Source organism: bacterium (genome assembly GCA_008933615.1).
Taxonomy (GTDB): Bacteria; CLD3; CLD3; order SB21; family SB21; genus SB21.
This window is the reverse complement of sequence record WBUR01000017.1, coordinates 1-57289: the sequence shown is the minus strand read 5'-3', so window position 1 is coordinate 57289 and position 57289 is coordinate 1. Positions and strand designations below refer to the sequence as shown.

Here is a 57289-nt window from a genome sequence, read left to right as displayed (position 1 = left end):
TGGGGTCTTCCAATTGGTCGCAAATAGCCACACGATAGCCTGCACGCACCAGTTTAGGCAAATAAGTATCCAACGAATGGTGCGGAAAGCCCGCCAAATGGGTTTCGTTGGCACTGCCGTTGTGGCGTTTAGTAAGCACTATGCCCAGTACTTTTGACGCAATAAGGGCATCATCGCCAAATGTTTCATAAAAATCCCCTACGCGGAAAAGTATTACCGCTCCGGGATATTTTGTTTTAATTTGCGAGTATTGCCGCATTAGCGGCGTTTCTGACGTATTTTTTTCCTTGGTTGACAAAGTGATATGGTGCGCAAATTAAAGAATATTGAGTTAAACCGCTTAAGTGTGGATGAATATAGGAAAACTGGTAAGTTTCCGGTGATAGTGGTGCTTGACGATGTGCGCAGTATGCACAACGTGGGTTCTATCTTCCGCACGGCGGATGCTTTTAAAGTGCAAGCGGTGTATTTATGCGGCATTACGGGTACTCCCCCTCACAAAGAAATCCACAAAACGGCCTTAGGTTCTGAACTGAGTGTGGAATGGAAACATTTTGCCACCGTTACCGATGCCATCACCGAACTAAAGGCAGAGGGCTACACCGTAGCGGGTTTGGAGCAAACCGAAAAAAGCACTTTTTTGAACGAGTGGGAAATTGAAAACCACCCAAAAATAGCCCTGATTGCTGGCAGCGAGGTGGATGGCATCAGTCAGCAAGCAGTAGATTTGTGTGACGTATTGGTAGAAATACCCCAATTTGGTACTAAGCATTCACTAAACGTATCGGTTGCTACTGCGGTAGCTCTTTGGGAAATAGTTAACAGTCAACTGTCCACAGACAACGGGTAAGAATTTTCTGTGTACAGTCTTCAGTTTACAGTTTTTAGTTGTTAAGACTATAGTTCCCTGAACCTACCGAAGGGTGCGGTGGCATTAGCCAAATTCTAAACTCTAATAACTAAATTCTAAAAAGCCCCCCTGTCCTTCTGAGCTTAGCAAAGAACCTTATAACAACTGTGTAAACAAAGCAGGATAAGATTCTTCCTTCGTCAGCAGGACAGTGGCAAGTGCGGTTGCCCATCCTGAGCCTGTCGAAGGAGTGCGGTTGGCTATAGCCATTCTTAAGTTCTTAGGTACAGATTCCCGCCTGCGCGGGAATGACGGGATGCTATCAGCACCCACCCTATCTTTCTGAACGCAGCGAAGAACCTTATAGCAACTGTGTTAACAAAACGGGATAAGATGCTTCCTTCGTCAGCAGGACAGTTATCAGAGGCCAGTTGTAACCCCCTAATCACTAACAACCAACCACTAAAAAGTTACTTCTTATGCGCATCCAACTTAAACACTTTGCGCAGTGTTTTTGAAATGGGTTTATCAATCTTACGGGTATAAAAAATACTAAACGCCACAAAAAACACCATCAGTACAAGCGGTAACACTGGGTTGGCAAACAACGAAATATCTTTAACATCGTTCAAAATCACCCCGCCTATGTTTTGATGGATGAGGTATAAAAAGTAAGAACTTAATCCAATCTCTACCATCCATTTGGTTTCAAAAAAGGCCAATGCTTTGGGGTAATAAATAAAGGTGAGGAACATAGCCAGCATCAAGGCGAAAATCAGCATTACGGCCACAACATTCATCATTTCAAAACTATGCAGGTAATGATAGTATGAATAGTAACAGAATACCGCAAAGCTTAATCCCATTGCTATTTTAAAGAAGTCATCAATTTTATAATCCCCGTGTCGGGCTTTAAACAGGTGGTAAAAGAAAAATCCTGCCTGAAAAAACACCAAATGCCTGTGCAACGGGAATAAATTGAACGGATAACCCAATAATTTAATTACCGACGATTGGGGATTGATAGCCATTCCTAAGAATTTACCATCGCTAAGATTATCGAAAAAAGTACCGCCGGCAATGATAAGAAACGATACTACCACAAAATTTCGGAAGAAGCTTTTGGTATTGGCAAAGTACAACACGCTGCAAAGGATGTAGAACAAAATCTCGTACCACAGCGACCAATACGCCCCGTCGATGTATTCAAACTCCAGTTTATTCCTGAAAATCGTTTCTAAATTCCACGGAGGAAGGAACGTAAGGCTCGATAGCATATTCTGTATCTTACCGTTAGCCGCAAAATAGCCCGAAAAATCAAAAAGATTAATTATCGTAAGCGTTATCAGCGAGGCAATTACCATGGTTGGGTACAACCGTATAAAACGACGTATCCAAAATTGCTTAAGGTTTTGGGTATTATCCAACGTGTACACAATTACAAACCCGCTGATAATAAAGAAAAACTGCACCCCCATTTTGCCAAACATAAAATAATCATAATCAGATCCGTACGGATACAGCGAGATATCATTAAAGGGTGTTGTCCAGCGGGTAAAAAAGTGAAAAAGCACCACAGGTAAGATGGCTAATGCTCTAAAGCCATCCAGGATTTTAATACGCTGGTTCATTATAGTTAGTAGCAGTTGTGGGTGTGAAAATACGGCTTCTTTTTATAAAAGCCCAACCAAGCAATATTCTACAATAGCCTTTTAACCAAAATACCCCTTAATCGTCGCAAAGTGCACCTATCCTTAAAGAAAATTTAAACTTTTTTTAACAATCACCGTCAGCATAAATCTAACTGAAAATCTGTGCACTACACCCTCAAAACACCCGCTACAAGGGGGCAGACAAGAAAAAATTTTAAAGATTTTTTCGCCCTGCTATTGTGTTGAATGTAAAGAGTACTATATTTGCACTCCCCAAACGGAACACCGATACGGGAAAACAAAATGCGGGAGTAGCTCAGTTGGTAGAGCGCAACCTTGCCAAGGTTGAGGTCGCGGGTTCGAGCCTCGTCTCCCGCTCAAAATGGTAACGGATTTGAGAGAAACGGAATTATCCGGAAGCCCCTCAAGTCCGTTTTTTGTTAAAAACAGTCCACCCGCCCGGGTGGCGGAATAGGTAGACGCGCAGGACTTAAAATCCTGTTGGCAGTAATGCCAGTACGGGTTCGATTCCCGTCCCGGGCACGAGTTTAAAGCCACTCCAGCGAGTGGCTTTTTTTGTTTACTACAACAATCCTACAACAGAAGGTGGGGTGAAAGGCAAGAGAAGCTAGTGTCCGGTCCGCTCCCACGGGTTCACAACGGGAACACCGCTAGGCTCAAAATCCTTCACATTCCGCGTCATGATATGCAATCCGTGTTGCAAGGCGGTTGCCGCAATAATGCCATCAATCGCGGGGAGCGTCCGGCCTTGCTGTTTGGCGCGGGCGGTCATTTCACCCCATGCAATCGCCGTGTCTTTATCGTAGGGCAGAATCCGCGAAGCGAAAGAAGTCTCCACCCCCAACAGCCAGTCAGATAAATGTTTGCGCTTGCGAGTGTGGGGTAACAGAAAAATGCCTTTGGCAATTTCGCCGACTGTCACCACGCTGATAAAAAGCTGTGCGCCGTCAATCTTGGCAATGGTATCGCGGACGGCGGTATTTCCCGTTGGTTTAATCAATTCGCTTAAAATACAGGTATCGAGCAGGTATTTCAAAGCGAAATATCCCTGTCGGTGCTTTTATCGCGGGCAACATCCAAACCCTCTACTTGGGGGATATGCAAAAGATAATCGGCAAAATTCGGGATGCTGCGCCCCGACACCGCAGGCGGCTCTATATAATCCTCTTTCCTGATCACAATCACCGCTGCATCATCACCACGAATTTCCTGTGGCCCGTCTTTCAGTGCCATCGCAAATACTTTTCTGAATTCTTTTTGTGCCTGCGTCAGTGCCCAATCCATAGCCTTATCCTTTTCTCGCGCCATTCTACCATTACTTAAAGGCATTTTCAAGCCTGCGCGGCGGTACCCTTCTTTCGCACCATAGTCCTCCTTTTTCCTTTCCTCCTGTTTCCCCATTTTCCGACACGCTAACACCCCCGCTCAACCACCATATCACACCACGTTAATCCACGTTGCGCCAATATTTTGCAGCCTGCAAAACGCCCTCTAACTTGCAGGAAAACAAGGGGTCATGCTGCGTATTACCATGAATACATCCGCCGCTTCCGCCAAAAAATATTACAGCGAAGCCTACTATCAGGAGGGCGGCGACACGCTCGATTATTATGCCGAAAAAAACGAAGGAGCTGGGCGTTGGGGCGGCATAGCTGCCAAGAAGTTAGGGCTAATCGGGGCTATCGACAAAAACGACTTTGCAGCCCTGTGTGATAACCTGCACCCAGCGCATCACACCACCCTCACAGGTAGGCAGAACCAGCACCGCACCGTCGGCTATGATTTCACCTTCAACGCCAGCAAGTCCGTCAGCCTTGCCTATGCGCTTGGCAGTGCAGCAGATAAACAGGTTATCCTCTCGGCATTCGACGCCGCCATCGCCGAAACCATGCACGAAGTAGAGATGGGAATGCAAACACGGGTGCGAAGTGGCAGCAAAAACGAAAACCGCATCACGGGTAACATAGCCTACGGAGCATTCACCCATTTCACCACAAGGCCGATTGACGGCGTTGCCGACCCGCATCTGCACAGCCATTGCTTTGTGTTTAATGCAACGTATGACGAAGTGGATAACAAATGGAAAGCAGGCCAGTTCCGGCAAGTGAATCAGGATGCTCCCTATTACGAAGCCGTCTTTCATTCACTGTTGGCCGATAAGTTGCAACGATTAGGCTTTGGCATCCAAAAAACCGAACACGGGTTCGAGCTTGCGGGGGTTGCACAACCGCTTATCGACCGTTTCTCCCGCCGCACGCAAGAAATTGAAGCGTATGCCGCCGAGCATGGCATCACCGATGGAAAAACTAAATCCGCCATCGGTGCCAAAACCCGCGAGGCAAAACGGATAGCGCTTACCCATGAACAACAGGAAATCGCATGGCGAAATCGCCTGAGTGCAGACGAACTCGCCTCCATACAAGGTTTGCGGAGCGCAGATGGCGGAGGAAACGCCTCAACCGCAACTACTACAGCCGCCCACGCCGTGAGCTATGCGCTTGCCCACCATCTGGAACGTAAATCGGTAACAAGCGATAAAGAGGTTTTAGCGACCGCCATCAAGGCGACGATTGGCAGTAGCACCCCAAACGCCGTGCGTCATGCCCTTGCCGAAGAAGAAGGAGTAATCGCGGTCGAAAAAGACCTGCGCCAACTCCTCACCACCAAAGAAGCCCTGCGCGAGGAAAAACAGCTCATCGCCGCCGCCATCAACAGCAAAAATAAGTTTCGTCCCCTTTACTCCAATTACCAACCGCAAAACCCGTTGCTCAACACCCAGCAACGCAAGGCCGTTCATCACGCACTTTCATCAACCGATGGCATCACCATCATCAGCGGTAAAGCAGGCACAGGCAAAACCACCCTCATGCAGGAAGTGAAACGCGGCATCGAAGCGGCAGGCAAACAGATTTATTCCTTCGCCCCATCAAGCGCGGCAAGCCGTGGCGTGCAGCGTAGCGAAGGCTTTGCCAATGCCGAAACGGTTGCCATGCTGATACAGGATTCTTCCCGCCACCCCGAATTCAACCATCAGGTAATATGGGTGGACGAAGCGGGGATGTTGAGTAACCGCGACATGAACGCCATTCTTGCGATCGCAGAAAGGCAGGGCGCACGCATCATCCTCTCCGGCGATACCAAACAGCATAGCAGCGTCACCCGTGGTGATGCCCTACGCATCTTGCAGGAGGAGGCAGGGGTTCGCCCCATCACGGTCGATAAAATCCAGCGGCAGACCAACGCTGCATACCGCGAGGCCGTGTCCCAGCTTGCTGCTGGCAAGGTCGAAAAAGGCTTTGCCACGCTCGACAAACTAGGTGCCATCAAACAAATCGAAGAAGGCGGGAAACGCACCCGCACCATCGCCGAGGAGTATTACCATTCCGCCCATGCAAGCGGGGGGCGTACCAAAAATGTGCTGGTCGTTTCCCCCACCCATGCCGAGGCGGATGCGGTAACGCAGGAAATACGACAGACCCTAAAAACATACGGTGTTTTACAAGGCGCAGACCATGAATACACAACACTTAAAAACCTGCAATTCACCGAAGCACAAAAGGGGCTGGCGGAACATTATAGCAAAGGCCAATGGGTGGCCTTTCATCAGCATAGCAAGGGCATTAAAGCTGGTTCGCGGCTTCAAGTCACCGAGGCGACAGAACACGCAGTAACCCTTGCCGATGCAGCAGGTAACCCCGTTTCCTTGCCATTGAATGAGACGGCACGTTTTTCTATCTATGAGGAAAAACCCATTGCCTTTGCCGTGGGCGATAAAATCCGCATCACCCAAAACAGCAAAAGCCTTGAAGGCACCCATCTGTTCAACGGTAATACCTATCAGGTGCAGGCATTCGACGGGAATGGTAATATTACGCTCACCAACGGCGCAACACTCAGCAAAGAGTTCGGCCATCTCGATTACGGCTATGTCTCCACCTCCCACAGCGCACAGGGCAAAACTGCCGATAAAGTAATTATCTCGCAAAGCAGCATGAGCCTGCGTGCTTCCTCGATGGAGCAGTTTTACGTTTCCGTTTCACGCGGGCGGGAGGCCGTCTCCATCTACACCGATAATAAAGACGAACTGGCACAAGCCGTCAACCAATCAAATGCTCGGCTTTCTGCAACGGAACTGTTGCGCGGGCAAGAACAGCAGAAAGAAATTTCACCACAGATATCACAGCCTCAACGCAGAACCGCCACGCTACCACCCATCACCCATCACTCATCACCCGCCACTCACTATGGACTTCCGCCAACGCCTCGAACAGAGCAGGATTACACGCGATAACGAGCCTACGCGTGTGCCAGAAGAATCGCCGACCAGCGATTATTTCGCAGTAAGCAGCGGCGCAAGCCATGCTTGCCTTGATTTGCGGCTGCCCGACGGCAAACGCATCGGCTTGCCTTATGCCTATATCAACGCCATCACCTTCGACCCCGAAACAGGCATCACCCTCACCAACACCCGCGAACAGGTCACCATCACAGGCCGCAACCTCGCGCGCCTGTTCGACCACCTGTTGCTTTACCGTGTTCGGTATATACAAGTAAACCTTGGTGGCGACAGCCAAGAAGAGGGGGTGTTTGTAGAAACTATCAGCATTGAGCAGCTTTAATATCGGTTATGTTGAAGAGGCATTATTTCCGCTGAATGATTTTACACAATAAATGTGTCACTGTAGTTATATTTTTTTTATTTTTGATTAAACTGATCTATCTATGGTTGCCGAGACTGAAAAAAAATCAAATTCCGTAATTCACCAGATTATAATAGCAGTAGTGAGCGGCGTTATCCTGTTTTTAATAACAAATCCTTTTCAAAAGAATTCATCCGAAACATCGCAATCTCATAAAGATACGATTACGATACAACAGCCAAGCAATGTGCAATCGCAACCTCAACCACAAACCATAGAAAACCACTATTATAACACCAACACTCTGAGTTCAAACTCTCCCAGTAAAGTTGAATCAAATGAAAATTTTAATACCCACAGTCATCCTGAATCCATAAGGGATAATGCAAACCAGACGATGGCTACCACTAAAATTCCGGATTGTCAGACGTATAAAACTGGCGCATTTGTTTTTAAAAACAATACAAAATATTTTTTATCTGTTGGCATAACGTATTTTCAAAATTATCACAGATATGTGACGTTATCCATACCTCCAGGAGCTGAGAAAAACACTGGAGATCTGCCAGTTGGATCACTGACATATGAGATTAAAAATCAAGACATAAGGGATGAAACAGGGAATTATTCTGTTGGGGATTACGGAAAAATACAAATAGAACAGTGCAATACAGGCAGGTATGACATCAACATCATCAAGTTGCCTGAAAGAGAATACGATCCAAGCAAAGCACCCATTCTTCCCTAAACATTAGTGAAATCCTCACATGAAATGACATATCACCCCTGTGACTTGATATTAGTTACTTCCTTGTATTAAGGAAAAGTGAAAAAATAGCTTTCTAAAGTTTATTGATTAACATTAAATACTAGGCGGCCTGTGGGGTTCTGCTTTTGGTCGGCCTTCGCGCATATCTTTGTGGAAATCCTCGATGATGCTTTTTACGTCGCCATAATGAGGTGTTTCTGTTGGGTCTTGCGATTTTGCAAACCATCCGCGCCAAGTTTTATTTTTCGTACGATATTGCTGTGGTTGTTTCGGTGTACCGCCCATTAATATCCCAGCCTCGATGATGTTATCGGACAAATCCTGTTTCATAGTTCGGCGGGTGCGGTGTTTTTCGATAGCATAAAAAAACGTCGCCAGTGCTGAAATGCAAAGCCACACTCCCGCAACATCTTGTAAAAGAAACGCCAGCACCAGCAATGCCAAAGGGTCGATTAAGATATTGGTAAAAGAAGTAACATTGCGCAACCACCACGGTGCGCGAACCCTGCGCTCATGACGGGGTATAAATATCATTCCCACATATACAAATGGAGCTGCAAGCAGGTTGATAGGAAACATGAATAGTTTTCCAAGTGGCTCAAACCATGAGGTGCCATCGTCAAAGGAATGGATCGGGGCATTGATGCCGCGCCGCCACCACATCCTATAAAAATGTACCAAGCCAAAGATTAGGTAGAGTGCTAAAAAGCCAAACATGCTGTGTGCCAGCAGCCATTCTTTTCGTGTGTAGGACGCTGGCGTAGTTGCGCCTTCATACACGTCCAGCCATTGCAGAAAAGCCGTTGCATGCCAGTGGAGAACATACTGCGATCCGGTGAACAGCAGCAACACCAATAGTCCTGCAAAGAAGTTAGTGGCGGTCAGCCAGCGGCTACCGAAATTGCGTCGGGTGAGTATTTCGATAGGCACAGTAAACCAGCCAAGCATATAATAGAAAGAATACACCCATGATGCATAATTATTGGAGGCATCGGGCCTGCGGGTGACGTTGCGTGTAATCGTTTCGGATTTCATGAAAGTGTTTGTTTGAAGTGGGCAAATAAATGGGATTTGCGGTTGCTCCATATCCTGCCATTCTGAAACACGACCGCCTCGACGATGCCGCCGTTAGCTGCACCGCCTTTTTTGAGCATGGTGAATTGTTGTGGCGGTACATCATAATCAAAGCTCTGGTTCATGGAGTTACTTAAGTTAAACTGCTCACGCCCTACGGATTGAGAAAATCCGCTACGGTTTTGCCAGCTTTTACCGATAATTTCCGCCGCTTTTTCATTGGTGAGCGGATCACTATTTGCGTGGAAGATTTTGGTTTGCAAGTTGCCGACGAGTGAATCAACGCGGTGCTTTTCATTTTCACCGCCCAGCTCCGCGTAATAATTAGGTAGGTTTTGCGTGATGTAAACCGTACAGGCCATGCTACTACGCGCCGTTGCTTGAAAGTGCATATCGTAACTGGTAATAAAGTTCTGCGCCTCATCTGCCCAAAGAAAGACGGGGATGGTTTGACCGGGAATAACACTGCGCCTTTCTGCTGCCTGCTGCCAGATATATTTATAAGCAACCTGCACCGCACGGCCAGCCTCGGCAAATTCTTTTACGGGGAGGTAAAGCACAATGATAACGCCCCGATGGGTAAGTTCAGGGTAAGCAATAGTGCGCGGATCTTGCGGCGGTTCGGAAAATAATTGCCGAAACGGTCTACGAAGGAACATATCCATCATTGTAGTTAGGGTAGAAATCACGCTGGTGCGTGTTTTATCCGAAAGTGTTGGAAATTCTTCCAGCCAGAACGAGGCCATCGTGTCAAAATCACCCTGTGTCCACCTATCGTGGTTCTTTGCATGGCCTTCAAGCAACAGCTTCCAGCACAGGCTTTTCTCACGCCATTCGTCCTGATCTATTTCCTCAGGATTCTTTGGGGCTGAGAGGATAACCTCGCGGATTTGGGGAATAGAAACTGAGCCGCGTGAGATCACACAAAGGTCAATGCAATTGCGCAAGAGCTGTTGCATGGCCCGTGTCCAATATGGATCATTCCCGCCTGTTGCCGTACTGCGGTCTACCGCTTCGTAAATCGTGGTGAAAAGCCGAACAAGGTTCTCGGTGTAACCGGCTCCTGCGCCTTGACGCTCGATTTCATATTGTAAAAAGGGAAAAACAAAATCACCGGAGCTATCAAACACAAGTAATTGTTTTTCCCGTCCTGTTTGCTTGGCGTAGGTTTTCCATTCTTCAAGCACGTCTTTTTTAGCGCATAATACAAGGCCGCCAAATCCAGCTCGCAAATAAGCCCGGGCAAGCTCTGCGCCGCTGCCACTGGTTTTACCTGAGCCGATACCGCCAAAAATCTGCACCCCTTCACAGGCATCGGCGAGGGTAAAGGGTTCTGTACCGTTAAATGAATATAGGGGGTAGTTAAGGTTTAAAGTCATTGAATTATTATGGGTTTAATTAAGGGGAAAAACTCTTTTTTCCTGCGTAGTTGTCACAAAATCTTCACACGTTTTACAAATGGTTACTGGTAAAATGGTGTTGAAAAAGGAGTTTATGACTGAATTGGGCAAACAGTTAAAAGCCTTACATGATGCTTCCATGGCAGACATAGCTGCGACCAAAGACCTAGCAGGCCAAAGGTTTAAAGAAGGAGATGTGCAAGGGACAGTCGATGCGCTCACAGGAATGATGGAGCGACATAAAGCACGTAACTTAAAACCTGAGCAGTTAGCAACCACCTCTCCTTCGGTTTCAAATACAGTAAAGCCTGCTGTATCTTCAACTGGTAAGACTTCGCCTGTTATCGGCAAGAACACACTGCCTAAAGGGATGAGCATGGGCAAAACTACTGCCATTGTCGCGGGGATTGGATTGCTTACCATCGGAGGGGTTGCTTTATATCGTCAGGCTCATAAACCAAAGCAGCAGTCGGGTTCATGGACAATGCGGATAGAGCAAGAGCGCCAACAAGGAATATCAAGACAACGTTAAATCTATCATTCTTCAAGTCGTTTTGCGCGTAGGTTAAGAGCAGTCGTCAAGGGACTTTCACTGGTGAGCAAAGCGGCGAGTTGCATCATAATTTGTTGTGCCGCACCATATTCTCCGGCGACTACCAGCATTTTCGCGTATTCCTTAATGCCATCAATAATCTGTGCGCGTTCTGTATAGCGGCTTTGCACATCTATCAAAATCTCTTCGTGGGTACGCTCAAGAAATTGCATCCTCAGCTCATGGTGTGAACGGATAGCGGCTAAATCCCTTTCTTCCGTTGCCACCAGCTTTGCGAGCTGGATGGCTTCAACGGCAAGCCCCACAAGGTCGTTGGATTGCAGTTGAAAAGTAAACGGTTCACTGCGTTGTTTCGCTTGCTGAAACAGGGTAATATCAATTGGCTTTTTCTCCATATACAGGGTTAAATTCGTGTGTGACTTAGCTGGTAGGCATCTAGCATGAGCATATATAAATAAATGACATTGCCCTTTGTTTCTTCATTAAGCTCTCCTAATGTTCGGGCGTGTGGCGGGAGTGTTTGTAAATCTTCCACCAGCTTGCTGATATATGTTTCAGCCTCTTTTAGCTGTTGAGAAATGGGGATTATCTGCGCTGTGTCCGCAGTTTTCAATATCTCAACAAATCCTCGCATATCTCTAACATAGTAAGAGACTTGTCCGGCGGTGTCCTCGACCACGCGCTTAAGTTTAGAGACGTTAGATTTTGCTTGAACCACGGAAATAGCAACCGCGGCAAGTGCCATAGCAGCACTTCCACCGGGCTGAGTAAGCGACTTACTTACTGCATTTGCCGCACCAGTAGAAACCACAGGGTATTTTCGGGCAATCGTGTCAGGATTGGGAATATTGGGTTTGGCAGGAATACGAATAGTTAAACCCTTTGGCAGGGTATGTGTTGAGATGCGCAGCTGCTTTAATTCAGGGATAAATTGCCTAATGTGCTTCTTTGCCCGAAAGACCCTGCGAATAAGTTGTGTTTGCTGGTCAATCAATGTGGCGTGACGATTTTCCAATTCGACATAGCACTGTTTCGCCGCTGATTCGATACTCTGTCGGTAGGCATCAAGTGATGCACAATATTTGTTTAACAGTGAATGGTTTTTAAAAACGCTCAGCCAAGAATCATTGATTTCAGGTATGGGAGGAGTTTCCTTAGCAAGAGTGTGATGGTGAGTATTAATATCCCATTCGGTGAGGGGATAAATAGGTTCGGGTTCCTCCCGAAGGTTAAAATAATGAAAAATTCTTTTTCTTAATCCCCGCGACCCATAATAAAGGCATACGAGTAGCACAATAAACAGAACGCCCATAGTCAGTTGATATAAAGGTTTGATAGTTTTGCATTGGTAGTTTTAACGCTCTAAATCTGCGGGTTCGAGATGCTGCTCGTAGCCGGGCACACCGTTGGCTTGATTTTCATTTTGCCTGATAATGGCTTTTTCTACCGCATTTTGACGCAGCATTTCCTCATTACCTTGTACGCGGCTGATATTGTCTTTGGTTTCTTCGTTAATATCGACTTCGTGAAGGTCTTTAGGATTCACCTCGCGGTTTTGGGGAGGTGGTGGAGAGGCAATGTCATCCACCTCTTTCATGTCGTAGTGACGGAGTGATTTGCCTAGCTGAGTAATTTCATTGTGAAGGGCAGTTTGATTCACTGCGGGCTGCCGCTTAAGCGCGTCAGCAACAGGGTTAAATATTCCCATAGCATGCAAATTAATTACATATGCTAAATTCGGAAATTAACCCAAACTATCCAAATATTGGCTGTTAATTTTTTGTTAAGCTGAGAGGGTTAACTACTCTTATCAAGCCCGGACAAATCGACGGGGGACTCGCCGTATTCCATGAGGAGGCGGTTTACATTCTTTAGGCTTTGGATGGTTTTGTCTTCGGCGGGCATACGACCATCGCGGATTCTCTCAATAACGGCGATTACGTGTAGACGTGCCTGTATGCGTGTCTCATCTTCATTGAGAAGATGTGCCTCTTCGGGAGCGACCAGTTGAATAGGAAACGTTAGAATTTGTGGGGTGTCGGCCATAGCTAAAACATACCACAACCTGTATCGTTAAGAAAGCACGAAACCTATTATGGTTCTAGTTTGCGCAATACCTCCTTCAATGTCTGGTTGGTGTCGATAAGCTCGGTAATCCGTGCTTCGAGGATGGTGATTTTTTCTTGGAGAAGGCTGTTTTGCTGTTCGAGTTGGGTGGTGTATTCGTCTTTGTTCACGTTGACGATGTAATTACCGAAAATCACGCCTGCGCCAGTGCCTTCGTTTTTGTTGTGGAAGACAAGACTTTCGGGGAAAAATTCCTGCACAGGTACGCCGAGGATATGGGCGAAGCGCAGCACCGACTCGAAATCTGCCTGCGTTTCGTTGCGCTCAAGGCGCGCATAGGCCGAGGGAGACATCCCGAGTAAATCGGCAAATTCTTCCTGTGTTTTATGGCGTTCTTGGCGGAACAGGTGCAATTTATCGCCAACCTTCATTTTCATGGGCAAAACCGTTTTACGGTTCCAAATATACGCAATTCGGTTTCCTTGCAGACGGCTTTTTTCATTGGTTTGCATCAAAAAACTATCGACATGAAATCATCGTTATTCTCGTTCGTTTCACTATTTCTTGGTGTGTGTTTCCCTGTCGGCGGAATGCTGGCGCAATCGGCTCCCGATACGGTATGGCAGAAGAAAATCGGCGGGGCAGATTATGAAATGGCTTACTGCATCCGCAATGCAGGCGATGGGGGATATATCATCGCTGCGGTTTCCTCCACACCCGACGAAGATGACAATATTCTTGTGCTGAAACTCAATGCGCAGGCCGCCGTCGAGTGGCAGCGCCTCATGGGCGGCAGCGACGCGGAAGAGGCGCGAACCATCGAGCAAACGAAGGATGGCGGGTATATCCTGCTTGGCACCTCTCTGTCCGAGGATGGCGATGTCACCGTCAATAACGGCAGGCGCGATGTGTGGGTGGTTAAACTCAACGCAAACGGGGCGATCGAATGGCAACGCTCCATCGGTAGCAATGCCGACGAAGAAGCCGTGGCGATAGCACAGGCGCCGGATAACGGATTTGTGGTGCTGGGCACGGCGCTGAATGGCGATGAGTTTTCCGGCGACCGCAATTATATTGCGGCAAAACTGACAGCGCAGGGAGTTGTATCATGGCAAAAGGAATTCGGCGGTAGCGGGAATGATGTTGCGCACGGCCTGATTGTTACCGAAGACAACGAATATATTTTGGCAGGTACAAGTTATTCCGAAGACGGTGACTTACCCACAACTATTGTAGGCGATTATGTTTGCTGGTTGGTGAAGGTCAATACCAGTGGCTCGATTCTCTGGTCGAAATGCTATGACGGTGAAAATGGGGGCATCATAAGTGCCGCCAAACCGCAGCCCAATCGTTATAGTTTTTTGGCTATCAAAGGCCCATCCTCTAATTCCTATCATTGGTTATTCACCATTGATAAGCAGGGCGTTGTTCTCTCCGATACCAAACATTATTTTCCGAGATATCACATCGGCGAAGAACTGATCCGTACTGCGGATAACGGATATATAATGACCGGCTTCGCGGTGGAAACCGACACCGCCGGAGACCCAACAGCCCTTGGCACATGGCTGGTGCGGTTTGCTGCCGATGGCAGCCTTGTATGGCAAAAGAAACTGCTAAACGACACTGCCAGCGACAGCGCAACCTATGTCGGAAAATCCACCGTAGAAACCACCGATGGCGGCTTTCTGGTAGCGGGGCACCTCACTTACTTTGAGGACACGGTGGGCAATGTCGATGTATGGCTGGTAAAACTCGGCGGCACCAACCTTCCCGCAGGGGTGGATGAAGCCGCAGGTGTGAACGAAACAGTGATGTTATACCCCAATCCAGCGACGACTACCTTCACGTTGGAATGGCAGCACGCAACAACGCACCCCGCCTGTATCCGTCTTTATGATATTTTAGGTAAAATAGTATTCAGCGAACTACTGCCACAAGGCACCGACCATGCCACGCTGAACCTAACACCCCTCCCATCCGGTATCTACACGCTAACCTCTACTGAACGCGAAGTCATCCGCAGGTTCCGGCTGGTAAAAGATTAACCTGTTACTCGTGCATTTCGGGTGATTTCACCCTTTTCCCAGCCCGTGAAAACGCACAATTTTGCACATGTTTACAGACAGAATACCTATCATATGAAAACAGTTTTTCACAAACACTCTTTGCTGCATTCTTTTGCAGCCGCATGCCTCCTTGCTTTTGCATTTCTATATTCAACCTCGATTGATGCCCAACGTTGCGGCGTAAATGGCATCACCTTCACGCAACAGGCCGGATTTGGTAATAACAGTCAAATCATAATCGGCGGTTATGGCCAGAACGACGGTGCAATTAATTTCAACTGCTACAGCGACAGTTCTGTGTACGGCCGCTCGCGCATTTTCAATCGCCCTGTAGGTATGCTACCGCCTGCGGGCAGCCCAGTTCCCACATGGAGTTCACGGATATTTCAGGACTTACCTGCGGGCATCCTGCGTATTCAAACCAGCGGGGTAAACAACGCCTGTTATGACTCGGTGAACTGGAACCGTGGGCTTACCATGCACACGAGCGGCAGTGTAGGTATCGGCACTAATCCTGTGTCAAACTTTATGCTTGCCGTAAACGGTGGTATCGCCTGTAAAAACGATGTGTTTATTACCCTTACAGGCATCACATGGCCTGACTATGTTTTTACGCCAACATACCGCCTAAAACCGCTTTCCCAATTAGAGCAGGAAATTGACAGCTTGGGGCATCTACCTGAAATGCCATCGGCGCAAACGGTAGAAACCGAGGGAATGTCAGTTACGACCATCACCACCACCGTAGTCAAAAAAGTGGAAGAATTGACGCTCTACACCATCGACCAGCAGAAACAACTCGATGCCTTGGCAAAAGACAATGCGGAGCTGAAAAAACAAACCGAGCAGTTGATAAAGCGTAACGAGGAACTAAACGCCCTGATTGAACGTCTTTTAAAAGAAAAAGAATAAATTTGTATTAAATCATATCACCATGCGATTGCTGCTGCCTTTATTAATGCTTTGCGGATTGGCTCTCACCTTACAGAACTGTAAACCAGAAAAAGACGAATGCCACGACCCCGCCAACCCTGAATGTGAGAATTATGATCCGTGCTACGGCAAAAAACCCGTAACGGCGGAAATCATCCTCTCGCAACGTGCAGCCCCAAGTTCAGGCGGTGAATTAGGTAAGTTATACCTTGATGAAGGTGGCGACGTATTTCCACGCATCCAAATCCGGTTCCATTGCCCGCTTGAAGGTGCAAAATACACATGGACGCTGGGCGCGGAAACCATTACCGAACAAACTTTTGAGCGCAACTTTTTTACCGTTTCTTACGGCGTATATACGGTGAAACTCATCGTGGAGAAAGCCCCCAATACCCACTGTTATCCCAGTGATGATGGTTTCGATACGGTGGTAAAAACGTTCAAAATTGTTCCAGCGTGTGAAATTGAAGCCTCTGGCATCTATAAAGGGGTATGGGATAATTCCACAGATAGCGGTATCGTAACGATAAGACATTTCTATGATGGAACGTACAGCGATAGTTGCTCATTTGGGATAACGAGAATCACAAACCTTCAAAACAAACGTGACACACTGCCGATGTTATCGGGTTCGTGCAGCATTTCAAATACCCAAATTATCCAGCATAGCTATCCGGCATTAGGTTTCCGAAAGTTCACCATGAAGGTAAACCCAGCCACCAAAGCAACGGATATTGAGTTTTCCATCAGCGAAAAGAAATTCACGTTCAAGGGCAGAAAAATCGCTAATTAACGACACCATTTCTAAATGAAAACATTAAAACGATGGCTGCTACTATCCGCGGCCATAGCGATGTATGTCTGTGCCAACGGGCAGGACTGCGTTCGCCTGATACGCACGAAATACGATAGTTCTTACAATAACGAACTCTCTACGCTTTTCCCGAACAAGATTAATCCATGGCTGAATAGTTTCGACTTTGCTCGCATCGACAACGGCATTGCCTTTCATGACATCGACCTGAACCCAACAGCAGGGTGGATCATTCCGGGCATGACAGGAAGTAATTACAAAATGAAAAGCCCGTTCAGCGTTGCGATGGCCTCCGAATACGATTATCTCAGCCAGCCTTTTGGTGTCGGTAGCTCCGTTTACGATGCAGATATCTGGTGGGAAGACGGTTGGGAACTGATGTGGATGAATACAGGCTATTACCCGAACGGTAATCCAGTGAACATTGCAGACACGAATCGCATTTTATCCGGGTCTTATGGGTTGGCAAACCCACGAGCACCCTATTTTATTTTGTATAACCGCTATACCGGAAAACTGAGGGTGTTTGCCAATTTATTTACTGATTACAATCAGTATCAAAACGTCAGAATGGTGATGAGCTATCCGACAGGAAAAGACAACTCAGGCATCTTCAGGCATCTATTGAATTACGACCAAACACTTGACCAACCTTCCTTGGTTACTGAAATCAGTTCCTTCAACCACAACGAAAACAACAATACCTTATGGTGGTCATCGGATTTTCAGTTGGGGTACGACCCATGTGTGTGTGAAAAACAAAGTGAAATAGATTTTTCATTTTGGGCTGTCAAAAATCTCAATATTGACCTGTATGGCCGTATCGTGCAGCAGGATATGGATGTGTCGGTATTGGGCAATCCTGATTACAAAAACTTTCTCACCAACGAAGCGGTAAAAAACGCAAGTTTGACAGGTAATAGTGGAACACTTTTATTCAAACGGTTTGACAGCTTGCTGGTGAAATACGACCGCGAACTGGAATTATACAATACCCAGCTCAACAGTTATAATCATCCGTTCAATTCGACCATGCGTACTATCCTGAAATCTGCAAAAGATGGAGTAAGTGCCGCAGGCGGCGCGTTTGTTGCCAAACCATTGGGCGACTTCTTTTTGCGCCAACTCGTAAAAATCGACGGTCCCACCAAGAAAGACACCACCACTGCATCCGGTTGGGCAGAAGAAGTAAACAAAGCTACCAAAGGCCAGTTGGGTAAAGCGTTTGACTTTTTGTCCATGGCGGCATTGGGTGATGATTTTACCAAAGAACCACAACGCCCCTCTATGCCTACGGCTACTTTCAGCGAAATGAAAATTGCAGGGGTAATTTCGGACTCAGGTTTTGTGAATGTATCGAATTTTTTAACTCCCGGCTCATACAAATACCCGCAGCAATTAACTGCTTACAATTATCCTGCCTACAATAATGCCGTGGGCTTATATGCCCTATTGCGCAAGCCAGTAGTAAAGGGGCTGCGCGACCAGTTTCCAACCCGTACATTGGTATCACTTGACACGGTTTTTGTAGATACTTCGATGACCGGCAGCATCAAGACCATTAACATCCGCACCAACGAAGTAAATACCGTTGAGCATCATAACAAACTGTTCCTGAACGTTGCCGAGCCGTTGAAATACAAACTCAACAAAGCCCTCGATTTTGACATGGATAAAACCAAACTCTACGTGTCATTTATCGTTGAGTTGGAAAATACAATCCCCAACGGTGACAACTGCTTCACGCTGCACCTGACCGAGGACAACGAAAACTTTTACCTACGCGACGTTATTCCTGTGCCAGCCACCACATCCTACCAGTTGTTTTATGAAACCCCTTGGAAAAATATCGAAGATATCGGCGACCATTTCTTCAAGATGGATTTCAAAAATAGCTACGAAGCATTTGGAGTGAGAAAAACATCATTGACGGTATTTGAAGGTGACACAACGGTGAACGTAGGTCAGTTGAAAGAATGCGTTGAAGAAACCCAAGCCTCGTTCAAAATCAAAAAAATAAAAATGAAAGTGGCTGCCGATATGTATTTTGACCAGTTGGGGTCGAACGGGTTGCAAAACAATAATTTCCAAACCTTCACCTATCTGTTGTTCGACCCTGAGAATGAAATTAACTGGATTACCGATGCGCCTGACTCGTCGGAGGTTAAACGCAGGAAGGTAGATAATCTTTCATTGACCAATGAAGTGATTGAACCCACCGACCCATTCGTATTTGAGACCAACGGCAACACCATAATCATCAATGCAAAAAACATCAACCTGAGCGGCACTATTAGCGTGCAATCGGGGTTTGATGCCGTATTGCAGGCTACCGGAAACATCACGGGCATCAGCAGCAACACCACCATTGGCCGTGACATCCGCCTGAAAAACGTCAGCGGTTATTCACCTTTCGGTAAAAACTACGAAACCGCCGAACAGGAATTGGCCGACTATTGTAAAGACGGTGAGAACGGCTACCAAGCCTATAAAGCAGCTAATAAAATGGCGGAAGAGGCGGCACCCGAACCACCAGCGAAGGCATCAGCGCAAAAAGAAATCACGGTATCCGTCTATCCAAACCCTGCGCAAAACCGCTTATTTGTCAGCACTTCGGCGGACGATGATAAAGAATATGTCTTTGTAGTGGTTGATATGATGGGGCGCAGCCTCATCCATGAAACCGTTCGCGGCGCAAACCAGCCACAATTTGAAATCACAACCGATACACTTGCAGCAGGGACATACCTGCTAATCATCAAAACGTCCGACGGTGCAATAAACCAAGCCCACCGAATTATGATTCTGAAATAATACGTAACTACCTATACCCGCTTGTGTAATTTATTACATAGGCGGGTATCAAAATCGTCATCGAAAATGGCGATTTTGCACCGCGAAGCGAGCGAAACAAAAAATAATGTGTCACATTATTTTTTCTAGTAACTATAATATCCTCTGAGGATGATGAACACACCCACGCCCTGCCTTGCGGCAGGGCTTTTTCATTAACGCTCCTTGTCCATTTCCCTGTCGTCGCGTTCTTGCGTGCCACGCGAAAAGCCTTTCGCCCAGGCATTCACTTCCGCCTCATATTCCGCCTTGCCCGAAACAAGCCCAGTATAATAGGGGCTTTGTGGGTTCTGCTGCTGCGCGAGTTTCACCGCCAGTTCCGGCTGGTATTTAGCAAGCAAATAGCCGTCGTTAAAGCCTTTCTGTATCAGTTCTTCAGGTGTTTTCATGGGGTGTTAGGATGATGTGAAAATATAAAAAACGTCATAGCGAGGAGGCCGCAGGCCGACGCGGCAATCCAGCTTAAAAAGATAGCGCTTTGGTAGAATGTGAACGCTTTCATTGTTAATAAGGATTACGGGCGTGTTTGTTCAAAAACGTATGGATAGAATCCACATCATACAGGATGATTTTTTTCTCAGGCTGAGAAAAACGGATTTTCCCTTCATCCCGCAATTTTTGTAACGTGGTCTTACTGGTAATGCGCAGCAGCTTCATCGCCTCGTCGCCCGAAATCCACTTCTCGGCGACGACCTGATGCTGCTCTTTAATCCGGCCAACCACTTGCTCCACAAGTGCATAGAAAGCTTCGTCTTCCAAACAGATAACGTGCATGATAATTATTATATAAAACCGAAATTTAAATAATAATTGGTAATTTTGTGAGCCTCAATAATAATCAATATTAGTTCTAAGACTGCTAATAAAATGAACTAGGGTATTGCATAGGGAATTGTTACTAAAAAAAATGGGATGAAAAAAGTTTATACAGAAAAAAAACATAAACTAAGGCAGGAAAGAACAAGGAAAAGACAGGAAAGAAAACTAAAAAAAAGTCATCATTCTCATAAAAATGATCGAAAAGCAGCTGATTTCCGACAAACACAGCATAAAAATATAACCCTAACTGCACCAAAAGATTTCCGATTAATTGAAAATACGGAAGAATGTTTGTTATTTTTTAGGAATCTCCGAGATAGTAAGCACATGAGTATTAAAGGGATGCTCCAATATGTTGTGATGTCTCTCCGAAATGTCCAAAAAGTAGACTATGCGGCAGTGAGTGTTTTAACAGCAATAAGTGATGACTTAGCGTTTAAAAACATTATAGTAAAAGGTAATCTACCTGATGATAGTTTTTGTAAAAACTATTTTATCGGTTCTGGATATTTGAACCGTTTATTCACTATTAACGGTGAACGTTTTCCAACTTCAGCAAAGTCAGAACTAATATTTTTTGAAAAAGGGGCAGATATATTTTCAGATCAGCAAAACAAGAAAATAAGTAATTTGGTTAAAAATGTTGTTAAACACCTAACTGATAAAGAGCAACATTGGCCCCCCCTAAAAACAGTTATCTTAGAAATTTGCGGCAATACCATTGAATGGGGGGATGCTGCCAACAAGCAATGGTCGTTGGGTGTTAAATATGAAACCGACAAAGTAATATTCACTGTGACAGATGTTGGAAGAGGAATTTTGGAAACATTGTATAAGAAGCCCCAATTAAAATTAAAAGATGCGATTACTTTAAAATCTGATGATGAGATACTAAAAGGAGCATTTGATCAAAAGTATGGCTCAACTTCAAAAGAAATTAACAGAAACAAAGGATTACCTGCAGTAAAGGAGAATTTTCAGCAGGGCATAATAAAAGCCTTAAAAGTTCTCACAAACAACGTAATTTTGCACTTTGATAAAGACAAAGAATCGAGTTCATTTAGAAGAGGTGCGCCACGTTTTAAAGGCACATTTTACCAATGGGAGGTAACGAAGGAGTGCATTACTACTAAACTTAACGAAAGAAATGAAAGTAATTAAAATAGCCGATGACTTCTCTGAGTTTCCAGCGCTGAGACATTGTAATATTAGTGAGAAATCAGGAGAAGAATTTTATCATAATGTGTTGAATGAAGCATTTAAAAAAGTTTATGAAAAGGGCGATAAGTTAACGATTAACTTGGATGATACGGCGGGCTATGCATCATCATTTTTAGACGAAGCTTTTGGAAATCTAGTGTTTGATTTTACGTTAGACGTGGTAAAAAAACACATAAATATCATTTCTATTCAGGAGCCTCATTGGAAGGAAATGATTGAAAGTGAAACATTTAAACAATGGGAAGAAAGACGTAATAAACAACAAAATCCAAAAGTCACAGCCACACACGCCGCTTGGTTCAGATTACGTGATAATTCAATCCAACAGAAAATATGGGAGCAGCCGGAAGTTGTTTAAATCAGGCATGCTCAGTAGAGGTCTCTGATTGGATTAATATTGTTTCAATCATAGTAAATGCAAGTTTAGGATTTTGGATAGTCAGGACTATCCAAAATCGACTAACAAATCAAAGAGTATTAAAAGATTATTTTATTAGTCAAGTTCGAGAATTACGTGGGGAATATAAAAATTGCCTAAGTAACTTATACTCAAATAAAACGAAGCCACAGAAGGTAATTCCTTGGTTTAAATTAATGAATATCAAAGTGGAAGACTTGCTGAATCACATATCCTCAAAATATAAAATCGATTCCAAAGTTCTTCACCCTTATCAAATTGAACTGAGAGACTATGTCACCGACTGCAAATCGTTTAAAGAGCAGTTTAAAAGCGGAAAAGCAATAATGTTTTCCGAAGAAGAACTTGCTTATCTTATTACGTTTCAACAACGGCACAGCAAATTATTTGATGATATTATCATCAAAATAAACGACGCTGATTAGATTATACGTTAATCGTACTCTTGCCTGCCTGTGTATTCCTCTATTCGATAATTTGGAACCTTTTGTAGTGGTTGTTTCAATCTTACCAACAAAGTAGTCACCGCATAACGCTTCATACCAATAATACAAAAATCGGTTTTTTCTGTCGGTTGGCTCTTATTCTTACTCACACACATATATTCTCACTATTCATTAACGTGATGCGTTGTCTCAATACGTTGCTGAATCCAGCAATCAACGTCCCCTTCTACCCAACCGACAGAGCGGGTAGACAGCCGAATAGGCTGTGGGAATTGTTTGGCTCGCACCATTTTATAAAGGGTGCTTTTGGGAAGCCCTGTGCGTTTCATCACCGTGGGCAGTCGTAATATGGTATTCATCTGTTACCTCCGCAAGATAGCAGGGGCATATTGGCGAAGGTCGAGATAATTGCGGTGAAAAATGATGGAAAAGGGAACTAATGTGCAACGAATCTTTCAGCTCGCTTTCCTATACGCATCAGCGGTTTGTCATGCTGTTTTCTCATAGCATCGAGTGAATCCGCCCACCATTGCATCATTTTGTGCCGTTCTGCCAAATATTGAGCATGGTTATAAACACCACGCACTTTATTGGTTTCAACGTGTGCTAATTGCAATTCGATATGGTCACGATTAAATCCATGCTCATTAAGTATGGTCGAAGCCGTGTGTCGGAACCCGTGTCCAGTAGCACGTCCACCGTAGCCCATCCTATCAATAACATTTAACACTGCGTTCTCACTCATACACTTGATAGGTTTATAGGGATTGGGAAAAATGTATTTCCAACGGCCATTAAGCTGTTTAAGTTCATGGAGAATAGTAAGTGCCTGCGAGGAAAGAGGCACAATATGAGGACGACGCATTTTCATTCGTTCGGCTGAAATGTGCCATTCGGCTTTTTCCCAATTAATTTCACTCCACATCGCCCCGCGCAGTTCTTTAGTACGAACAAAAGTAAGTAGGAGTAGCTTTGTTGCTAACTGCGCCTGTCGCATTCCCTTATACGTTTCGAGTGCCCACAAAAATTCGGGTAATTCCTTTTCATGCAAATAAGCAAAGTGTCCTTTTTTCATTGGCTTTAGTGCATCTTGCAACGAATCAGCAGGATTGCAATCGGCATGGCCAGTAGCAATGCCGTACATGAAAATTTGTCCGCAGGACTTCAGGAGTCTATGGGCAACTTCCAACGCCCCCCGCGCTTCAACAAACCGGATTACACCTAAAAGTTCCGGGGCAGTGATATTGCGAATTGGACGGGTGCCGAGCTTAGGAAAAATATCCGCTTCCAAACGCCGCAGAACAAATCCTGCATAACGTTGGTCTAACGTTGCGCTTTTCACTTGATGCCATTCGCGCGCGACTTTCTCAAAACTATTTTCAGCATTCAGCAGAATCTGGCGTTTATGTTCTTTTTTGGCTTCGCAGGGGTCGATACCACTTGCCAGCACCTTTCGGGCTTTTGCATGCGCCTCCCGCACTTCCGCAAGCGAGTATTCGGGATAGGTGCCCAGAGCCAGCATTTTGGGTTTGCCGTTATAGCGGTACGCATACCGCCACCATTTACTTCCGCTCGGCTGCACCCAAAGAAACAAACCCTTTCCATCGGTCAATTTGTAAGCGGAGGCGCGAGGCTTTGCCTTGCGAATTGCAACATCAGTAAGACGCATGATGGTAACTCCCTATCGGTGTATTTCAGTTACCATCATTTTTACCCCATTTGATGGTAGATTTCTGAAAACCCTTAGAGAACCTATCAGACTTTGATTTTTTTGTAAACCGCAGTTTAGCTGGCTTTTTTAGACTTTCCGAGACCTCTTTAGAAGAGGTTTTGGCTGGGGCGCCAGGATTCACAATTAAGATGCAACAAGTTGATAATATTTGTTATTCGGTTTTTCATTTTTGAAGTTACCATAAAAAATACCATCAGTTGAACGAGCTTGTAATATAACAACCTAAACGTAACTAGACTTCAAAAAGTTAATTACATCAATTCTTTTGCTCAAGCTGAACCACCCCAATCCGTCGTAAATACTTCAAGCATTTTGTAACGGTATTGTAGTGAACACCCATCGTGTGCGCCAGTTGCTTAGCGCTCACAAACACGCGGTTTTGCGCATCTACCATTGCCATCATGTGCAGCAATACCCGAAGCGTCAGTTGTGGGAAACGGCAGTCGCTATCGGTGCAAATAAGTTCGACGATGCGTAAAAGCTGCCGTCGTTCTATTTCGATGATGTGTTCGGTTGGCCAAGTGACGGTACGGTTTGTTTTCAATGCCTTCATACGGTGTGCTACTCCCCCATAAGTTGTTATTAGTGCGCTAGATATGCACTCATGGGTTGCGTTCCAAGCCGACACAAAAAATAGCACACAATAGTGCCGCATTCTCCTTTTCTGCTTTGTTAGGCGTGCGGTGTGTCACCGATTTCCTGCCGCTGAATTGCCGTGTGTCAGGCAAAGCTACCGCACGCAGGGGTTTCCGCAAGGAATGCTCTTGCAGATTCCTCCTTGCCGAAACCCCTTGATACGCGCGGTGTTCGCTCGCCTGTCAACGTAAACGCACAGGAGAATCGTATGAAAACACCCAAAATCACGCTTATCACCCAGCAACTTCGCAAACAGTTCGCCCGCATCGGCGACCAACGCAACACCAGCGACCCCATGATCGTCGCCAAGTTTTTCAACCCGAGCGGCGTTGGCACATGGTACGCCATTGCCTACTATCCCGACGACAACACCTGCTTCGGCTATGTAACCGACTTCGGCTTCGATGAACTCGGCTACTTCTCCATCACCGAGTTGGAGAGTATCACCGTGCCGCCCTTCGGCCTCCGCATCGAGCGCGACCGCTTTTTCACACCATGCCGCCTGTCGGAAATCAGGAAGCGGTCATAACGCCGTTTCTTTCACTTCTAAAAGCAACCTCTCACGGGGTTGCTTTTTTTATAGCAAAGCCATGCCGATCGTATTTGTAGAGTAGGGTGAGAAAACGTTAAACTATTTGCTATTAAAGTTGTCCTTTGATGCTGAGTTTTGCTTTATTGAAGCGAACAATGAGGATATGGCACCTTCAATAAAAACATCCCTATTAAGGATATTAACGGCTTCGTTGTTCAGCAGTTGTTCATAGATTCCAGAGTTAAGATAGTCTGTGCTTCGTTCTGGCTCATTGTTATACTTCATGATAAGATTCTCAAATTCTATTGCAGGAACTTCAAACTCCCTCACATAATTTTGAATAACCTCATCCTTTGAGCCTTCTCGTTCAATATGAGATGTTAGGGTTCCTATATTTGAGCCAATATGTGCATCGAACATCTCTCCAAAAATTTCCTTCAATTTAGCCTCATCGCTAACAGATGCTTTAATTCGGTGCATATACTGATAGAATGGGATGGATTGGGTGAGGTAAGAATGGATAATTTCCGGTAAGCGCTTTTTTAAAGCGTCATGACCAAGCATATGCGGCTGAGTAGCGTGTTTTAGCTCATGCGCAAGGAATCTTTCCAGAGAGCAATCAATTTTCTCGCCATGTTGACCCTTGAAAAAGGTGTTATCGCTAATCAGGGGATTGGCCAGAATAATGTTTTTGTCATGAAGCCCATATCCAATTGCTGATGCCTTAGATGACACAAAAATCGTAAGCGGCTTTCCATGTAAGTCGTATGCTTCATGTAAAGCTACAAGCCCTTCAGGGGTAGAAGCAATCCATTCAACAGCTTTTTGCACCCGAGCGATTAACTCCTTATCATCACCCCAAACATCAACCAGCCCTGATAGTGTGTCCACCATCAGGCCAGCATACTAAAACCGTGTTACAGTTTTATTACAAGTGCAGGTTAATCTTTCGATTTAGAGCCAAAAGCCCCGCCAAGAATCGCACCTATAACAGTGCCTACACCCGGAAATATCGCCGTGCCCAAAGCCGCTCCACCTAACATTCCACCTGCAATATTTAAATATTCCTTTTCTGCTTCTTTGGCAGCCTCATCCCCTTGTTCCCTGCGGATTTTCTCAATTTTCTCGTTCATGTCGTCTAAACCAGCGCGTAAACTCATAATAGTAGTTTTTTAAAGTGTCCTTCTAAGTTACAAAATGTCCAAAATACAACAAAGGATTTTATTCTTTTTTATACCAAGCATGAATTGCCCGCCTCACAGCGTTTTCCTGTCCCCATGCAAAGATGCAGGGCTTGCGCCAACACGGCAAGGGGCGCTGCGCTAAACCTCCTTGCCTTTGGTTGCGGCTGTCGCCCAGCGGTGGGGATCGCATGGTACAGAAAAACGCATATCCGCTCCGCACACCAGATGCACTGCAAACCGCAGTCGCCACCGTGCCCCTTGTTGAAATTCACTACAGCTTTCCACGTTTGCATTTCGCCGACCGTCTCAACAGCTCGCAAGCCTGTCATGAATCTATCCGCAACCTCTACGACCCAAACAAAATCGCCCACAAGGAGTTCTTTTACCTCGTGCTGCTCAATAACTCCCTCCGTTGCATCGGCTACGCGTTGATTGGTGTTGGCACCACCAGTTCGGTCACGGTCAACGTCAAAGAAATCCTCCAGCTTGCCCTGCTGAGTAATGCCACACACATTATTCTCAGCCACAATCACCCGTCCGGCAGCACCAAACCATCGCCTGACGATATTACCCTCACCCAAAAGGTCAAAAAAGCCGCCGCGCTGTTCGATGTGGAGCTGGCCGACCATATCATCATCACCCACGAAACCTATGTCTCACTGGCCGATGAAGGGTTGCTCTAACCCTTCGCGCAAAAAGCGGCGTAAACAACCTGTTTGTTGGTTTTTCTTTTCCAGCGGCCCTTTCACTTTTTTCTCTTTTACCCCCGAAATGGTCATAAGCAAATTTCAACCAGCCCCTTTGTCAAGGCCGGGGCCTTCGGTGTATTCACATTTTTTCGTCGTACCTCCGAAAAAATATGACCTACAGCCTTGCCAATTCAGCAGCCGCACCTTGGGGAGTTGCTTATTCCCTTTCGGGGGAAATGTTTTTTGTTGGGGGAGAACCCATTCCCGCAACTGAAAACGAAAAACCCAAAAAATCATTGAACCAATGGCAACCCCAAACAAAAACGGCAACGGTGCGAAGGAAGTAACACCCGCCACAACCAACAAACCCAACACCCAGCCTGTAAACGGCAAAACAAACACCCCCGGCACAATCGAACCCAAAGGCGATGAAAAACCCACAGGCAGCGAACCAACGCCGCCAGTAACGGCAGAAACCACCACTACACCCGAACCGCCCAAGCCCAAAACCTTAGACGAGCAACTGCAATTCTTTTTAGGACTGGAACGGCTGGTAAATATCCGCCGCAGGTTCGAGCATCATTTGGAAGCCGTGAACGAGCTAACCATCGAAGACGAAGAATTGACCAAGTTTGAAACAGGCAACAAGCACGGCATCCGCATTGAGCTTTTCGACAGCGAGGGCAACAGTTACAGCATGACCAACCCGCGTCTGGTAAAAGAGATGCACGCCCACCTCGTGAGCGTATTGCAGGGCAAAATCGACGAATGCAACGCCGAAATTTTAACCTACGGCGCAACCGCATGAGCCACCCCAACCCCTTAGCCGTTGGGGGCAAGCAACGGCTTTTTTAATTCACCAGTTTAACCCAATAACCATGACAACCGAAACAACCGAACCCAAAAAACGCCCGATAGACGAAGCGCGCGAGCGGCTCAAACTGTTAAGCCTCGGAGTCAAAGACCTTGTAGAGGACGGTACGTTTTACACCATCAACGACGCGATAGTGGAAACGCTGTACAAGTCCGACACCCACCGCGAGTTCAAAAGCTATCGCCAGTGGAAGAAAGAGGGCAGGCAGGTAAAAAAAGGTGAGAAAGCCTTTTTGCTGTGGGCAAAGCCGAGGCAGATAAATAAGCCAGCCGAGCAAACCACCGCCCCCGATGATTTGGAGGAAATGATAAAATATTTCCCCATCGCCTATTTGTTCAGCAACGCCCAGCTTGACCCTGCGGAGAACGAAGAAGAAGAGGGCAACGAAACCAACCCGCAACCCGAACAACCGCCAATAACGCCCGCAGAGCCACCCAAAACCCGTTTGGCACCGTTGGCCTATTAACCGCCCAAACGTTCTTTTGCGCCCTTAAAACAAGGTAAAACCCGCAAGAAAAGCGGCCTGAACAAGGCCGTTTTTCGCGCCGCCACAGCGGCAAACCCTTATCTCTTGATTAATGATTTTAGCGGTAAGGGTTTATCTTTTTTTTACTTTCCCGCAGTGTCTAATTCACTATCCGAGCGTCTGCTTGGGAAAGAATTTTTGGATTGATTCACCGATGCCTTACTAAACGGTTTTTTTAATATCTTGCTACTTTATCAATCAGCAAAAGTTATGACAGACCAAGAGAAAATCAATCGGCACGATGCGTTAATCTTCCTAAGAGAAAGAATGGGTGGATGTTTTGGTTCAGCAGATGGCATCTTTGCCGGTCATCCGATGGACGAGAAGAGAGCCAAGGAACTGCGTCAATATGCAGCAGAGAACAATATATCTCTTCAAGAGATAAAAGAGATAGCTTTAAATTACTTATACAGCAAAAGCTACATATCCGAACACATTGAGGAACAGTTGCCAAAAGTCATAAAATACTTTGGGAAGAAATTGTCTTAGGTTGCATCATATTGCCCGTAACATGTACCTTCAAAAAGCAGTAATTGGATAAAATTGAGAAGAGGTTTTATCCAGTCAGTTCACAGGTGCAATTAGAACAGACATCTTCCCTTATAAGGTTATAAGGAGGATATTTCACAAAGACTTCTAAATTCAAATCTTGCTGAAAAGGTGTAAATAAGTTAGCATTATTTTGCTTGAACATTGGAGAGTTATTTTGGCGAATTCTTATTTCACACTCATCATTTTTTCAGGAATTTTAACGTGCAATTCTGCAATTGCCGAAAGCAAATCGACACAATTAAATGTGCAAAGACCATCAAGCGAAACTCATGGGTTAGATTCCGAACAAGCAGAAATGTTGGATAAAATACTACATTTGGAAACGGGACCTGATGATGTAATGTTGGAGGATGGAACAACTCTTTCAGGTGCGAAAAGAGACCACCCGGAATGGTTTGAAAGAGATTTTTTAACTCCCCAAAAAAAGTAGTCTAAAAGTGTACTCCATTCTGTATAATATTATTTAAATGATCCATTTTTATGTTTATAATTTTGTACCTTCCCAAATATGAGAAAAGGTATTTTTTTAGTTAGTTTACTGATATCAGTCTTTATTTCATCATGTAAAAAAGATTCCTCAAAGCCTATAAGTTCCGAAGATGAAAATGCAGAGTTTGTAAATGGCCTTAGTTCTGAACAAGCTGAGGTTCTCGATGGCATTCTGCACATAGATGCAGACTCTACTGATGTAATGTTGGAAGACGGCACTATACTTGCAGATGCTAAGCGCGATCATCCTGATTGGTTTAATGGATCGCTCAAAAACGACCCGCTCGATGGAAAAAGTCCAAAAGAAATAAAAAACATCCTTTTACTGCGTATCTTGGATAGAGCAGAATTCTTGGTTAAAAAAGATAACTTTACTACTGAATATATAGATGATTTTAGGCCTAAACAACGTGGGCTTGTTTATGCTTACGGTGGTAAAGATTATAAAAATAGGGTTTATCCCAAGGGAGCCTGTAATAATTATCACGTATACGGTTTGGATTGTTCAGGATTTTTATTTCTAATTCTCCATGAAGCTGGTCTTCCTATACAATATAAAGAAGCGAAGTTTCAAGCTCAACCGTCTTATCTCCAAGATGCGCTCAATAAATTATCGCCTAACTCGGGATTCAAAGTAGAGGTTTTTTATAATAATCCGAAGATAGAAGCTGGAGACCTTGTTTATTGGACAAGACTGCCAAAGACAGATAAAGATGGGCATAAAACTGTTGGCAGTAAACCTGCCGACCATATAGGAATGGCATTAAGGAGAAGAGATGGGAGCTTGGCTGTTTTCCAATCAAATGGAGGAAATGAGGCGGATGATTGTACAAAGAATGTCGATCCTAAAAGAAATAGGGGGCCAAATAAGTTAGATTTAACCTCCATCTATTGGTTCGATCCTGTGGACTCTAAATGGCAATCTATTCGGATTACAGCACCCAATGAACCCCCTCCGCCGCCACCTCCTACTTACAAAATTGGTGATGCTGCCTTTGGTGGCATTGTCTTCTATATTGATCCAACCGGGGAACACGGAATGGTGCGCTCAACCGATGCAATAGCGAAAAGTATCAAATGGGATGTAACAAAACAGAGTGACATTCAAGAAACCGGAGCGACGGATAGTAGCTTTGGTGGAGGCATTAACAACACGAATATTATCATAAACAAACTTGGTAAAGGAGATTACGCAGCGAGTCTTTGCGCAGAATATAGCGCAGGGGGCTTCAACGACTGGTGGCTGCCTTCCATAGGGGAAGTGATACTCATGAATAAAACGCTTACCAATGGACAATCCAGTTTAAATTGGAGCAGTACCGAAATCCCGAATGCAAACGGAAGCAAGTCGATGGCATATAAGGGAAACGGAAATGGGCATTCAGCGAGTTTTAAATATATAAAAGCCAACGTATTTGCCGTAAGAGCCTTTTAAAATTGCCTACCCAATCACCGCATCGAGCGCATCGTCTGCATCCTTGTGCATGAAATTGGCCTGATAGCCGATAGTGGTGGTGATGGAATAATGGCGGTAGAGTTTCTGTAACATCTGCACGGGGATTTATAACCGCGCCTCATACAACCGGAAAACCCTCAAAGGTTGTTTTTACTGCTGCCATCCGCAAGTTGCTTATCCAGCTAAATGCAAAGCTGCGCGACGAGTTGTATGCATGATGCAAAACGCGGTTGCAATCGGTTATAAGAATTCAGATACATGGAAATTTTAATTTTTCTAAGATTTTTTAATGGGGGCTTTGTAATTTTACAAAAAGAAAAGTTATGACTGTCACTCAAGAATTCAATACTTCTGTTGAAGAAGTATTGAAGGAATATAAAAAGCAGAGCTTGCCTCTATTTGACTATTTGAATCAACGGTCACAAATCGGATTTACTCAAAATCAATTTCAAATATACCGTGATAATTATTTTTATCGCACATTCAGAACGATACCAAGTGTATGTTTAATAGTAAAGTCAGCGGCAGAAAATGAAGATGAAGCAGTTATGAAATCCGCGGGGCAAAACCTTATGGAAGAGTTGGGGTTAATAAATGGCACTACGTCTCATTCTGCCCATTTAAGGCATTCACACAATATACATTCCGAAAGAGTCTTTAAACTTTCTCCAATTTCTTTACGAGAGAGTCTAAGTTCGGAATTGGTGCTTGAAAAAACTAAGGAATTTTCCAGACAACAAGCAGAGTTATACGCAAGCGACAATTATTTAGTGGTATTAGCTACGAATTATGCACAGGAAGAGGTTGCTACAGATATGCTAAAATCATTTCTTAGTGCTTGGTTTCGACCTTATAAATTTTTATATTCGTTACAGGAATATGATGAAGTAGAGGAGTATTTCAGGTGTCATATTGACGGATTAGAGGAAAGACATGCTGAAGACGCAAAAAACTCGGTTATAAAACAAATTAAGACTTCACAAGATATGAATATTGCCCTTACATCAATTCGGGATATTCTCGTTGCGCAAAGCAATATGTGGGTTTCTTTATACGAAGGAATTGCATCACAGGAACAAACAAGTCGATTAGTACCTATTACTGTCATATGAAGTTAATTTATCAGCTAAAGAGATTATTACGGCTATTATGGAGATTTTTAACAAAAGGAGATAATAGTTTTGGGCAATTAATTCTTGAAACTCTTCACACACTGATTAAAGAATGGCCAAGATTGTGTATATTATTAGCAATAGCTGGTATAGCTTACTGGGCTTATAAAGATACTCATACGGAGCATTATTATCACGTTTTTTTAGAGTTTATTGGAGTCTCTGTTACTTTCGTCATTGTTGAACACAGTATCAGAAACTTAAAAAGCGGTATAGAAGACCCAATAGGGTTGCCTGTAAAGAAATTTATTAAAGACTTAAAAGATGCAAACCGACAACTTATTATTTTTGATACTTTTTTAGAGACACTGCTATTGGATGAAAAAGAGGTGAATCACAATGCTTTTAGGTCAAGTCTGATACACGTATTGGCTCATAATGAAAAATTCAGATTGAAAATTCTTTTAATTAATTCAGAATCTCCTTATGTTAAAACTCGTGCTGAACAGCGAGGAGAGTTTTTAGGCGAAGAACACAAAAAACGAATCGAGAGAGCCATGGAGAAATTGGTCGACATCCTCTCCCAAATTATTCATAAGTATCCAAAATGCGCAGATAAAATAGAAATAAAAGAGTACACAGAAACCCCTCCTTTCGCAATATACGCAGTTGATGGAAAAGCTTATGTTAGCTTTTATCCAGAAGGAATGAAAACTTCTGATGCCAGACAGCTTTATATTCCAAATGACACTGATTTAGGAAAACAGTTGTTTGCCTTTTTCATGGCAAAATTTGATGAAGTATGGAAAGGAGCAGTCAAGGTAACAATTAAGGTTGGTAGAGAGAAAAGGTAGGTACTTGACCCGGTTCTCGACAAATTTGTAAAGTTGCTTCTTTATATACTTCATATTTATAGAGATAATCATAAATCTGGTCATAGATTCCCCCTCTGCCTGGGGAAATGTTGTAACCCAACGTTTCTTCTAAATGTCTTATCAAATGTGGGCTTGCCGATTCGCAACCTAGTATTTCGTGAATTTTCTGATTTAATTTTTGGTGCGCAACTGAACGAGCATAATTATCCTTTGCATTAAAAAATGCATTACCATGTTCGATCAATTCAGCTTTTGATTTTTTATTTAATGCAATCCATGCGATTGATTTTGTTGGATCTTTTTCAATAGTAACCGACATTGCCGTCTCCATAAAAATTCTGCTATCCGAATTGTAACTCTAGGTTCTTGTTTTCTTATAACATTATTTCGTGACAGTTTTATGACAGTATTTCTTCTACCCTATCACCGCATCGAGCGCATCGTCCGCATCCTTGTGCATGAAATTGGCCTGATAACCAATAGTGGTGGCAATGGACGAATGGCGGTAGAGTTTCTGTAACATCTGTATGGGTATTTTATCGTTCGATAAATTGCCGAACGTGTGGCGGGTAATGGGTATAGGCATTTCGTTTGTCCCTCACGGGCTGTTGCGTTTGAACGCGGCAGTAGCTTAATCGCCGTGCTGAACCAGCCGATACCCCGTACTCCTGCCGCCGCCTTCCTCTTTTTCTAAAACACCCTTTTCCATTAGGTCGGTAATATCCCGCAATGCCGTGTCGGTCGAGCATTTGGCAATCTTCGCCCATTTGGAAGTGGTGAGTTTGCCTGTAAACCCGTTTAGCAGCCTGTTCAGCATTAGCCGTTGCCGCTCATTGATGGGGGTTGCCGCATGCGCTTCCCAGAACCGCGCCTTTTGCATCACGGCGGCGAGGGTTTCTTCCGTGGCATCCAGTGCCCTGCCGAGGCAATGTAAAAACCACCCAAGCCATTCGGTAATGTCGAGCGTGCCTTTCTGGCTTTGCTCCAGAATGTCGTAATAGCTCTTTCGTTCTTTTTGTATCTGTGCCGAAAGACTGTAAAACCGCTGGGCATTGCCATCGGCGCGTGCAAGCTGTAAATCCGCAATCGCCCGCGCAATCCGTCCGTTCCCGTCATCAAACGGGTGAATCGTCACAAACCAGAAATGGGCAATCGCTGCTTTGAGTACGGGGTCGGTGGTCTCCTTGCTGTTAAACCAAGCGATGAACGCCGCCATTTCCTTGGTGAGAAGATCCGCTTCTGGTGCCTCAAAATGCACTTTCTCCCTGCCCATAGGACCGGAAACCACTTGCATCGGACCCTTCTCCGCCGTGCGCCAGCCGCCTACGGTAATTTTAGCCATGCCGCTGCGTCCTGTCGGGAACAAGGAAGCGTGCCAGTGAAAGAGGCGGGTCTTGGTAAGCTTCGCATTAAATTTCTGGGTGGCATCCAGCATCATTTCCACCACGCCTTCCACATGCCTGTCAGAAGGCACCAGCCCCGCAATATCCATCCCCAACCTGCGGGCGATGGAGGAGCGCACTTGTTCAGGGTTTAGAAGCTCCCCTTCAATCTCATTGGATTTAAGAATATCAAGGGTAAGTGTTTGCAACACCGCTTCGGATCGTAAGCCAAAGCCAAGGCTTTCCATGCGCCCAAGAATCCGCCCCTGTTTGTGGCGCACTAAGGCGAGCAGGGGCGCAATTTTCTCACTATCCCACCGAAATAATGGCCAGTCGTTGCGTTGATGAATGTACATAATTACCGCATTCTATGCGGTGAATATACCTCTTATTCACCGCATAGACAAGAAAATTCACCGCAATTCGAGCGTAATATAAAATTTCATAAGCGGATAAGTTTTTATAAAAAATTATTTAGGAATGGTATTTTTGAAAATTACCTATGACATCGTTTAAAGAATTGGAAGAATCGCAGGCGTGGAAAGAATATTTAGCTTTTGAGGAGGAAAAGCGTAAGTCGATAAAGTCAGGCGATGATGTAATGCACCTTGATTATTTTTCAGGCATGCTGACCGAAGAAGAACTCTCCAATTTTGAAGAAGAGCTAAGTAAAATTGGATTGCGGCTTGGCAGTTATGATAAATCAGGCCAAATGACTGCCAGCCTTGATGATCTTTCACTAGTCACTTTTTTAGTACTTAGCAATACAACTGTGAAAGCCATTATTGATGGCACACTCACAAACCTTACGTGGGAGACGATTAAACATATAACACTGCGAGTTTATCGAAAGGTACGAGGTCAAACTATTACCAAATTCACAACCGGCACTTCGGAACAAAAGCCTGCTACCTTTAGCATCAATGCGCAACTGGATGAGAACACCGCCTATAGTTTTAAATTGGAGGGAAGGGATGAAACAGTCCTCAAAGGCTTAGATAAAATCCTTGATTTTTTAAAAGAACAAAAACCAAATTTGCATTATAAATTTCCTCACCTTACCAATTATGATGAAAAGTCTGGAAGATGGCAAGCTTTGGATATGGAGAAAGAAATAAGGAAGATAGCGAAGAAGGCAAGAAAATCATCCCAAAAGTAAGTTATCCCCCAATCACCGCATCGAGCGCATCATCCGCATCCTTATGCATGAAGTTGGCTTGATAGCCGATGGTGGTGGTGATGGAAGAATGGCGGTAGAGTTTCTGTAACATCTGCACAGGAATTTTATCGCCGGAGAGATTGCCGAACGTGTGGCGGGCGATGTGCATGGTGAGTTTTTTGTCAATCTTGCACGCGGGGGCGACTTTTTTGCGTAGCAGGGTATCAATCGCATTGGTGCGGTTGGCGATTGCCCGTTGCGTTTCAAATTTGTCTTTCAGGTCTGTTTCCGCCAGATCCGGAAAAATCAGGCCGCTTTCTTTTGTTTCTTTCAACCTGTAACGCTCGAAAATCGCCATTGCCTTGTCAGAGACTTTCAGTGAATCGCCTTTGGCGTTTTTTCCCATGATGTAATAGAGCCGCCCATCGCGGATATCGTCCCATTGCAGGCGCAATACATCCGAGATGCGTATTCCCGCAAAATAATAAGAAACCAGCCACAGATTGCGCGCATGATCGGCAGGGCCTTCAAGCGGCGTTTCTTCCAGCCGTGCCACTTCCTCGCGGGTAAGTCCTTCCTTGCGGGAATCGGGAAATTTGATTTTCAGTTTGCCTTTACCGAACGGGTAGAATTTTTCATCACAGGCACCTTCGGCAATCGCTTGGGCAAAAATGGAGCGTAGCACCACAAGATGGTTCACGGCAGAACGTTCCGACATCCCTTGTTTGGAATGTGCATACCGTCTGTACCCATGCTTAAGCCATGCCTTGAACCGCTCTATCAGCGTGATAGTCACATCCTGAAATGCCATGTCATGCTTTAAAAACTCCTTTAAATGCTTCACGCGCGGGCTGTCGGCATTAAAACGGTTAAACTTCCCATCCGCCCTGAGCCGTTGCAGGTAAAGGTCTGCCTGAGCGAACAAGGTGCTGCCGGCAGTGGGTTTGACTTTTCTCCGCACCGTCTGCGGCGAAACATGCTGACGGGCGCTTTCCAGTTCCAACGCCTTTTCGTTGGCTTCAGCCAGTTTCTTGAGCAGAAAATGGTTAAGCCAGGTCGCATTCGGGTGCGATTTTTTCACGCGTTGCTGTGTGCCGTCCCATTGTTCGGGCTTCACGCTGTAATCCAAATAAATATACGAGGATTTCCTATCTTTGGTAATCCGAATCGCCAGCGGCGAAGTGCCGTCTTTCTTGGTTTCCTTCCGCAGAACCAGTTTGATTGCAGCCATAATTTTACTACAACAATACTACAACATTTTGCGGTTTTTTATGCGAAAATAGGTGAAAAAATGTTATCCCAAAATTCCATATTTCCCATATTTAAAGGGGTATTGTAGCGATATGAATTCAAATGAAATCACATCTAATAGGACTTAAAATCCTGTTGGCAGTAATGCCAGTACGGGTTCGATTCCCGTCCCGGGCACAGTAAAACCGAAGCAGCAACGCTTCGGTTTTTTTTATTATTTTGCTGCCATGTCAACTTTATACTTTGTTCTCCTCACATATCGTCTAAAAACAAAATGACAGATGTCCTAAGGCAGCATATAGTTAAACGACTTGGGCCTAATCATGAAAACTTGGATCTCGTATTGTCTAAGTTCACACCGATTGAGGTAAAAAGAAATGAACACCTTGTGTTGCAGGGTGAAGTTTGTAAACACGTATATTTTATTGCTAAGGGATGTTTGCAAGTGTATGTGTATGATAATGAAATGAATGAGACCACCCGCGATATTGTAACCGAAGATAACTGGTGTACTGAACTTATCAGTTTTGGCAGCGGACAACCGGCAAGTGAAAATATCAGAGCGGTAGAGCCAACACATCTTTTAGCCATTGATAAGCTTGGATTTGGTGAAATGATTGAGAGAGTTCCACAATTTGATGCTGTATATAAACAAATTCTTGAGGCTTCTTACGCCAACTCGGTATACAGGATAAATACATTCGTATCATTATCAGCACTTGACAGAATAAAGTGGGTAATGCAAAACAGGCCTTCACTTATGACAAGGGTTTCGAGCAAACTGATTGCTTCTTATTTAGGAATTAACAAAGACGTGTTTAGTAGGTTAAAAGCCAAATTATAGACTTTTGTCATCATCCGACCGGTTTTAGATGTTGAGTTTTGTACCATAATTCAAACTAAAAATTTAAAACCATGACAGAGTATCTATTATTATTTCGCAATGCAAGTGCGCCAAACAGTTATTTGGCAACTACAGACGACATGGCCGAAGATATGCCCAAGTGGCAATCGTGGATTGGCAACATTGCAATGCAGGGCAAGCTGGTGGGCACCGCTCCTATTCTTTACGACGGTTCAATAGTAAACAACGATGTTGTAAACAACGGACAACCCTACAAAGAAGCCAACAGCGTATTAGTATCCGGTTATCTTATCTGCAAGGCAGAAACCATTACCGAGGTGCAAGAGTGGGCTAAAAGCTGTCCCATTTTAAAATACCCCGAAAGTTCAGTAGAAATAAGGCCTTTGGTGCCATTTCCGATTAATTAATCTGTATATAATATGGAAAGATTATTAACCGCCGGCCGGTTTTTGTTCCCGTTGTCGTTTCTGCTGTATGTAGGGCTTCACTTCGGAAACCCTTTAGTAGGTGCAAGTTTCGTCCCCTCGTGGCTGCCTTTCCCTGTATTTTGGAATTACTTCACCGGTGTATTAATTCTAATGTTTATCATCAGTTGCTTATTGGGTAAATACGATAAATTAGCCACAGTACTAATGGCCTTGTATGTACTTTTAATGATTATTATGGTACATATACCCAGTGCAGGAACGAATGAAAACGATATGCTGAACATATTCAGAAACCTGATGGTAATTGGCGCATTGTTGGTGTACGCTAAATATGCCGCTAAAGACAAAAGAATTACAGGCTAAAATCCATCCTACAGTTTAAATAAAATACCTGAACAGAGTAAAACAGTAGGCGATACCCTTTAAGCAACAACAACATCCTCCTCATATTATGTTCCGAATGGATAAAACCATTCGGAACATAACTTCAAAAAATTGAATTTTATGTTCAAATTGGTTTAATCGCTTATTATTAGCAAGTGCTTAGGCTTAATGGCAAAACAGAGAATACCTTAGTAAGGTTACGGTTATCTGCATATATAACATACCTTCTTGTAACGCTGTCGCAAAGCACCTTTTTAATTGCCGCAAACACACCCTGTCGCGTGTTTTTCACCTATTTACCTTTGTTTCATACAAAACAGTACTATGAAACACTACACGTTATTTTTTCGCATGGATATTACCACTCCCGAAGCACAACCTACTCCAGAGCAAATGGAGTTGTATATGGAGCAGTGGGGCGATTGGATGGACATGATTGCAGCCAACGACCAACTGGCCGACGGCGGTACGCACTTATCCGTACAAGGGAAGGTACTTAGACCCAACAATGTAATGACTGACGGGCCTTACACCGAAAAAAATGAATCAGTGGCCGGATACATTATTGTTTTGGCTGAAGATATTAACGGAGCCGTGTCAATAGCCCAAAGCTGCCCCATTTTACAAGGCGAGGGTACCAGTGTAGAAATACGCCAATGTATGGGCATGTAACCCGTTACAAACTATGAAAACACGAGCGCAACCCCACAGTTGCGCTTTTTTTGTTAAATTTACCCCGTGAATATCCTATTGGTTTATCCCAAAATGCCCGACACCTTTTATGCTATGAAGCATTTTATCAAGGTGATAGGTAAAAAAGCTGCGTACCCTCCCTTAGGTCTTTTAACCGTTGGGGCGATGCTGCCCAAAGAGTGGAACAAAAAGCTGGTGGATATGAACCTTGCCGATTTATCAGACGCCGACCTGCAATGGGCCGACTATGTGTTTCTTTCGGCGATGAATGTGCAAGAAGAATCGGTGCGTGAAATTGTAGCCCAATGCAACAGGGCGGGAGTTAAAATTGTTGCAGGCGGTTCATTGTTTACCCACGAGTACGAGCGTTTTCCCAATATCGACCATTTTGTACTCAACGAGGCCGAAATCACATTGCCATTGTTTTTAGAAGACTTGGCAAACGGTACTCCCAAACCCCGCTATTTCTCGGATGAGTTTGCCGATGTAACCCAAACACCCATTCCGGCTTTTGAACTGGCCGATATGGACGAGTACATCTACTCCATTGTGCAATACTCACGCGGCTGCCCTTATATGTGCGACTTTTGCGATGTTACCGCACTATTTGGTCGCAAACCCCGTGTAAAAACCAGCCAACAGATAATTGCCGAACTGGAAGCCCTTGAGCGCATCAGCGATGTGCAACTGGTACTGTTTGCCGATGATAACCTGATTGGTAATAAACGTATCCTTAAAAGTGATTTGCTGCCCGCACTGATTGAGTGGCGCAAAAAGAAACAACCGTCTTTCTTTTTTGCTACCCAGCTGACCATTAACCTTGCCGACGATGAAGAGTTGATGCGATTATTGCTGGAAGCGGGTTTCAGGCATATTTTCATCGGTATTGAAACACCGGATGAAGTGGGATTGAAAAACTCTAAAAAAACCCAAAACCTAAAGCGCGACCAGTTGATGAATATTCAAAGACTGCATCAAACTGGGTTTATTATTTCAGCAGGGTTTATTGTGGGGTTTGATACCGATAAACCCACTATTTTTAAGCAACAGGTTGATTTTATACAACAAAGCGGTATCCCTTTGCCCATTGTTAATATTTTGAAAGCTCCGCCGGGTACTGAGTTATTTGAAAAGATAAAAAGTCAGGGACGGTTGAGCCGTGAGTTTGCTTTTGCCGAAGGTGAAACCAATATCATCCCTGTGATGAATGAAAAGATGCTGTTTGACGGCTTTGTAGAACTGATAAACAACATTTACACCCCCGAAAAATCATACGAGCGGCTGATACAGTTTTTTACCACTTACAAACACCCCAAAATAACCGTAAAAGTGCCTTCAAAATTCAGGATGAAGGACTTGAAAATGGTGTTCCGCATTGTGTACTTATTGGGCATAAAAGACCCCAATCGCAAGTATTTTTGGAAACTTATCTTCTGGACGCTGAAAAATAATCGCAAGTTTTTGGATAAAGCAGTGTTTTACGGCATTATGATACACCAAATGCACCAAACCTGCATCCACATCGAAAACGATGTGAAAACCCAAAACAGGCACCTGTACGTGCAGAAACCCGAACCTGTTCTTAGTTTGTAATACAAAATAATATTGTATACTTTAAAAATTTAATGAGTGTTCTTGATTATCCTATCAATTTGTTGACTTATTATGGATGAATTTTTAAACTATGATTATTTAAGTAAAACAGATGTAATACTTTCATTACTAATTAATATCCCATTTGTCCTGTATTGGGTGTTTAAGTTAGCAGCAGCATTAACTAATTTCAGTAGAATTAGCAATGTTAAATCTGGTATTTATAATGGGTATTGGATTGATCCAATTAAAAAAGAAATAAATTGTGAAGTTTTGCGATTAAAAAAAACAATTAGAGGGCTTAGAATCATTCCTCTATATAAACACAAAACTTTTCATGATTACAAGGTTCTATTAAAACCATATAAATTGAATCATTATATTTTTGGAGCAGTTTGGTCAGGGAAAGAAGACACCATTTATAGAGGGTATAGCTTATTTTTATATGATATTGAAAACGATACATTTATCGGCAAGTGGATTGGCCCTAAAAGTAACGGGCATATAAATAGCGGTGACTGGCATATGGCTTTCTTTACCGACGTAAATAGCTTATATATTAATTATTTAAAGTTGAGGAAATTTTATACTCTTCGCGAAATGTTTTTTCCATCAACAACAATTCTTACTCATATTATTGCAAAACACAAGACCTACCCATTTGATACTTTTAAAGTTGAAAACATTGAACTAAGAATAAATGAAAATTCATTTATTCCTACTTTAGGGAAAATTTCAATTCCATTTATTAAGTATATCCAAACTAAAGTTAACTCTTCTGATGCAGTTCTTGACATAGGAACAGGTACAGGCTTTTATCCAATATATTTAGCAAAAAATATAAGGTGTAACGTAAAAGGGATTGATATTGGTGAAAAAACAATCACACTGGCTAGAAGTAATGCTATTCAAAATGAGGTAAGTAGTTTAGTAGAATTTGATGTCTGTAAGGAGGACGAATTATTTTTTTCAATTAGTACGAAAGAAAAATTTGATTTTATTATAGCCAATTTACCCTTTACAAGGGTTGCAAAATCATATCAATCACGAAATTCGAACTTTTATTCATCATTTGCGGGCTCAGTTAATTTGCTCGAACAGCTTATTCTTGGTTCTCAATACCATATTAAGCCTAACGGAAAATTGCTGTTTTGTTATGGGGAATCAGGGTATAGGGATTTGCTTGAATCATTAGTGAAAATTTCATCTTGGGGTTATTTAAATATTGTTAAAACAATAACTGAAAAAGATGAGACCTTTTATATTATGGAGTTAGAACTTTCCGAAAGGGTTAAAAATTATTACTCTGAATTAAATGAAATGCAGCAAAAATTAAAATGACCTTTAATTAATGTTTTCCAAACAACTTGTTCAGTTTTTTTTAAGGGCTGATGCAAAATCTAGTCTGACCACCCCCTGCCCCTCCTTTTCCTACGACGCAAGCCCTGCAAGGAGGGGAGTCAAACACGCAGGCCTTTTATAGACGTACGACTATCGAAAACTGTAATCACTTTTGTGTTTGTGAGCCAGTAGCGGCTGTTTCCCTCCTTCGACATGGCCTGTGGGCAGGTAAGGAGGGAGTAAGGGTGGTTAAAAGCTAATTAATACCTATACGATACTGAAACAAGTTCAGCATGACTGTCGGCAACCCGTCATTCCCGCGCAGGCGGGAATCTCACTCTGTAATCAAACTTGTGAATCATGATTCCCAATCAAGTTGGGAATCACTACCCCACTAACTCCTCAAAAAGCCGATTAAACTCCCTTATAAAAATCTTCCCTTAACTCTATTAGCAGGCTGTTCACCATTTGCGGGTTGGGGGTTTCGGGTAAAGCACTGTTGTCAAACAGTTGGTTTACGGTGTTTACTTTTTCCATTGCTTGTTGCAGCAGGTAATCGTATTCAAACTCACCGCTTTTAATGTGCAGCAAAAAATCACGTTCAGGTCGCTCAACTATTACTTCGCCTTTGGTGGCAATATCTTCGGCCATGTTCAATAGCCTGAAAACGTGCATCATATTTTTGGCATCGTAATTCTTACCGTGTTCCAACGTATTTTGGTAACGGTTCTCGTTCCGCTTCTCCACCCAGTCCCAATACTCTTTATACTCGCGGCAATGCACCGAATAGCCGTCTTTATTAAAACTCAAAACAGCAACAGGCTCAATCCCTTTAGGCACCGTGCTTACCCATACATCATTGGCATAATCACTTGAAAAAATCCCCTTCATGTCTCCCCCTTGCGAGGCATGAAACACAGCATACCCGTCCCTAAAATGGGGCAATGCCACCAATCCGCATTCTTCCTGTTTGTATCCCTTTTGTAAAAGCCATTGTTGCAATGGCACACTCCCCTGCCCGCTCACCACGTGGCAAAAATCTGCAACGGTTTTTCGTTGCCTTTCTACAGGGTTGTGTATTTTTTTATTAAGTCCGCGTGCCTTTTTTATTTGTGCCTCAGCATATTGCACAAAAGTTTGCCGGCAAAGTTTAGATAAAAACACATCGGGTTTTACTCGCTCCATCAACGGATGCTTGTACAACAAACTATTGACGGGGGTAGCCAACAATTCAAGAATATTGGGGTTATTTTTTAGCAGCAGTTCAAAAAACCGCTTTAACTCATAAAACACAATATCATTGGTAGGGTTGTTCACTTGCTCAACATATTCAAGCCCGTAAAACTCCTTCTTAGGTAAAATAAATACCCCTTTAATATCCGTATCCGATTGCGGGGTAGATAGCCCGTATGCCCTGCTACCGCTAATGGCGTGCAACACTACATTACTATCGGGTATAAATGTATCACCAACTTTCATGCAGGTATTTCCTAAATAATTCGTTTAGCGGTTCGGTAGGATTTTTTGTTGAAGCCGTTGTGTGCTCCTGTTCTCTGCAAAACTGCATACTGTCAGCAATAAATTTTTGCAATACGGTTACAGGCGGAATTGTATGTTTTTCATCTACCTGCGTTTTTTGTAATAGCAGAGTATCAATTGCGTTTTGTACTTCTGTATTGTTAATGATAGAACGTAAGGGTTCAAACTCCATTGGCGGGAGAGTGCCCTTCCCTATCGTCCAAAGGCAAGCCAATACAGGCCGCAGTGCATAAAAGTATTTCTTTATCCTCACTTGTTCGCCCGATAAGCTGTTTTCAAAAGTATTAGCGGTCATGCTAAGATAGTGATTACAGCCCGCCCGGGGAATGTAATATTGCGGGGCAAGGGCGGTCATTTTCGCATAAAACTCTTCGTTACAAGCATACACAATGGGCGATTGCAGCCACTCCATCAACGGCGGATTTGATTTACGAAACAGTTTTAATGCTTTACGAATGTCCCAGCCGCTTATATCCAATACTTCATTCACGGGTAATTCAATTACATCATCAGCATTATCTATCGATAAATAATAATCAGGATTATGGATGTAGATAAACCGTACATCGTAATCACTATCCGGCGAAGCAAAACCCCACGCCCTGCTGCCCGATTCGCAAGCGTACAAGATTTTTACGTTGTTGTTTTGCTCAATTCCTTTCAGCTTATCGATTATTATTTCTCTCATAGTAATGTTTATAGTTTATACGATGCTGAAACAAGTTCAGCATGACTGACTGTAAATATAATAGGCATCACCATTAGCGATGCCTATTATACCTTTCGCAAACTAATATAAATATCTTTTAGTTACCCGCAAATGGTGTCCCGAAGACTCCCACTGCAAGTTCTGCCCAAATGACTAACAAGGCAAACAGAATGACCCCGCAAACAAGCAGCCTGTGCCCTGTTTTCTTTACTTTTCGCAGGGTAAACTCTATCAGCAACCCTGTACCGAATAGCAACATACCCATCGCTGCAAAATCCAAGGTTGTCCAGTTTACTTCATCGGTAAACTGCATGGCAATTAGTGGCAAGGCCAACAGTGCCGTTGCGCCTATCATAATGGCTATAAGCCTTTTGTTCTGTGTGGTGTTTAAAGTGCTGTTCATATCGTTGCTTTATTTATTTAATTCAAAAGTACTTTGCATAACAAAGCTAAAGCACTTTGAGTTTCAAAGCAATATTTTTTAATGCTTGTTGGAGAAAGTGAAAGAAACGTACTAATAAATTATTAGTGCATACATTGTTGAAACAAGGGATATGCGTATAAAACACGCTTGAGAGGGTAATTGCAATGAATGCCCTTAAAAAAGCTATTAGACTGGCTACTATCGATTTGTAAAGACAGGTACCCAATTTTCAAATCAGTTAATTATTACCTATACGATGCAGAAACAAGTTCAGCATGACAGGGTGGTGTTTGGCTATCATTCTAAGCGGAGAAGAAGAGTGCGTATGCACTAGCGGGAAGATTCCCCTTTATATTATGTGTATGAAAGCTGGATTTGTTTCCATTGTTCAAGAATATTAATTAAATCAGTTAAGGAAAGTTCAACTATTGGAGCACAAATTAAATCATTATTAATATAAATATTTTGATTTGATTTACAGATTGATACGTCCAAATCTTCCCATTGATCAATTGTAAACCAATCTCCTGTAACATTATTATCAGCAAGGGTTTGGAAATCCCAGTACCCACCATATAAGTTATTTGCGATATTGTCAATATCGGTCCAGTTATTTTTAATGTTTTGCAATTTATTCAATGCATTGTCTATCTTTTCAATTGTCAAATAGTTCCAATTCAATAATAAACTTAAATTCTCCATCGATAAATCCTGAAATTCGATTAACTTATTATTGTCTACTGATTTGATTATAAAGTTTGTTAATCGCATATTTTAACGTTTAAAATTAGAAAAATATGTTGCTTTTTATTACTGAATTTGCCTTCCATACTTATATCAACTCTCCCGGCTGGAGCAAACATCCTGCTTGTCTAGTAATAAATAAGTTGTTTGCTTAAATAAAATCTATTTTTAGCTTCTTACAAAGCAGGAATGACTGCAAACACTCATCATCAAATTTTCAAATCAGTTAATTAATACCTATACGATGCTGAAACAAGTTCAGCATGACTATCGGCAACCCTTCATTCCCGCGCAGGCGGGAATCTCACTCCGTTATCAAGTTGGGAATGACTACCCCACCAACTCCTCAAACAACTGATTAAGTTTTTTTTCAGGGTTGGTGCAAAGGCCGGGGTGCACTTTTGAGGTTTGCAACACAGTACTGCGGTTAGCCGTTAGCCAACGAAACCGCGAAGCAAGGTCTAGCTTTGCTATTGGTCCGCCGTCGGCATCGCCTTTGCAAATTTTTTCAAATCCTGCCAAATACGCTTCAACGGCGGGTACATCCAGCACGGGGCAAAACACCTGCAACCGTTGGGCATCCACCACGTACTTCACCTGCAAAAACTGATGCTTCTTGCAAAACAGCACAACCCCCACATTAATAAACTCCTCACGCTCCACGCGGGGCACAATGCGTATCACAGCATACTCAAAAAGGTGATGTTCTTGCATTTTCTGCCTCCTTCACAAAAATTTCTGATACCTGTAAGCGGGTTTCCAAAAAGCTGCTATACACTTCCCTGCGACTGTCGGCAGTTTCATCTATCGTGTTTTCAAGTAACCATTCATCAGGCACTTGTGCCACAATCCCTCGAATAACTTCGGGCGTAAGTATTTGTTTAAACTCAGCATCTACCCTTTCCAACTCCGTGGCGCGACGTATCAGCACGTGGTCTTTAACCTGCACAAAAGGCTTTTTGGCCTGTTCCTCCCAATTGTCCCAAGAGTGGTGAAAATACAACGAAGCCCCGTGGTCAATCAGCCACAACTCTTTATTCCACCACAGCATATTGGTATTTCGTGCCGTGCGGTCAACATTGGTTAGTAAACAATCCAGCCACACAATTTTTGAAGATAGCAACGGGTCTATCAGCGTTACCGCAGGGTCGTACGTCATACTGCCTTGCAGGTAATGTACGCCCAAATTTAAGCCCTCGCTTTTGCGCAACAACTCTTGTATTTCCTCGTCGCCCTCTGTGCGACCAAAATCTGCGTCCAAATGGGCAAATACCATTTCGGGTACTTTAAAACCCTGCACACGGGCAATCTCACCGCCAATAAAATCTGCTATCAGCGATTTTACCCCCTGCCCTGCCCCTCTGAATTTCAGCACGTACAAAAAATCATCGTCCGCCTCGGCAATGGCAGGCAAAGAGCCGCCTTCGCGTAGCGGGGTTACGTATCGCACCACGTTTACATGGCGCGGCGGGGCAAATGTTTTCGTCATCACAATAATTATTGCCAGCACAGCGTACTGTGTTGGTAAGGCAATTTTACTATATTTTAGCCAAGTAAAAGCTATGAAAACACCTACCTCTATTTATTTACTACTCCTTTGCGTTGCAATTGTTGTGTTGCCGTCGTGCAAATTGGGGCGTTTTGTATTTTACAATTTTGCTGATTTAAAAGACTATAAAAAATTTCCTGCCCGCACTGTTAATGCAGATAGCGTTGCGTTTACATTCTTCAAAGCACAGCACCCTAAAGCTCCAAAAAATATCACCGTTAATGACCGAGAGGCGAGCTTTGAAAAGTTTTTAAAGGATAATAAAACCGTGGCGTTTTTGATTATCAAAGACGACTCGATACACTACGAAAATTATTTCAGCGATTATGATTCGGCTTCGATTATCCCTTCTTTTTCGGTGGGGAAATCGGTTTTGTCTGTGTTGATTGGTTTTGCGGTTGACGACGGCTTGTTGGACGTTAACGACTCTGTGTTGAAGTATCTTCCACAACTGCACAAGAGTTTTGAAAAGGTAACCGTGCGCGATTTGCTGCAAATGACTTCGGGGGTTAGGTTTAACGAAAGCTATTGGAACCCTTTCGGGCACGCGGCTTCGTTTTATTATGGCAGGAATTTGTATAAGGAATGTAAGAAACTGAAGGTGGTAAATGAGCCTGCCAAAGAGTTTGACTACATCAGCGGGAATACACAATTATTGGGTTTGGTGCTTGAAAAGGCATTGAAAGGAAAAACGATTTCGCAATACATGGAGGAGAAGCTTTGGAAACCTTTGCAAATGGAATACAGTGCCAGTTGGAGCATTGATAAGCGAAAGGGCGGGGTAGAAAAAACATTTTGTTGTGTGAATGCCCGTGCCCGCGATTTTGCAAAAATCGGTAGGCTATATCTTAACAAAGGAAATTGGAACGGGAAACAATTACTAAGCCCCGAATGGGTTGAAACTTCTACGAAGGTGGATACTGCAAACGGTAGTGCTTGGTTTTACCAATACGGGTGGTGGCTGCCCACTAAAAACGGTGATTTTATGGCCATCGGAATTTTGGGACAATACATTTATGTGAACCCTGCTAAAAACCTGATTATTGTGCGTATGGGTAAACAGGTAGGCAAGGTTGACTGGCGCAAATTCATGCCTATGCTGGCTGACGGGTATTGATTGGAGATTAGTGGTTGGTGATTAGGGATTAGAGCAACATAAGATATGTTGCTCTATAAACGAAACATTCCGAAAGGTTTAAAACCTTTCGGAATGCTATACTTGAAAACGACAGGTTTTAATACCTGTCGCCGTGATACTTTTACAAGCTAAACGTGATACCGCCTATACCGTTCAAACTATAGGTAGGGTAATTGTACCAACGTTGGTAACGCACCGAAGAAATATTATTCAATCTCACAAACAACGAAAGTGTTTTGCGGTAGCGGTATTCCATCCCGAAATTAAAATCGGCAAACGCTTTCAGATTGGTAGCAGGTAAAGTAGTGTACTCACTGGTGGCGGGACGTTGGTTCATTAAAAACACATCAGCACTAAACAACAATTTATTACCAATATTATAAGTAGTGTTTAGTTTCACCTCGGCAGTGGGTAATTGCCATGCCTTTTGTTTTGAGTCTTGTACTTTATAGTTATAAACGTTTGCGGTCAGGTTCAAACGCACCTTCTCGCTGTATTGGTAAGCCAATTCCGCGTTAAAACGGATAACGTGCGCATCAATATACAAAGGTTTAAACCTGCGCAATACCGTGCTATCAGCAATAAATACCGCCATATCGTTAAACTGGTTATAAAACACGCGGCCTATAAACCCAAAACTAGCGTTGGCCTTGCCTTTTATACCCAAATAACCTTCAAAACGGTTTACGGTATTACCCATTGCAATACGGTTGGATAAAAACGCATTTTCAGTAATAAAACTACGAAGAGTATTTTTTTGCAAACCGCCGTTTACCCCTGCAATGGCTGAGAAAAATCCTTTTTCAATCTCGTATTCAGCATCCACTACAGGGAATAAATAAAACTTAGGTTTTGCAGTGTCAACATACACCGATGAATTTACACCCAAGGTTAGTTTTAGCTTATCTCCGTTAGGAGTATAACGTGGATTTAAGTGAACAAAATTACGGTTAAGGCTGCCCAAGCTATCGCTGTAAGAGCTATAGCTATACGCAAGGTTAACCTTTAGCACATCTTCTTTAATAAGGGTTTTAAAAGAGGTGGTAACTGTAGCATCGTTTTCTTGCGCGCCCCACTTATCGGTAAGATTATGAAACGCTACCGCACCTTTAAACTGCATTTTGCGTTTGCCCCACTCTTTGCTTTCCCAACCTGTACTCGCCGCAAATGTGTTGTACACCTGTTTCAAACTATCGTCGCCAGGGGTATAAGGAAACGTTCTGTCGAATCCGTAAAAACGTAGCCCGTTACGCACATAATCAAAATCACCGAACAGAGTACCTGTTTTAAAGAAACGCTTACCGAACAAGCTAACGTTGTTATCTGAAAATATGGCTTTATCGGGTCCATTAGCAGAAAGGTGCTTGATTGTTAGCCCGTAAGCACTGTATTCGCTGCGTTTGTTGTGCAGGTAAATCTCAGCCAAAGGCGAGGCATAATTACCAAACCCAAGCCTGATATGGTTGTTGCGAAGGTTGGGCGGAGTATTTTTTCCCATCTCCAACGCTTTGGGTATATCCAGGCGGGAAACGGTACGGAATTGTATCGGGATAATTGAATACGAAAGTTTGGGCAACGGTGCATCGGGAGCCTCGGCCACAGGAGCGGTTTTTTCCTTTACTGCATCGGCCAAATAAGGTACATAATCAGAAATTACCGTTACATCGCGGATAGACAAAGTAGTATCCTGTGCTTTTACAGCCACACCCAACAAAACCAACCCAAAAGTTGCTATATATCTGCCTGTTACTCTCATTATAAAAACAATAACGGCAAAAATATAGCTTAATTATAAGGCTCCTGCCTTAATACTATCCACCACAGAGGGGTCTAACAGGGTTGAAGTGTCTCCAAGATTAGACGTATCGCCCTCGGCTACTTTGCGCAAAATGCGGCGCATAATTTTTCCGCTGCGGGTTTTGGGTAGTCCTGTAACTACTTGTATTTTATCAGGTTTGGCAAATGCACCAATAATGCGCGATACAATTTCTTTTATTTCAGACCTTAGTTTGTCAACGTCTTGCGGTGTATGGTGGCAGATTACATACGCGTAAATGCCTTGTCCTTTAATATCGTGTGGATACGCAACCACAGCACTTTCTACCACTAACTCATGTTCATCGATGGCACTTTCTACTTCACCCGTCCCTATGCGGTGCCCTGATACATTTATCACATCGTCAACGCGACCCGTAATGCGGTAATACCCGTCTTCGTCGCGCTTGCAACCGTCCCCTGTAAAATAATAGCCTTTATAGGCCGAGAAATAAGTTTGTGCATAGCGGTCATCATCGCCATACACGGTGCGAGCCATGCCCGGCCATGGAAATTTAACACACAATACCCCTTCTACCCCATTGCCTTCAATTTCATTTCCTTTTTCGTCAAGCAACACGGGTTGTATGCCCGGCATAGGCAAGGTTGCAAACGCCGGCCTTAGCGGGGTAATACCTGCCAAGGGGCTAATCATTATTCCGCCTGTTTCGGTTTGCCACCAAGTATCTACAATGGGGCAACGGTTTTTACCTACGTTTTCGCTGTACCAATGCCAAGCCTCTTCGTTAATAGGCTCTCCTACAGAGCCCAACACACGAAGGCTGTCGAGTTTAGTTCCTTCAAACTGACCTAACCCTGCGGTTTCTAACGAACGTATAGCCGTTGGGGCGGTGTAAAATATGGTTACTTGATGTTTATCCACTACCTGCCAAAACCTTGAGGGTGAAGGCCAAGTGGGAACTCCTTCAAAAAATACGGTTGTAGCACCATTTAGCAACGGACCATACACAAGGTAGCTGTGCCCTGTAATCCAACCCACATCAGCGGTACACCAATATACATCTCCTTCTTTGTACTGAAATACGTTTTTAAATGTATAGGCCACGTATACCATATAACCGGCCGTGGTATGCAAAATACCTTTGGGTTTTCCTGTAGAGCCTGAGGTATAAAGAATAAACAACGGGTCTTCGGCATCCATTTCGGCGGGGGTGTTTTGTGCCGTTACTTTTGCCATTTCATCGTGCCACCACACATCACGCCCTGCTGTCCAATCAATAGCGTCTCCTGTGCGTTTATAAACAATACTTTTTATTACCGTGGTCGATGTTTTTAATGCTTCATCTACAATCGCTTTTAAGGCTACGGTTTTATCTCCGCGTTTAAATGTATCGGCAGTGATTACCGCTTTTGCACTGCTATCATTCATCCTATCGGCCAATGATTGTGCAGAGAAACCTGCAAACACAATAGAATGCACCACGCCAATGCGCGTGCAAGCCAGCATGGCTATCCCCGCTTCGGGTACCATAGGCATATATAAAATAACCCTATCCCCTTTTTGCAAACCTTGCGCCAGCAGTACATTGGCAAACTTGCACACCTCTGCATGCAACTCATTGTATGTAAGTGTTCTAACGGCTTCATCAGGATTATTAGGCTCCCAAATAATTGCCGTTTGATTGCCGCGGGTCTCAAGGTGACGGTCGAGTGCGTTATAACACAAGTTGGTTGTCCCCTTTTTAAACCACTCTACTTTAGGAGGATTGAAATTCCACGCAAGGGTGGTTTCCCAAGGTTTGTACCAATGGAAGCTTTTTGCTATATCGCCCCAAAAGCCCTCGGGGTTTTCTGTACTTTGTTTGTAAACGGATGTATATTCTTCAAACGATTGTATCTGCGGAAGGGTGTGCGAAGCATTGTTCATGTGCCCAATTTATAAAATTATTAAGAAAGCCGCACCACTATTTTCATGGCTTCTACAAAACTTTTATTACCCAATGAAACGCATCAATGTTTAAACGTTGATTTCACGGCTTGTTGGGTTTTTTGGTTGAAATTGCAAAAAAGGAAAATTCTGTACAATTTTTAAAAAGGGACGCAAGGCATTTTTGCAGACACATTTAAAACTATGAGAAAAGTAAAACTTTACATTGCCGCCAGCTTTGACGGAAAAATTGCCCGTCCCGACGGGGGTATTGATTGGTTACCTAGCCCCACTGCCGAGGATTACGGCTACGAACCCTTTTACAATAGCATTGATACCATTGTGATGGGGTATGCAACGTATGAAGTTTGCCTGAGTTTTGACGGCAAATGGCCGTATGACGGAAAAAAATCGTTTGTGTTTACCCGTAGCGCAACCAAACCCTTATTGGAGATAGCTGAACGCGTTACAGAAAATCCTGCCGATTTTGTAAGAAAACTTAAGGAGCAAGACGGGGGTGATATCTGGCTTTTGGGTGGTGGACAAATAAACACTTTGCTGCACGATGCAGGATTAATTGATGAATACATAATAGCGTACATCCCCGTATTACTCGGAGAAGGGATTGAGCTTTTCCCCGACATTAAAAAGCAAGTGAACTTAAACATCACCCAACATAAGGTGTACGATAGCGGAGTAGCTATGTTTTATTTCAGCCCTAAAAAAGAATAAAATATATTTGAGTTACAACCTCATGGAACAGTTTACGTTATTATGGGGTCTAATATCCAAGTACAACACTATGAAACTATATTTTACTGCTACATTGCTGTTTACCTTGTGCCTTAATGCGCTGCATGCACAACCTATTGTTGGGGGTACTCCCAGCCAGAAAAACGAATTCCCGTGGATGGTAGAGTTAGTAGCTGCCGATGGGGAACATATTTGCGGCGGGTCGCTAATTCGGTCAAATTGGGTATTGAGTGCCGGACATTGCGGCTTGGGTTTCGAAAATATTGTCCCTAAACCTTCAAGAGCAATAATAAACGGTTTAAGCAGCGCAAACCCGCAAACTGGCTCGCAAACCATTAATATTGACACCATCATTGTTTTTCCCGGATACGACTTAATGGGTGATATGAATTCAGGTGTAGATATTTCGCTGATGCGTTTAAAGAGTCATTCAACGTATACTCCTTGCTTAACCGCAACTGCCAATGATGCAGCACTGATTAACGAAGGACAGCCTGTAACAGCCATGGGCTGGGGCATATTAAACGATGATGATTTTAGCACACCTGATACCTTGCAAAAAGCTTCTATAAAAATAATAAACCAAACCACCTGCCAAAGCACTTATGAGTTTAACCATTTGGGTTACCTGTGTGCGGGCTATACAAGCCCGGATAAACAGGCGGGAGCAGCATCGGGTGATAGTGGCGGCCCGTTAGTAGCAAAACGCAACGGCGAGTGGGTGCAAGTGGGCATTGTAAGTGGCGGTTCAGGGCTGGTTACTACTGAAGAAGGTCCGGGACGTTATGTTAGCGTAATCGCACTTAGTAAGTGGATTGACTCCACCATCAATGCACAATCGGCAGCAAGTGCTGTGCAGGATATTTTTAACCCCTATCCTATTAAAGTAATTGCGGCACAAGGCACGCTGGCTTTTGAAACTCCCACTGCCTATGATAAACTTACTGTGCAACTGCACGATATATCAGGCAGGCTATTGGTTGAAAAACAATTAACCAATTTGGACGAAGGCCGCTATGAAATTGAAACCGGAACATTGGCCGAGGGTATTAAAATACTAACGTTTATCAACCCTACGGGTAATTATGTACTACAACACACCAAAGTGGTGTTTTAACAGCTACCCGTATACTTTATTGCAAAAGCGTGGCGAAATTGATCCGTCACGCTTTTGTAGTTTTTGCCCCAACAGTTTGGCTACCCTTGCAACGTTTTACGGATAACTTTCCCCATTAGTGGCAACAACTATTTCTTTATATGAAAACACTATACGGGGTATTTTTTTGTGTTGCCATTACTGCATTTTTATCCAGCTGTACAGCTAGCAAACACAGCCGTAATAGCGCCGCTCAATCAACCGGGTGGGCAATGCCACAAAGTGACCCAACCGGAATAACTGAAAATTTTAACCAATATGCCGATGGCAGGTTGTTTGAAAACGAATCACCAGCCCCGGTGGTTGATACACAAAAGATAGTGTACACTGCTGAAATGGACTTAACAGTCAAAAACCCTGACTCAGTTGCCAAGAACATTATTCAATTGGTAAAAAGCAACAACGGATATGTGCAAAGAGGCAGTAATACCTTTTTAATACTAAAAGTGCCCAACAATGGTATGAATGCTATTATTACTGCTATTGAAACACAAGGAAAAGTAACCTACAAAAACATTACTGCGGATGATGTTACCGAAACATACTATGATGCAGCTACACGATTGGACAACCTTAATAAAACCCGTCTTAGGTATCTTGATTTGCTTAACAAAGCACAAACTATTGAAGAAATGTTGCGTGTTGAGAAAGAACTGGAACGAATAAATGGTGAAATTGAATTTCTTAAAGGGAGGTTGCTTCGGATGGATAACAGCATTCAATACAGCACTATATCCGTATCACTTAATAAAAAAGTGAAGCCCGGTATCTTAAGTTATCCCTTTATTTGGCTCTACAAAGGAGTTAGCTGGTTGTTTGTAAGAAATTAAATCTTGAGCCAGCAGAAGGCTGGCCTTCGACAAGCTCAGTGTATCCGCCGCACATACGCCCGTCTGTCGTCATTGCGCGGAAGCCGTCTTCGGCTGACAAAGCAATCCGTTTCAACACCTCCCTTAGTCCCTCCTTGCCTACCCACAAGCCATAACCAAGGAGGGAAACAGCCGCACAATGCCATTGAAAAACGTCCGAATATAGTCTTTGCAAAAAAACCGCTTTTGGGTTTTGAAGCAATCTGTTCCCCATCCTTTGGTATTGCGCCGAGAGACCTCGCAATGACAGGGAGGTGTGTTTTCTTTAGTACTTAGTTTTTAGAATTTAGAATTTGGTTATTGCCACCTCGCCCCTTGGGCAGGCACAGGAAACAAAAAGCCCTTACACAAAATGTGCAAGGGCTTCTATATTCTTAAACCGAGGGAATATTATTCTTCTCCTAAAAAGTCGTAAGTGTAATCGGTTGGGGGTACAAATGTTTCTTTAATACTGCGTTGGCTGGTCCAGCGTAGTAAGTTCACTTTAGCACCTGCTTTATCATTGGTACCTGATGCCCTTGCGCCACCAAACGGTTGTTGACCAACTACAGCACCGGTAGGCTTATCGTTAATGTAGAAGTTACCTGCACTGTCGCGCAATTTTTCAGTAGCGACAGTCAATGCATAACGGTCTTGACCCAAGATAGCACCTGTTAATGCGTAGGGAGAGGTTTTATTAACCAACTCAAGAGTTTCTTCGTATTTGGCAGCTTCGTACACATAAATAGTTAGTACAGGGCCAAAAATCTCCTCACACATGGTAACATACATCGGGTCTTTAGCCAATAATACCGTAGGATTGATAAAATACCCGTTGGTTTTGTCGTACGTACCGCCTGCAATCACTTCAACCGAAGGATCGTTTTTAGCAGCATCAATATAGCTGGCAATTTTATCAAACGCCTTTTCATCAATCACCGCATTTACAAAATTGCGGAAATCTTCAACAGGACCTACTTTCAAGCTGTTTACAGTAGCTGCAAACTTGTCTTTAATCTTTGCCCACAACGTATCAGGAATGTAAGCACGCGAAGCTGCTGAACATTTCTGTCCTTGGTATTCAAAAGCACCGCGAACCAACGCAGTAATCACCACATCGGGGGTAGCACTTTCGTGTACCATTACAAAATCCTTACCGCCTGTTTCACCAACAATACGAGGGTAAGTTTTGTATTTACTGATATTAGTACCGATGGTTTTCCAAATGTTTTGGAAAACTCCGGTTGAGCCTGTAAAGTGTATACCTGCAAAATCGGGGTGGTTAAATACTACCTCTCCCATGCTTGGGCCATCAACATATACAAGGTTAATAACACCGGCAGGTACACCCGCCTCGCGGAAAATCTCCATCAACACATTAGCACTGTATATCTGCGTGTTGCTGGGTTTCCATACTACCACGTTGCCCATCATGGCTGCACTGGTAGGCAAGTTACCTGCAATGGCAGTAAAGTTGAACGGTGTAAGTGCAAACACAAAACCTTCCAGCGGCCTGTATTCCAAACGGTTCCATATACCGCGTGAAGAAATAGGTTGGTCGGTATATATTTCAGTCATAAACTGAACGTTGAAACGCAAAAAGTCGATAATCTCACACGCAGAATCAATCTCAGCCTGATAAGCATTTTTGCTTTGGCCAAGCATGGTAGCTGCATTTAACTTAGCACGGTATGGGCCTGCAATTAAGTCAGCTGCTTTTAAAAATATAGCGGCACGTTGTTCCCAAGGCATATCCGCCCAAGCGGTACGGGCTGCCAACGCTGCGTCAATCGCCTGTTGCACGTGGTTTTTATCGCCTTCGTGAAACACACCCAACAAATGTTTGGTGTCGTGTGGCGGACGCAATTCTTTGGTATTACCACTGCGTACTTCCTTACCGCCTATATACATAGGTATATCCTCTTGTGTGGCACGGGCATCAGCCAACGCTTTTTTCAGTTGGGCTTTTTCTTTGCTGCCGGGGGCGTAGTTAAGTACAGGTTCGTTTACGGCTACGGGAACTTTAAAAAATCCGTTCATATAGGTGTGTCTGTTATCAGTTATTTGTTAGTGGATTAAAAAATAAAAGCGGTGCAAAGATATGCTTTGACCTTTGCAGTATCTACACCTTTTATCAAATGATATGCCATAACCTGCAAAGAAGTGTTTACAAAAAAGCAACGTACTTTTGGTATAAAACGTCTTGTGTTTAGTATGATAAAAAACTAATCTTGTAACCATACTAATTATGAAAAACATATTAATTTTTGCATTGGCACTTTGCATTGGGTTGTTTTCATGCAGCCCGATTGAAGAGTCTCCCGAACCAAAAAACACTGACACTACACAAAGCGGCGGCGGCTCAGGTGGAGGA

Annotated in this window: 61 protein-coding genes, 2 tRNA genes and 1 pseudogene (1 of these 64 cut by a window edge); 34 read left to right on the top strand and 30 right to left on the bottom strand. The window is 43.8% G+C overall.

Annotation, left to right across the window (positions count from 1 at the left end):
- Positions 1-259, bottom strand: partial view of a DNA mismatch repair protein MutS gene (gene mutS / locus F9K33_08085; protein ID KAB2879799.1) — the 5' portion only. The gene continues 2312 nt to the left of window position 1, outside the view; the window shows 259 of its 2571 coding nt (coding positions 1-259); its start codon is at positions 257-259; its stop codon lies off the left edge, out of view.
- Between the two features lie 48 nt (positions 260-307).
- Here mutS and F9K33_08080 point away from each other — a divergent pair, with 48 nt between their 5' ends.
- Positions 308-850: an RNA methyltransferase gene (locus F9K33_08080; GenBank protein ID KAB2879798.1), complete on the top strand. Its 543-nt coding sequence runs from the start codon at positions 308-310 to the stop codon at positions 848-850.
- Between the two features lie 470 nt (positions 851-1320).
- Here the strand turns inward: F9K33_08080 and F9K33_08075 are convergent, their stop codons facing one another.
- Positions 1321-2481, bottom strand: a complete 1161-nt coding sequence (locus F9K33_08075; protein KAB2879781.1) for an acyltransferase — start codon at positions 2479-2481, stop codon at positions 1321-1323.
- Between the two features lie 326 nt (positions 2482-2807).
- Between F9K33_08075 and F9K33_08070 the strand changes: the two genes are divergently transcribed.
- Positions 2808-2880: transfer RNA gene (locus tag F9K33_08070), tRNA-Gly, on the top strand.
- A gap of 79 nt (positions 2881-2959) precedes the next feature.
- Positions 2960-3045 (top strand) — tRNA-Leu (locus F9K33_08065).
- Between the two features lie 85 nt (positions 3046-3130).
- Here the strand turns inward: F9K33_08065 and F9K33_08060 are convergent.
- A complete protein-coding gene (locus tag F9K33_08060) occupies positions 3131-3559 on the bottom strand; it encodes a type II toxin-antitoxin system VapC family toxin (GenBank protein KAB2879780.1) in 429 nt (142 codons plus the stop codon).
- Positions 3556-3924 (bottom strand): hypothetical protein, encoded by a 369-nt coding sequence (locus F9K33_08055; protein ID KAB2879779.1) that lies wholly within the window; start codon positions 3922-3924, stop codon positions 3556-3558. The genes F9K33_08060 and F9K33_08055 overlap by 4 nt, the downstream gene beginning before the upstream one ends.
- A 115-nt stretch (positions 3925-4039) precedes the next feature.
- On the opposite strand from F9K33_08055, the gene F9K33_08050 reads away from it, so the two are divergent.
- From F9K33_08050 to F9K33_08040, 3 genes are all read left to right on the top strand, one after another.
- Positions 4040-6814, top strand: a complete 2775-nt coding sequence (locus tag F9K33_08050) for a relaxase domain-containing protein (GenBank protein ID KAB2879778.1) — start codon at positions 4040-4042, stop codon at positions 6812-6814.
- Between the two features lie 13 nt (positions 6815-6827).
- Positions 6828-7142 (top strand): hypothetical protein, encoded by a 315-nt coding sequence (locus F9K33_08045; GenBank protein KAB2879777.1) that lies wholly within the window; start codon positions 6828-6830, stop codon positions 7140-7142.
- Between the two features lie 103 nt (positions 7143-7245).
- Entirely contained in the window at positions 7246-7911 is a 666-nt protein-coding gene (locus F9K33_08040) for a hypothetical protein (protein KAB2879776.1), read from the top strand.
- Positions 7912-8025: 114 nt separating this feature from the next.
- Here the strand turns inward: F9K33_08040 and F9K33_08035 are convergent, their stop codons facing one another.
- Complete coding sequence (locus F9K33_08035; GenBank protein ID KAB2879775.1) at positions 8026-8967, bottom strand: hypothetical protein; 942 nt, start codon at positions 8965-8967, stop codon at positions 8026-8028.
- Positions 8964-10385: a TraM recognition domain-containing protein gene (locus F9K33_08030; protein ID KAB2879774.1), complete on the bottom strand. Its 1422-nt coding sequence runs from the start codon at positions 10383-10385 to the stop codon at positions 8964-8966. Before F9K33_08030 ends, F9K33_08035 begins: the two co-directional genes overlap by 4 nt.
- Before the next feature lie 79 nt (positions 10386-10464).
- Between F9K33_08030 and F9K33_08025 the strand changes: the two genes are divergently transcribed.
- Positions 10465-10938: a hypothetical protein gene (locus F9K33_08025; GenBank protein KAB2879773.1), complete on the top strand. Its 474-nt coding sequence runs from the start codon at positions 10465-10467 to the stop codon at positions 10936-10938.
- Positions 10939-10943: 5 nt separating this feature from the next.
- Here F9K33_08025 and F9K33_08020 read toward each other — a convergent pair whose 3' ends face one another.
- From F9K33_08020 to F9K33_08005, 4 genes are all read right to left on the bottom strand, one after another.
- Positions 10944-11354: a hypothetical protein gene (locus F9K33_08020; protein ID KAB2879772.1), complete on the bottom strand. Its 411-nt coding sequence runs from the start codon at positions 11352-11354 to the stop codon at positions 10944-10946.
- Positions 11355-11362: 8 nt separating this feature from the next.
- Positions 11363-12271, bottom strand: coding sequence for a hypothetical protein (locus F9K33_08015; protein ID KAB2879771.1), 909 nt, complete (start codon positions 12269-12271; stop codon positions 11363-11365).
- A 42-nt stretch (positions 12272-12313) separates the two neighbouring features.
- The gene (locus tag F9K33_08010) at positions 12314-12667 is read right to left on the bottom strand and encodes a hypothetical protein (GenBank protein ID KAB2879770.1); all 354 of its coding nucleotides are present in this window, start codon (positions 12665-12667) and stop codon (positions 12314-12316) included.
- 385 nt (positions 12668-13052) lie between these two features.
- Positions 13053-13538: a helix-turn-helix transcriptional regulator gene (locus F9K33_08005; protein ID KAB2879769.1), complete on the bottom strand. Its 486-nt coding sequence runs from the start codon at positions 13536-13538 to the stop codon at positions 13053-13055.
- Here F9K33_08005 and F9K33_08000 point away from each other — a divergent pair.
- The 4 genes from F9K33_08000 to F9K33_07985 all read left to right on the top strand — a co-directional run bounded on the left by F9K33_08000 (position 13413) and on the right by F9K33_07985 (position 19656).
- Positions 13413-15074: a T9SS type A sorting domain-containing protein gene (locus tag F9K33_08000; GenBank protein ID KAB2879768.1), complete on the top strand. Its 1662-nt coding sequence runs from the start codon at positions 13413-13415 to the stop codon at positions 15072-15074. The genes F9K33_08005 and F9K33_08000 overlap by 126 nt on opposite strands.
- Positions 15075-15167: 93 nt before the next feature.
- Positions 15168-16007, top strand: a complete 840-nt coding sequence (locus tag F9K33_07995; GenBank protein ID KAB2879767.1) for a hypothetical protein — start codon at positions 15168-15170, stop codon at positions 16005-16007.
- A gap of 22 nt (positions 16008-16029) precedes the next feature.
- Positions 16030-16821: a hypothetical protein gene (locus tag F9K33_07990; GenBank protein KAB2879766.1), complete on the top strand. Its 792-nt coding sequence runs from the start codon at positions 16030-16032 to the stop codon at positions 16819-16821.
- A 15-nt stretch (positions 16822-16836) separates the two neighbouring features.
- The gene (locus F9K33_07985) at positions 16837-19656 is read left to right on the top strand and encodes a T9SS type A sorting domain-containing protein (GenBank protein KAB2879765.1); all 2820 of its coding nucleotides are present in this window, start codon (positions 16837-16839) and stop codon (positions 19654-19656) included.
- Between the two features lie 194 nt (positions 19657-19850).
- Here F9K33_07985 and F9K33_07980 read toward each other — a convergent pair whose 3' ends face one another.
- Together F9K33_07980 and F9K33_07975 are read right to left on the bottom strand one after the other, a co-directional pair.
- Entirely contained in the window at positions 19851-20084 is a 234-nt protein-coding gene (locus tag F9K33_07980) for a hypothetical protein (GenBank protein ID KAB2879764.1), read from the bottom strand.
- A gap of 115 nt (positions 20085-20199) precedes the next feature.
- Entirely contained in the window at positions 20200-20469 is a 270-nt protein-coding gene (locus F9K33_07975) for a helix-turn-helix domain-containing protein (GenBank protein ID KAB2879763.1), read from the bottom strand.
- Between the two features lie 138 nt (positions 20470-20607).
- On the opposite strand from F9K33_07975, the gene F9K33_07970 reads away from it, so the two are divergent.
- The 3 genes from F9K33_07970 to F9K33_07960 are packed head-to-tail and all read left to right on the top strand — an operon-like array spanning position 20608 to position 22578.
- Positions 20608-21675, top strand: coding sequence for a hypothetical protein (locus tag F9K33_07970; protein KAB2879762.1), 1068 nt, complete (start codon positions 20608-20610; stop codon positions 21673-21675).
- The gene (locus F9K33_07965; protein ID KAB2879761.1) at positions 21662-22093 is read left to right on the top strand and encodes a DUF4325 domain-containing protein; all 432 of its coding nucleotides are present in this window, start codon (positions 21662-21664) and stop codon (positions 22091-22093) included. Before F9K33_07970 ends, F9K33_07965 begins: the two co-directional genes overlap by 14 nt.
- A complete protein-coding gene (locus tag F9K33_07960; GenBank protein KAB2879760.1) occupies positions 22069-22578 on the top strand; it encodes a hypothetical protein in 510 nt (169 codons plus the stop codon). Before F9K33_07965 ends, F9K33_07960 begins: the two co-directional genes overlap by 25 nt.
- A gap of 185 nt (positions 22579-22763) precedes the next feature.
- Here the strand turns inward: F9K33_07960 and F9K33_07955 are convergent, their stop codons facing one another.
- The 3 genes from F9K33_07955 to F9K33_07945 form a co-directional block, all read right to left on the bottom strand.
- Positions 22764-22958 (bottom strand): AlpA family transcriptional regulator, encoded by a 195-nt coding sequence (locus F9K33_07955; protein KAB2879759.1) that lies wholly within the window; start codon positions 22956-22958, stop codon positions 22764-22766.
- Between the two features lie 77 nt (positions 22959-23035).
- Positions 23036-24268: a tyrosine-type recombinase/integrase gene (locus F9K33_07950; protein ID KAB2879758.1), complete on the bottom strand. Its 1233-nt coding sequence runs from the start codon at positions 24266-24268 to the stop codon at positions 23036-23038.
- Between the two features lie 319 nt (positions 24269-24587).
- Entirely contained in the window at positions 24588-24986 is a 399-nt protein-coding gene (locus F9K33_07945) for a hypothetical protein (protein KAB2879757.1), read from the bottom strand.
- A gap of 189 nt (positions 24987-25175) precedes the next feature.
- On the opposite strand from F9K33_07945, the gene F9K33_07940 reads away from it, so the two are divergent.
- Complete coding sequence (locus F9K33_07940; GenBank protein ID KAB2879756.1) at positions 25176-25496, top strand: DUF2958 domain-containing protein; 321 nt, start codon at positions 25176-25178, stop codon at positions 25494-25496.
- A gap of 102 nt (positions 25497-25598) precedes the next feature.
- On the opposite strand, the gene F9K33_07935 is transcribed toward F9K33_07940, so the two are convergent.
- Positions 25599-26393, bottom strand: coding sequence for a hypothetical protein (locus F9K33_07935; GenBank protein ID KAB2879755.1), 795 nt, complete (start codon positions 26391-26393; stop codon positions 25599-25601).
- A 47-nt stretch (positions 26394-26440) separates the two neighbouring features.
- Positions 26441-26632, bottom strand: coding sequence for a hypothetical protein (locus tag F9K33_07930; protein KAB2879754.1), 192 nt, complete (start codon positions 26630-26632; stop codon positions 26441-26443).
- A gap of 152 nt (positions 26633-26784) precedes the next feature.
- Between F9K33_07930 and F9K33_07925 the strand changes: the two genes are divergently transcribed.
- The 8 genes from F9K33_07925 (at position 26785) to F9K33_07890 (ending at position 33235) form a co-directional block, all read left to right on the top strand.
- Positions 26785-27366, top strand: a complete 582-nt coding sequence (locus F9K33_07925; GenBank protein ID KAB2879753.1) for a JAB domain-containing protein — start codon at positions 26785-26787, stop codon at positions 27364-27366.
- A gap of 310 nt (positions 27367-27676) precedes the next feature.
- Positions 27677-28180 carry a hypothetical protein gene (locus F9K33_07920; protein ID KAB2879752.1) on the top strand — a complete coding sequence of 168 codons (504 nt, stop codon included), beginning with the start codon at positions 27677-27679 and terminating at the stop codon, positions 28178-28180.
- A 70-nt stretch (positions 28181-28250) separates the two neighbouring features.
- On the top strand, positions 28251-28712 hold the full coding sequence (locus tag F9K33_07915) for an ArdC family protein (protein KAB2879751.1): 462 nt from the start codon (positions 28251-28253) through the stop codon (positions 28710-28712).
- 270 nt (positions 28713-28982) lie between these two features.
- Entirely contained in the window at positions 28983-29261 is a 279-nt protein-coding gene (locus tag F9K33_07910) for a hypothetical protein (protein ID KAB2879750.1), read from the top strand.
- Positions 29262-29478: 217 nt separating this feature from the next.
- Positions 29479-29754 carry a hypothetical protein gene (locus F9K33_07905; GenBank protein KAB2879749.1) on the top strand — a complete coding sequence of 92 codons (276 nt, stop codon included), beginning with the start codon at positions 29479-29481 and terminating at the stop codon, positions 29752-29754.
- Positions 29755-29832: 78 nt separating this feature from the next.
- Positions 29833-31248, top strand: coding sequence for a hypothetical protein (locus tag F9K33_07900; GenBank protein ID KAB2879748.1), 1416 nt, complete (start codon positions 29833-29835; stop codon positions 31246-31248).
- A 344-nt stretch (positions 31249-31592) separates the two neighbouring features.
- On the top strand, positions 31593-32381 hold the full coding sequence (locus F9K33_07895; GenBank protein KAB2879747.1) for a hypothetical protein: 789 nt from the start codon (positions 31593-31595) through the stop codon (positions 32379-32381).
- Positions 32378-33235, top strand: coding sequence for a hypothetical protein (locus F9K33_07890; protein ID KAB2879746.1), 858 nt, complete (start codon positions 32378-32380; stop codon positions 33233-33235). The genes F9K33_07895 and F9K33_07890 overlap by 4 nt, the downstream gene beginning before the upstream one ends.
- Here the strand turns inward: F9K33_07890 and F9K33_07885 are convergent.
- From F9K33_07885 to F9K33_07875, 3 genes and pseudogenes are all read right to left on the bottom strand, one after another.
- Positions 33210-33575: a hypothetical protein gene (locus F9K33_07885; protein ID KAB2879745.1), complete on the bottom strand. Its 366-nt coding sequence runs from the start codon at positions 33573-33575 to the stop codon at positions 33210-33212. The two genes, F9K33_07890 and F9K33_07885, sit on opposite strands and share 26 nt — an antisense overlap.
- Before the next feature lie 96 nt (positions 33576-33671).
- Positions 33672-33830, bottom strand: a pseudogene (locus F9K33_07880) (recombinase).
- 57 nt (positions 33831-33887) lie between these two features.
- Complete coding sequence (locus F9K33_07875; GenBank protein KAB2879744.1) at positions 33888-34994, bottom strand: Fic family protein; 1107 nt, start codon at positions 34992-34994, stop codon at positions 33888-33890.
- 146 nt (positions 34995-35140) lie between these two features.
- Between F9K33_07875 and F9K33_07870 the strand changes: the two genes are divergently transcribed.
- Entirely contained in the window at positions 35141-35797 is a 657-nt protein-coding gene (locus tag F9K33_07870; GenBank protein ID KAB2879743.1) for a hypothetical protein, read from the top strand.
- A gap of 1 nt (position 35798) precedes the next feature.
- Here the strand turns inward: F9K33_07870 and F9K33_07865 are convergent, their stop codons facing one another.
- A complete protein-coding gene (locus F9K33_07865) occupies positions 35799-37028 on the bottom strand; it encodes a tyrosine-type recombinase/integrase (GenBank protein KAB2879742.1) in 1230 nt (409 codons plus the stop codon).
- Positions 37029-37322: 294 nt separating this feature from the next.
- Between F9K33_07865 and F9K33_07860 the strand changes: the two genes are divergently transcribed.
- The 6 genes from F9K33_07860 to F9K33_07835 all read left to right on the top strand — a co-directional run bounded on the left by F9K33_07860 (position 37323) and on the right by F9K33_07835 (position 42352).
- On the top strand, positions 37323-37892 hold the full coding sequence (locus F9K33_07860) for a cyclic nucleotide-binding domain-containing protein (protein KAB2879741.1): 570 nt from the start codon (positions 37323-37325) through the stop codon (positions 37890-37892).
- A 71-nt stretch (positions 37893-37963) separates the two neighbouring features.
- Positions 37964-38320: a hypothetical protein gene (locus F9K33_07855; protein ID KAB2879740.1), complete on the top strand. Its 357-nt coding sequence runs from the start codon at positions 37964-37966 to the stop codon at positions 38318-38320.
- 12 nt (positions 38321-38332) lie between these two features.
- Positions 38333-38704 carry a hypothetical protein gene (locus tag F9K33_07850; protein ID KAB2879739.1) on the top strand — a complete coding sequence of 124 codons (372 nt, stop codon included), beginning with the start codon at positions 38333-38335 and terminating at the stop codon, positions 38702-38704.
- A 345-nt stretch (positions 38705-39049) separates the two neighbouring features.
- The gene (locus F9K33_07845) at positions 39050-39397 is read left to right on the top strand and encodes a transcription initiation protein (GenBank protein ID KAB2879797.1); all 348 of its coding nucleotides are present in this window, start codon (positions 39050-39052) and stop codon (positions 39395-39397) included.
- Between the two features lie 93 nt (positions 39398-39490).
- Positions 39491-41011 (top strand): B12-binding domain-containing radical SAM protein, encoded by a 1521-nt coding sequence (locus F9K33_07840; protein KAB2879738.1) that lies wholly within the window; start codon positions 39491-39493, stop codon positions 41009-41011.
- Between the two features lie 72 nt (positions 41012-41083).
- Entirely contained in the window at positions 41084-42352 is a 1269-nt protein-coding gene (locus tag F9K33_07835; protein ID KAB2879737.1) for a methyltransferase domain-containing protein, read from the top strand.
- 414 nt (positions 42353-42766) lie between these two features.
- On the opposite strand, the gene F9K33_07830 is transcribed toward F9K33_07835, so the two are convergent.
- The 6 genes from F9K33_07830 to F9K33_07805 all read right to left on the bottom strand — a co-directional run bounded on the left by F9K33_07830 (position 42767) and on the right by F9K33_07805 (position 47257).
- Positions 42767-43831: a nucleotidyltransferase gene (locus F9K33_07830; protein KAB2879736.1), complete on the bottom strand. Its 1065-nt coding sequence runs from the start codon at positions 43829-43831 to the stop codon at positions 42767-42769.
- A complete protein-coding gene (locus F9K33_07825; protein ID KAB2879735.1) occupies positions 43818-44579 on the bottom strand; it encodes a nucleotidyltransferase domain-containing protein in 762 nt (253 codons plus the stop codon). The genes F9K33_07830 and F9K33_07825 overlap by 14 nt, the downstream gene beginning before the upstream one ends.
- A 118-nt stretch (positions 44580-44697) precedes the next feature.
- Positions 44698-45003 carry a hypothetical protein gene (locus tag F9K33_07820; protein ID KAB2879734.1) on the bottom strand — a complete coding sequence of 102 codons (306 nt, stop codon included), beginning with the start codon at positions 45001-45003 and terminating at the stop codon, positions 44698-44700.
- 375 nt (positions 45004-45378) lie between these two features.
- On the bottom strand, positions 45379-45726 hold the full coding sequence (locus F9K33_07815; GenBank protein KAB2879733.1) for a hypothetical protein: 348 nt from the start codon (positions 45724-45726) through the stop codon (positions 45379-45381).
- Between the two features lie 372 nt (positions 45727-46098).
- The gene (locus F9K33_07810; protein KAB2879732.1) at positions 46099-46482 is read right to left on the bottom strand and encodes a DUF3037 domain-containing protein; all 384 of its coding nucleotides are present in this window, start codon (positions 46480-46482) and stop codon (positions 46099-46101) included.
- Positions 46460-47257: an aminotransferase class I and II gene (locus F9K33_07805; GenBank protein ID KAB2879796.1), complete on the bottom strand. Its 798-nt coding sequence runs from the start codon at positions 47255-47257 to the stop codon at positions 46460-46462. The genes F9K33_07810 and F9K33_07805 overlap by 23 nt, the downstream gene beginning before the upstream one ends.
- 73 nt (positions 47258-47330) lie before the next feature.
- On the opposite strand from F9K33_07805, the gene F9K33_07800 reads away from it, so the two are divergent.
- Positions 47331-48434 (top strand): serine hydrolase, encoded by a 1104-nt coding sequence (locus F9K33_07800; GenBank protein ID KAB2879731.1) that lies wholly within the window; start codon positions 47331-47333, stop codon positions 48432-48434.
- A gap of 142 nt (positions 48435-48576) precedes the next feature.
- Here F9K33_07800 and F9K33_07795 read toward each other — a convergent pair whose 3' ends face one another.
- Both F9K33_07795 and acs read right to left on the bottom strand, forming a co-directional pair.
- Entirely contained in the window at positions 48577-50133 is a 1557-nt protein-coding gene (locus F9K33_07795) for a hypothetical protein (GenBank protein KAB2879730.1), read from the bottom strand.
- Between the two features lie 111 nt (positions 50134-50244).
- Complete coding sequence (acs, locus tag F9K33_07790; GenBank protein ID KAB2879729.1) at positions 50245-52158, bottom strand: acetate--CoA ligase; 1914 nt, start codon at positions 52156-52158, stop codon at positions 50245-50247.
- A 204-nt stretch (positions 52159-52362) separates the two neighbouring features.
- On the opposite strand from acs, the gene F9K33_07785 reads away from it, so the two are divergent.
- From F9K33_07785 to F9K33_07775, 3 genes are all read left to right on the top strand, one after another.
- Positions 52363-52890, top strand: coding sequence for a dihydrofolate reductase (locus F9K33_07785; GenBank protein KAB2879728.1), 528 nt, complete (start codon positions 52363-52365; stop codon positions 52888-52890).
- A 22-nt stretch (positions 52891-52912) separates the two neighbouring features.
- Positions 52913-54028: a serine protease gene (locus F9K33_07780; protein ID KAB2879727.1), complete on the top strand. Its 1116-nt coding sequence runs from the start codon at positions 52913-52915 to the stop codon at positions 54026-54028.
- A gap of 140 nt (positions 54029-54168) precedes the next feature.
- Positions 54169-54897 (top strand): DUF4349 domain-containing protein, encoded by a 729-nt coding sequence (locus F9K33_07775; GenBank protein ID KAB2879726.1) that lies wholly within the window; start codon positions 54169-54171, stop codon positions 54895-54897.
- Positions 54898-55326: 429 nt separating this feature from the next.
- On the opposite strand, the gene pruA is transcribed toward F9K33_07775, so the two are convergent.
- A complete protein-coding gene (gene pruA / locus F9K33_07770; GenBank protein ID KAB2879725.1) occupies positions 55327-56955 on the bottom strand; it encodes an L-glutamate gamma-semialdehyde dehydrogenase in 1629 nt (542 codons plus the stop codon).
- Positions 56956-57289: the final 334 nt, after the last annotated feature.

Coding starts and splice junctions, on each gene's coding strand:
- F9K33_08075 (KAB2879781.1), bottom strand. CDS start 2,481: ATGAACCAGCGTATTAAAATCCTGGATGGCTTTAGAGCATTAGCCATC.
- F9K33_08055 (KAB2879779.1), bottom strand. CDS start 3,924: ATGGGGAAACAGGAGGAAAGGAAAAAGGAGGACTATGGTGCGAAAGAA.
- F9K33_08050 (KAB2879778.1), top strand. CDS start 4,040: ATGCTGCGTATTACCATGAATACATCCGCCGCTTCCGCCAAAAAATAT.
- F9K33_08040 (KAB2879776.1), top strand. CDS start 7,246: ATGGTTGCCGAGACTGAAAAAAAATCAAATTCCGTAATTCACCAGATT.
- F9K33_08035 (KAB2879775.1), bottom strand. CDS start 8,967: ATGAAATCCGAAACGATTACACGCAACGTCACCCGCAGGCCCGATGCC.
- F9K33_08030 (KAB2879774.1), bottom strand. CDS start 10,385: ATGACTTTAAACCTTAACTACCCCCTATATTCATTTAACGGTACAGAA.
- F9K33_08025 (KAB2879773.1), top strand. CDS start 10,465: ATGGTTACTGGTAAAATGGTGTTGAAAAAGGAGTTTATGACTGAATTG.
- F9K33_08020 (KAB2879772.1), bottom strand. CDS start 11,354: ATGGAGAAAAAGCCAATTGATATTACCCTGTTTCAGCAAGCGAAACAA.
- F9K33_08015 (KAB2879771.1), bottom strand. CDS start 12,271: ATGGGCGTTCTGTTTATTGTGCTACTCGTATGCCTTTATTATGGGTCG.
- F9K33_08010 (KAB2879770.1), bottom strand. CDS start 12,667: ATGGGAATATTTAACCCTGTTGCTGACGCGCTTAAGCGGCAGCCCGCA.
- F9K33_08000 (KAB2879768.1), top strand. CDS start 13,413: ATGGCGTTCTTGGCGGAACAGGTGCAATTTATCGCCAACCTTCATTTT.
- F9K33_08005 (KAB2879769.1), bottom strand. CDS start 13,538: ATGCAAACCAATGAAAAAAGCCGTCTGCAAGGAAACCGAATTGCGTAT.
- F9K33_07995 (KAB2879767.1), top strand. CDS start 15,168: ATGAAAACAGTTTTTCACAAACACTCTTTGCTGCATTCTTTTGCAGCC.
- F9K33_07990 (KAB2879766.1), top strand. CDS start 16,030: ATGCGATTGCTGCTGCCTTTATTAATGCTTTGCGGATTGGCTCTCACC.
- F9K33_07985 (KAB2879765.1), top strand. CDS start 16,837: ATGAAAACATTAAAACGATGGCTGCTACTATCCGCGGCCATAGCGATG.
- F9K33_07980 (KAB2879764.1), bottom strand. CDS start 20,084: ATGAAAACACCTGAAGAACTGATACAGAAAGGCTTTAACGACGGCTAT.
- F9K33_07975 (KAB2879763.1), bottom strand. CDS start 20,469: ATGCACGTTATCTGTTTGGAAGACGAAGCTTTCTATGCACTTGTGGAG.
- F9K33_07970 (KAB2879762.1), top strand. CDS start 20,608: ATGAAAAAAGTTTATACAGAAAAAAAACATAAACTAAGGCAGGAAAGA.
- F9K33_07965 (KAB2879761.1), top strand. CDS start 21,662: ATGAAAGTAATTAAAATAGCCGATGACTTCTCTGAGTTTCCAGCGCTG.
- F9K33_07960 (KAB2879760.1), top strand. CDS start 22,069: ATGGGAGCAGCCGGAAGTTGTTTAAATCAGGCATGCTCAGTAGAGGTC.
- F9K33_07955 (KAB2879759.1), bottom strand. CDS start 22,958: ATGAATACCATATTACGACTGCCCACGGTGATGAAACGCACAGGGCTT.
- F9K33_07950 (KAB2879758.1), bottom strand. CDS start 24,268: ATGCGTCTTACTGATGTTGCAATTCGCAAGGCAAAGCCTCGCGCCTCC.
- F9K33_07945 (KAB2879757.1), bottom strand. CDS start 24,986: ATGCGGCACTATTGTGTGCTATTTTTTGTGTCGGCTTGGAACGCAACC.
- F9K33_07940 (KAB2879756.1), top strand. CDS start 25,176: ATGAAAACACCCAAAATCACGCTTATCACCCAGCAACTTCGCAAACAG.
- F9K33_07935 (KAB2879755.1), bottom strand. CDS start 26,393: ATGGTGGACACACTATCAGGGCTGGTTGATGTTTGGGGTGATGATAAG.
- F9K33_07930 (KAB2879754.1), bottom strand. CDS start 26,632: ATGAACGAGAAAATTGAGAAAATCCGCAGGGAACAAGGGGATGAGGCT.
- F9K33_07925 (KAB2879753.1), top strand. CDS start 26,785: ATGCAGGGCTTGCGCCAACACGGCAAGGGGCGCTGCGCTAAACCTCCT.
- F9K33_07920 (KAB2879752.1), top strand. CDS start 27,677: ATGGCAACCCCAAACAAAAACGGCAACGGTGCGAAGGAAGTAACACCC.
- F9K33_07915 (KAB2879751.1), top strand. CDS start 28,251: ATGACAACCGAAACAACCGAACCCAAAAAACGCCCGATAGACGAAGCG.
- F9K33_07910 (KAB2879750.1), top strand. CDS start 28,983: ATGACAGACCAAGAGAAAATCAATCGGCACGATGCGTTAATCTTCCTA.
- F9K33_07900 (KAB2879748.1), top strand. CDS start 29,833: ATGAGAAAAGGTATTTTTTTAGTTAGTTTACTGATATCAGTCTTTATT.
- F9K33_07895 (KAB2879747.1), top strand. CDS start 31,593: ATGACTGTCACTCAAGAATTCAATACTTCTGTTGAAGAAGTATTGAAG.
- F9K33_07890 (KAB2879746.1), top strand. CDS start 32,378: ATGAAGTTAATTTATCAGCTAAAGAGATTATTACGGCTATTATGGAGA.
- F9K33_07885 (KAB2879745.1), bottom strand. CDS start 33,575: ATGTCGGTTACTATTGAAAAAGATCCAACAAAATCAATCGCATGGATT.
- F9K33_07875 (KAB2879744.1), bottom strand. CDS start 34,994: ATGTACATTCATCAACGCAACGACTGGCCATTATTTCGGTGGGATAGT.
- F9K33_07870 (KAB2879743.1), top strand. CDS start 35,141: ATGACATCGTTTAAAGAATTGGAAGAATCGCAGGCGTGGAAAGAATAT.
- F9K33_07865 (KAB2879742.1), bottom strand. CDS start 37,028: ATGGCTGCAATCAAACTGGTTCTGCGGAAGGAAACCAAGAAAGACGGC.
- F9K33_07860 (KAB2879741.1), top strand. CDS start 37,323: ATGACAGATGTCCTAAGGCAGCATATAGTTAAACGACTTGGGCCTAAT.
- F9K33_07855 (KAB2879740.1), top strand. CDS start 37,964: ATGACAGAGTATCTATTATTATTTCGCAATGCAAGTGCGCCAAACAGT.
- F9K33_07850 (KAB2879739.1), top strand. CDS start 38,333: ATGGAAAGATTATTAACCGCCGGCCGGTTTTTGTTCCCGTTGTCGTTT.
- F9K33_07845 (KAB2879797.1), top strand. CDS start 39,050: ATGAAACACTACACGTTATTTTTTCGCATGGATATTACCACTCCCGAA.
- F9K33_07840 (KAB2879738.1), top strand. CDS start 39,491: ATGCCCGACACCTTTTATGCTATGAAGCATTTTATCAAGGTGATAGGT.
- F9K33_07835 (KAB2879737.1), top strand. CDS start 41,084: ATGGATGAATTTTTAAACTATGATTATTTAAGTAAAACAGATGTAATA.
- F9K33_07830 (KAB2879736.1), bottom strand. CDS start 43,831: ATGAAAGTTGGTGATACATTTATACCCGATAGTAATGTAGTGTTGCAC.
- F9K33_07825 (KAB2879735.1), bottom strand. CDS start 44,579: ATGAGAGAAATAATAATCGATAAGCTGAAAGGAATTGAGCAAAACAAC.
- F9K33_07820 (KAB2879734.1), bottom strand. CDS start 45,003: ATGAACAGCACTTTAAACACCACACAGAACAAAAGGCTTATAGCCATT.
- F9K33_07815 (KAB2879733.1), bottom strand. CDS start 45,726: ATGGAGAATTTAAGTTTATTATTGAATTGGAACTATTTGACAATTGAA.
- F9K33_07810 (KAB2879732.1), bottom strand. CDS start 46,482: ATGCAAGAACATCACCTTTTTGAGTATGCTGTGATACGCATTGTGCCC.
- F9K33_07805 (KAB2879796.1), bottom strand. CDS start 47,257: ATGACGAAAACATTTGCCCCGCCGCGCCATGTAAACGTGGTGCGATAC.
- F9K33_07800 (KAB2879731.1), top strand. CDS start 47,331: ATGAAAACACCTACCTCTATTTATTTACTACTCCTTTGCGTTGCAATT.
- acs (KAB2879729.1), bottom strand. CDS start 52,158: ATGAACAATGCTTCGCACACCCTTCCGCAGATACAATCGTTTGAAGAA.
- F9K33_07785 (KAB2879728.1), top strand. CDS start 52,363: ATGAGAAAAGTAAAACTTTACATTGCCGCCAGCTTTGACGGAAAAATT.
- F9K33_07780 (KAB2879727.1), top strand. CDS start 52,913: ATGGAACAGTTTACGTTATTATGGGGTCTAATATCCAAGTACAACACT.
- F9K33_07775 (KAB2879726.1), top strand. CDS start 54,169: ATGAAAACACTATACGGGGTATTTTTTTGTGTTGCCATTACTGCATTT.
- pruA (KAB2879725.1), bottom strand. CDS start 56,955: ATGAACGGATTTTTTAAAGTTCCCGTAGCCGTAAACGAACCTGTACTT.